Annotated in this window: 57 protein-coding genes (2 of these 57 cut by a window edge); 23 read left to right on the forward strand and 34 right to left on the reverse strand. The window is 63.3% G+C overall.

Annotated elements, in window-relative coordinates:
• Positions 1-50: the 3' end of an HpcH/HpaI aldolase family protein gene (locus ACO06O_RS16315; protein ID WP_421882050.1), read on the forward strand. It extends 703 nt beyond the left edge of the window; 50 of the gene's 753 nt are visible here — the last part of the coding sequence; the start codon falls outside the window, past its left edge; the stop codon is at positions 48-50.
• Complete coding sequence (locus ACO06O_RS16320; protein ID WP_421882053.1) at positions 47-571, forward strand: paraquat-inducible protein A; 525 nt, start codon at positions 47-49, stop codon at positions 569-571. The genes ACO06O_RS16315 and ACO06O_RS16320 overlap by 4 nt, the downstream gene beginning before the upstream one ends.
• Here ACO06O_RS16320 and ACO06O_RS16325 read toward each other — a convergent pair.
• The 3 genes from ACO06O_RS16325 to ACO06O_RS16335 form a co-directional block, all read right to left on the reverse strand.
• Positions 560-1,165 carry a LysE family translocator gene (locus ACO06O_RS16325; protein ID WP_421882056.1) on the reverse strand — a complete coding sequence of 202 codons (606 nt, stop codon included), beginning with the start codon at positions 1,163-1,165 and terminating at the stop codon, positions 560-562. The genes ACO06O_RS16320 and ACO06O_RS16325 overlap by 12 nt on opposite strands.
• A 72-nt stretch (positions 1,166-1,237) precedes the next feature.
• A complete protein-coding gene (locus tag ACO06O_RS16330; RefSeq protein ID WP_420418633.1) occupies positions 1,238-1,801 on the reverse strand; it encodes a hypothetical protein in 564 nt (187 codons plus the stop codon).
• Between the two features lie 103 nt (positions 1,802-1,904).
• A complete protein-coding gene (locus ACO06O_RS16335) occupies positions 1,905-2,660 on the reverse strand; it encodes a 3-deoxy-manno-octulosonate cytidylyltransferase (protein WP_421882060.1) in 756 nt (251 codons plus the stop codon).
• Positions 2,661-2,915: 255 nt separating this feature from the next.
• Between ACO06O_RS16335 and ACO06O_RS16340 the strand changes: the two genes are divergently transcribed.
• The 6 genes from ACO06O_RS16340 to ACO06O_RS16365 all read left to right on the forward strand — a co-directional run bounded on the left by ACO06O_RS16340 (position 2,916) and on the right by ACO06O_RS16365 (position 10,185).
• The gene (locus ACO06O_RS16340) at positions 2,916-3,476 is read left to right on the forward strand and encodes a c-type cytochrome (RefSeq protein ID WP_421882062.1); all 561 of its coding nucleotides are present in this window, start codon (positions 2,916-2,918) and stop codon (positions 3,474-3,476) included.
• Positions 3,477-3,581: 105 nt separating this feature from the next.
• Positions 3,582-4,373 carry a histidinol-phosphatase gene (hisN, locus tag ACO06O_RS16345; RefSeq protein WP_421882065.1) on the forward strand — a complete coding sequence of 264 codons (792 nt, stop codon included), beginning with the start codon at positions 3,582-3,584 and terminating at the stop codon, positions 4,371-4,373.
• Between the two features lie 81 nt (positions 4,374-4,454).
• Positions 4,455-6,338 carry an extracellular solute-binding protein gene (locus ACO06O_RS16350; protein WP_421882067.1) on the forward strand — a complete coding sequence of 628 codons (1,884 nt, stop codon included), beginning with the start codon at positions 4,455-4,457 and terminating at the stop codon, positions 6,336-6,338.
• 39 nt (positions 6,339-6,377) lie between these two features.
• On the forward strand, positions 6,378-7,454 hold the full coding sequence (locus ACO06O_RS16355; protein ID WP_421882070.1) for a microcin C ABC transporter permease YejB: 1,077 nt from the start codon (positions 6,378-6,380) through the stop codon (positions 7,452-7,454).
• Between the two features lie 54 nt (positions 7,455-7,508).
• Positions 7,509-8,534, forward strand: a complete 1,026-nt coding sequence (locus tag ACO06O_RS16360; RefSeq protein WP_421883713.1) for an ABC transporter permease — start codon at positions 7,509-7,511, stop codon at positions 8,532-8,534.
• Position 8,535: 1 nt separating this feature from the next.
• On the forward strand, positions 8,536-10,185 hold the full coding sequence (locus tag ACO06O_RS16365) for an ABC transporter ATP-binding protein (protein WP_421882072.1): 1,650 nt from the start codon (positions 8,536-8,538) through the stop codon (positions 10,183-10,185).
• Positions 10,186-10,203: 18 nt separating this feature from the next.
• Here ACO06O_RS16365 and ACO06O_RS16370 read toward each other — a convergent pair whose 3' ends face one another.
• Entirely contained in the window at positions 10,204-10,524 is a 321-nt protein-coding gene (locus tag ACO06O_RS16370) for a heavy metal-binding domain-containing protein (RefSeq protein WP_421882075.1), read from the reverse strand.
• A 63-nt stretch (positions 10,525-10,587) separates the two neighbouring features.
• Here ACO06O_RS16370 and ACO06O_RS16375 point away from each other — a divergent pair, with 63 nt between their 5' ends.
• On the forward strand, positions 10,588-11,841 hold the full coding sequence (locus ACO06O_RS16375; RefSeq protein WP_421882077.1) for an MFS transporter: 1,254 nt from the start codon (positions 10,588-10,590) through the stop codon (positions 11,839-11,841).
• Here the strand turns inward: ACO06O_RS16375 and dapB are convergent.
• Positions 11,838-12,653 (reverse strand): 4-hydroxy-tetrahydrodipicolinate reductase, encoded by an 816-nt coding sequence (dapB, locus tag ACO06O_RS16380; RefSeq protein ID WP_420418642.1) that lies wholly within the window; start codon positions 12,651-12,653, stop codon positions 11,838-11,840. The two genes, ACO06O_RS16375 and dapB, sit on opposite strands and share 4 nt — an antisense overlap.
• 75 nt (positions 12,654-12,728) lie before the next feature.
• Positions 12,729-13,565 carry a LysR family transcriptional regulator gene (locus tag ACO06O_RS16385; RefSeq protein WP_421882080.1) on the reverse strand — a complete coding sequence of 279 codons (837 nt, stop codon included), beginning with the start codon at positions 13,563-13,565 and terminating at the stop codon, positions 12,729-12,731.
• A gap of 117 nt (positions 13,566-13,682) precedes the next feature.
• Between ACO06O_RS16385 and ACO06O_RS16390 the strand changes: the two genes are divergently transcribed.
• Together ACO06O_RS16390 and serA are read left to right on the forward strand one after the other, a co-directional pair.
• Positions 13,683-13,973 (forward strand): YciI family protein, encoded by a 291-nt coding sequence (locus ACO06O_RS16390; RefSeq protein WP_421882083.1) that lies wholly within the window; start codon positions 13,683-13,685, stop codon positions 13,971-13,973.
• Between the two features lie 100 nt (positions 13,974-14,073).
• Positions 14,074-15,318: a phosphoglycerate dehydrogenase gene (serA, locus tag ACO06O_RS16395; RefSeq protein ID WP_421882086.1), complete on the forward strand. Its 1,245-nt coding sequence runs from the start codon at positions 14,074-14,076 to the stop codon at positions 15,316-15,318.
• Positions 15,319-15,436: 118 nt separating this feature from the next.
• Here serA and ACO06O_RS16400 read toward each other — a convergent pair whose 3' ends face one another.
• The 3 genes from ACO06O_RS16400 to ACO06O_RS16410 form a co-directional block, all read right to left on the reverse strand.
• Positions 15,437-16,081, reverse strand: coding sequence for a DUF4167 domain-containing protein (locus tag ACO06O_RS16400; protein ID WP_421882088.1), 645 nt, complete (start codon positions 16,079-16,081; stop codon positions 15,437-15,439).
• A gap of 356 nt (positions 16,082-16,437) precedes the next feature.
• Positions 16,438-17,091 carry a class I SAM-dependent methyltransferase gene (locus ACO06O_RS16405; protein ID WP_421882091.1) on the reverse strand — a complete coding sequence of 218 codons (654 nt, stop codon included), beginning with the start codon at positions 17,089-17,091 and terminating at the stop codon, positions 16,438-16,440.
• Positions 17,092-17,219: 128 nt separating this feature from the next.
• Entirely contained in the window at positions 17,220-18,125 is a 906-nt protein-coding gene (locus ACO06O_RS16410; RefSeq protein WP_421882094.1) for a LysR family transcriptional regulator, read from the reverse strand.
• A 148-nt stretch (positions 18,126-18,273) separates the two neighbouring features.
• Between ACO06O_RS16410 and ACO06O_RS16415 the strand changes: the two genes are divergently transcribed.
• Positions 18,274-18,483 carry a hypothetical protein gene (locus ACO06O_RS16415; protein ID WP_421882097.1) on the forward strand — a complete coding sequence of 70 codons (210 nt, stop codon included), beginning with the start codon at positions 18,274-18,276 and terminating at the stop codon, positions 18,481-18,483.
• 52 nt (positions 18,484-18,535) lie between these two features.
• On the opposite strand, the gene ACO06O_RS16420 is transcribed toward ACO06O_RS16415, so the two are convergent.
• From ACO06O_RS16420 to ACO06O_RS16455, 8 genes are all read right to left on the reverse strand, one after another.
• Positions 18,536-19,420 (reverse strand): 50S ribosomal protein L11 methyltransferase, encoded by an 885-nt coding sequence (locus ACO06O_RS16420; protein WP_421882099.1) that lies wholly within the window; start codon positions 19,418-19,420, stop codon positions 18,536-18,538.
• A 102-nt stretch (positions 19,421-19,522) separates the two neighbouring features.
• Entirely contained in the window at positions 19,523-20,398 is an 876-nt protein-coding gene (locus ACO06O_RS16425) for a methyl-accepting chemotaxis protein (RefSeq protein WP_421882102.1), read from the reverse strand.
• A gap of 101 nt (positions 20,399-20,499) precedes the next feature.
• Positions 20,500-20,889, reverse strand: coding sequence for a DUF427 domain-containing protein (locus tag ACO06O_RS16430; RefSeq protein ID WP_421882104.1), 390 nt, complete (start codon positions 20,887-20,889; stop codon positions 20,500-20,502).
• 4 nt (positions 20,890-20,893) lie between these two features.
• Complete coding sequence (fghA, locus tag ACO06O_RS16435; protein WP_421882107.1) at positions 20,894-21,730, reverse strand: S-formylglutathione hydrolase; 837 nt, start codon at positions 21,728-21,730, stop codon at positions 20,894-20,896.
• A gap of 38 nt (positions 21,731-21,768) precedes the next feature.
• Complete coding sequence (locus tag ACO06O_RS16440; protein ID WP_421882110.1) at positions 21,769-22,212, reverse strand: hypothetical protein; 444 nt, start codon at positions 22,210-22,212, stop codon at positions 21,769-21,771.
• The gene (locus ACO06O_RS16445; protein ID WP_421882112.1) at positions 22,209-23,117 is read right to left on the reverse strand and encodes a lipid kinase; all 909 of its coding nucleotides are present in this window, start codon (positions 23,115-23,117) and stop codon (positions 22,209-22,211) included. Before ACO06O_RS16445 ends, ACO06O_RS16440 begins: the two co-directional genes overlap by 4 nt.
• A 16-nt stretch (positions 23,118-23,133) precedes the next feature.
• Positions 23,134-23,580 (reverse strand): hypothetical protein, encoded by a 447-nt coding sequence (locus ACO06O_RS16450; RefSeq protein WP_421882114.1) that lies wholly within the window; start codon positions 23,578-23,580, stop codon positions 23,134-23,136.
• Positions 23,580-24,692 carry an S-(hydroxymethyl)glutathione dehydrogenase/class III alcohol dehydrogenase gene (locus ACO06O_RS16455; protein WP_421882117.1) on the reverse strand — a complete coding sequence of 371 codons (1,113 nt, stop codon included), beginning with the start codon at positions 24,690-24,692 and terminating at the stop codon, positions 23,580-23,582. The genes ACO06O_RS16450 and ACO06O_RS16455 overlap by 1 nt, the downstream gene beginning before the upstream one ends.
• A 122-nt stretch (positions 24,693-24,814) precedes the next feature.
• Here ACO06O_RS16455 and ACO06O_RS16460 point away from each other — a divergent pair, with 122 nt between their 5' ends.
• Positions 24,815-25,897 (forward strand): class II histone deacetylase, encoded by a 1,083-nt coding sequence (locus ACO06O_RS16460; RefSeq protein WP_421882120.1) that lies wholly within the window; start codon positions 24,815-24,817, stop codon positions 25,895-25,897.
• Positions 25,898-25,906: 9 nt separating this feature from the next.
• Here the strand turns inward: ACO06O_RS16460 and bmt are convergent, their stop codons facing one another.
• The 6 genes from bmt to ubiA all read right to left on the reverse strand — a co-directional run bounded on the left by bmt (position 25,907) and on the right by ubiA (position 31,455).
• Positions 25,907-26,953, reverse strand: coding sequence for a betaine--homocysteine S-methyltransferase (bmt, locus tag ACO06O_RS16465; RefSeq protein WP_421882123.1), 1,047 nt, complete (start codon positions 26,951-26,953; stop codon positions 25,907-25,909).
• Between the two features lie 23 nt (positions 26,954-26,976).
• A complete protein-coding gene (locus tag ACO06O_RS16470) occupies positions 26,977-28,266 on the reverse strand; it encodes an O-acetylhomoserine aminocarboxypropyltransferase/cysteine synthase family protein (protein ID WP_421882127.1) in 1,290 nt (429 codons plus the stop codon).
• 113 nt (positions 28,267-28,379) lie between these two features.
• The gene (locus ACO06O_RS16475) at positions 28,380-29,423 is read right to left on the reverse strand and encodes an endonuclease/exonuclease/phosphatase family protein (protein ID WP_421882129.1); all 1,044 of its coding nucleotides are present in this window, start codon (positions 29,421-29,423) and stop codon (positions 28,380-28,382) included.
• Between the two features lie 66 nt (positions 29,424-29,489).
• The gene (locus ACO06O_RS16480; protein ID WP_421882133.1) at positions 29,490-30,143 is read right to left on the reverse strand and encodes a class I SAM-dependent methyltransferase; all 654 of its coding nucleotides are present in this window, start codon (positions 30,141-30,143) and stop codon (positions 29,490-29,492) included.
• Complete coding sequence (locus ACO06O_RS16485) at positions 30,140-30,472, reverse strand: hypothetical protein (RefSeq protein ID WP_421882136.1); 333 nt, start codon at positions 30,470-30,472, stop codon at positions 30,140-30,142. The genes ACO06O_RS16480 and ACO06O_RS16485 overlap by 4 nt, the downstream gene beginning before the upstream one ends.
• A gap of 17 nt (positions 30,473-30,489) precedes the next feature.
• Positions 30,490-31,455, reverse strand: a complete 966-nt coding sequence (gene ubiA, locus ACO06O_RS16490; RefSeq protein WP_421882138.1) for a 4-hydroxybenzoate octaprenyltransferase — start codon at positions 31,453-31,455, stop codon at positions 30,490-30,492.
• Positions 31,456-31,505: 50 nt separating this feature from the next.
• Between ubiA and ACO06O_RS16495 the strand changes: the two genes are divergently transcribed.
• The 5 genes from ACO06O_RS16495 (at position 31,506) to ACO06O_RS16515 (ending at position 37,185) form a co-directional block, all read left to right on the forward strand.
• Positions 31,506-32,255, forward strand: coding sequence for a 16S rRNA (uracil(1498)-N(3))-methyltransferase (locus ACO06O_RS16495; RefSeq protein ID WP_421882141.1), 750 nt, complete (start codon positions 31,506-31,508; stop codon positions 32,253-32,255).
• 49 nt (positions 32,256-32,304) lie between these two features.
• Positions 32,305-33,675 (forward strand): glutamate--cysteine ligase, encoded by a 1,371-nt coding sequence (locus ACO06O_RS16500; protein ID WP_421882144.1) that lies wholly within the window; start codon positions 32,305-32,307, stop codon positions 33,673-33,675.
• A gap of 89 nt (positions 33,676-33,764) precedes the next feature.
• The gene (locus ACO06O_RS16505) at positions 33,765-34,268 is read left to right on the forward strand and encodes a PAS domain-containing protein (RefSeq protein ID WP_421882147.1); all 504 of its coding nucleotides are present in this window, start codon (positions 33,765-33,767) and stop codon (positions 34,266-34,268) included.
• A gap of 154 nt (positions 34,269-34,422) precedes the next feature.
• Positions 34,423-35,796, forward strand: a complete 1,374-nt coding sequence (locus ACO06O_RS16510) for a hypothetical protein (RefSeq protein ID WP_421882150.1) — start codon at positions 34,423-34,425, stop codon at positions 35,794-35,796.
• Positions 35,797-35,838: 42 nt separating this feature from the next.
• Positions 35,839-37,185, forward strand: coding sequence for a hypothetical protein (locus ACO06O_RS16515; RefSeq protein WP_421882153.1), 1,347 nt, complete (start codon positions 35,839-35,841; stop codon positions 37,183-37,185).
• 12 nt (positions 37,186-37,197) lie between these two features.
• Here the strand turns inward: ACO06O_RS16515 and ACO06O_RS16520 are convergent, their stop codons facing one another.
• Both ACO06O_RS16520 and ACO06O_RS16525 read right to left on the reverse strand, forming a co-directional pair.
• Complete coding sequence (locus ACO06O_RS16520) at positions 37,198-37,896, reverse strand: alpha/beta fold hydrolase (protein ID WP_421882156.1); 699 nt, start codon at positions 37,894-37,896, stop codon at positions 37,198-37,200.
• 164 nt (positions 37,897-38,060) lie between these two features.
• Positions 38,061-39,413: a caspase family protein gene (locus ACO06O_RS16525; RefSeq protein WP_421882159.1), complete on the reverse strand. Its 1,353-nt coding sequence runs from the start codon at positions 39,411-39,413 to the stop codon at positions 38,061-38,063.
• A 193-nt stretch (positions 39,414-39,606) separates the two neighbouring features.
• Here ACO06O_RS16525 and ACO06O_RS16530 point away from each other — a divergent pair, with 193 nt between their 5' ends.
• From ACO06O_RS16530 to ACO06O_RS16540, 3 genes are all read left to right on the forward strand, one after another.
• Positions 39,607-39,831, forward strand: a complete 225-nt coding sequence (locus tag ACO06O_RS16530; protein WP_421882162.1) for a hypothetical protein — start codon at positions 39,607-39,609, stop codon at positions 39,829-39,831.
• Entirely contained in the window at positions 39,828-40,874 is a 1,047-nt protein-coding gene (locus tag ACO06O_RS16535; RefSeq protein WP_421882165.1) for a hypothetical protein, read from the forward strand. The genes ACO06O_RS16530 and ACO06O_RS16535 overlap by 4 nt, the downstream gene beginning before the upstream one ends.
• 123 nt (positions 40,875-40,997) lie before the next feature.
• Entirely contained in the window at positions 40,998-41,330 is a 333-nt protein-coding gene (locus ACO06O_RS16540) for a cupin domain-containing protein (RefSeq protein ID WP_421882167.1), read from the forward strand.
• Between the two features lie 25 nt (positions 41,331-41,355).
• Here ACO06O_RS16540 and ACO06O_RS16545 read toward each other — a convergent pair whose 3' ends face one another.
• Positions 41,356-42,771 (reverse strand): RNA-directed DNA polymerase, encoded by a 1,416-nt coding sequence (locus ACO06O_RS16545; RefSeq protein ID WP_421882169.1) that lies wholly within the window; start codon positions 42,769-42,771, stop codon positions 41,356-41,358.
• A 77-nt stretch (positions 42,772-42,848) separates the two neighbouring features.
• Between ACO06O_RS16545 and ACO06O_RS16550 the strand changes: the two genes are divergently transcribed.
• A complete protein-coding gene (locus ACO06O_RS16550; RefSeq protein ID WP_421882172.1) occupies positions 42,849-43,754 on the forward strand; it encodes an IS1595 family transposase in 906 nt (301 codons plus the stop codon).
• 100 nt (positions 43,755-43,854) lie between these two features.
• Here ACO06O_RS16550 and ACO06O_RS16555 read toward each other — a convergent pair whose 3' ends face one another.
• The 8 genes from ACO06O_RS16555 to ACO06O_RS16590 all read right to left on the reverse strand — a co-directional run bounded on the left by ACO06O_RS16555 (position 43,855) and on the right by ACO06O_RS16590 (position 55,063).
• Complete coding sequence (locus ACO06O_RS16555) at positions 43,855-44,562, reverse strand: DUF3800 domain-containing protein (protein WP_421882174.1); 708 nt, start codon at positions 44,560-44,562, stop codon at positions 43,855-43,857.
• 1,129 nt (positions 44,563-45,691) lie between these two features.
• Positions 45,692-48,190, reverse strand: a complete 2,499-nt coding sequence (locus tag ACO06O_RS16560) for an ATP-dependent helicase (RefSeq protein ID WP_421882177.1) — start codon at positions 48,188-48,190, stop codon at positions 45,692-45,694.
• 257 nt (positions 48,191-48,447) lie between these two features.
• Positions 48,448-48,786, reverse strand: a complete 339-nt coding sequence (locus ACO06O_RS16565) for a P-II family nitrogen regulator (RefSeq protein WP_421882180.1) — start codon at positions 48,784-48,786, stop codon at positions 48,448-48,450.
• Positions 48,787-48,815: 29 nt separating this feature from the next.
• Entirely contained in the window at positions 48,816-50,114 is a 1,299-nt protein-coding gene (locus ACO06O_RS16570; RefSeq protein WP_421882182.1) for an ammonium transporter, read from the reverse strand.
• Positions 50,115-50,361: 247 nt separating this feature from the next.
• Positions 50,362-51,294, reverse strand: a complete 933-nt coding sequence (locus tag ACO06O_RS16575) for a DMT family transporter (protein ID WP_421882185.1) — start codon at positions 51,292-51,294, stop codon at positions 50,362-50,364.
• On the reverse strand, positions 51,291-53,057 hold the full coding sequence (locus tag ACO06O_RS16580; protein ID WP_421882189.1) for a chloride channel protein: 1,767 nt from the start codon (positions 53,055-53,057) through the stop codon (positions 51,291-51,293). The genes ACO06O_RS16575 and ACO06O_RS16580 overlap by 4 nt, the downstream gene beginning before the upstream one ends.
• Positions 53,058-53,191: 134 nt before the next feature.
• A complete protein-coding gene (locus ACO06O_RS16585) occupies positions 53,192-54,241 on the reverse strand; it encodes a GGDEF domain-containing protein (protein ID WP_421882193.1) in 1,050 nt (349 codons plus the stop codon).
• 339 nt (positions 54,242-54,580) lie between these two features.
• Positions 54,581-55,063, reverse strand: coding sequence for a thioesterase family protein (locus tag ACO06O_RS16590; RefSeq protein ID WP_421882197.1), 483 nt, complete (start codon positions 55,061-55,063; stop codon positions 54,581-54,583).
• Positions 55,064-55,467: 404 nt separating this feature from the next.
• Between ACO06O_RS16590 and ACO06O_RS16595 the strand changes: the two genes are divergently transcribed.
• Positions 55,468-55,998: the 5' portion of an MlaA family lipoprotein gene (locus tag ACO06O_RS16595; protein ID WP_421882201.1), read on the forward strand. The gene runs 315 nt beyond the window's last position; only the first 531 of its 846 coding nucleotides appear in the window; its start codon is at positions 55,468-55,470; its stop codon lies off the right edge, out of view.

The raw sequence follows: 55,998 nt of genomic DNA on the forward strand, positions 1-55,998 counted from the left end.
CCTTTCTGCGCCAGGCCGCCGCCGCGACGGTCGACGACGCCCGGAAATGACCGGCGGCGGGTCCGAAACGAAACCTACCCTAAAACTGCGCCAGGCCGCGACCGGACTGTGGCGGCTGACCGGGCTTGTCTTTCTGATCGCCTTCGGCTGTTGGGCCGCGGGGATCGTGCTGCCGGTCCTGCATGTGACGGAACTCTTCGTGTTTGAGAACGACGTCTCCCTGCTGGGCGTGGTTCGGGGCCTGTTCGGCGAGGGCGAAATCTTCGTCGGCGTGCTGGTGCTTCTGTTCACGCTACTGCTGCCCCCGGCCAAGCTGCTGCTCGGCGCAGGCTTATGGCACCTGTCCTCGGTCGGGGGCGTCGGCGCACGGCGGGGTGTCGCGTTGTTGGATGCGATCGGCAAATGGGCGATGCTGGACGTACTAATCCTGGCCTTGATCGTCGTGATGCTGAAGTCGAACTGGCTGGCGGACGCACAGGCCGGAACGGGCCTTTATTTCTTTGCCGCTTCCGCGATCCTTTCGATGATCGCAGGGCACGGGCTGCGGCTGACCCTAAGGTCAGCTGCTTAGCGCAGAGATCACGACGGACAGAACCAGCAGAACGGCAAAGACGATATTGGCGACGCGCCCGGCCTTCGGATCGCGCAGAACTTTCGACAGCATCGTGCCGAAGATCAGCCAGGATCCGTTGGCGATGAAGATCATGCAGGCCAGGCCGCCGACCTTCGCGGCCGCATCGCCATAGGGGTCGCCTGGAATAAGGCTGTGCCCGGCATAGAGCGCGCCCAAGGCCGCAAAGGCTTTCGGATTGGCGACGGCCAGAAGGTAACCGCTGAGGAAGGAAGGGGCGCCGGCGGTATCGCCTTCGGCGCCGCCCTTCAGGATCGGTGCGGTGGCGATACGATAGGCGAGGTAGAGGATGTAGCCCGCCGCCAGCACTGTGATGACCGGGGCCAGCCCCGGTACCGACAGCAGCGCCGCCGTCAGGCCCGAGGCAACGATCAGCAGGACACTGAACGTCCCGGCGACAATGCCGAAATAGTATCGCAGCGCCCGTGCCGGTCCGAACGCGGCCCCCATCGCGGCAACGCTCAACACCGCAGGACCGGGGCTGAGCATCAATGGCACGGCGGATCCCCAGAGCTTAAGCAAATCGACAATCATCGGCCGGTTCCCTCGCTTTCAGAGCGAGAAAATCACGCGCGGCTGATATCGGTCTTGAACGTTCGTGCGGATTTACTGGGTGATCGTGACGACGCCGCCGCTACCGGTCGACAAGCCGGTGGCGCGTTCCGCCGTGCGCCCGGCCGGGGCGACGACGACATCGACCTCGACGCCATATTCCAGCGGCAGGACCCGGACGGTGGCGAAACGTTCGCCCTTCACATAGGTCAGGGAGGTCCGGCGCGACCGCACGATGGCGGTTTCAACCCAGCCGTATTCCGGCATGTTCCGGCGCATGAATTCGACCACCTGAACCGGCTGATTGGCGTCGCCGATCATCACGACCTGCCCGGTCCAGGCCAGATCGTCGCCGACGATGACCGTATCGCCCAGCACGACCTGCGACCCTGGCGGGACCGGCAGATCGGGGATGGTCAGCACATTGGGGGGCAGTTCGCCCTGCGGCGCGACGGCATTCGGATCATTGGGCGAAACCGCCTGAACGCCGGCGGTCGGGCCGCGCGCCACGGTGCCCCCGCCCAGATTGTTGACGCAGGCCGCCAGCAGCAGCAGACCGGCCGCGGATGCGCCCAGTCTCAGCATTCCGGTCGTGCGAATTCTCGTCGGTTGCGTCATGTCGCCATCGTCTTTTGGCGCGGCACCGCCGCGCACCTGTCCCACCACTCGACACTTGGCGGCGATTCGGGGGGCATCGGCAATGCGTTTCCCGCCGGAAACGTTATTTTTTCGCCAGAATTTCGCGGGCGCGCTCCAGATCCTCCGCCGTGTCGACCCCCAGCGGGACATCGTCGACCAATGCGACGTCGATTCGCATACCGGCCTCCAGCGCGCGAAGCTGTTCCAACCGCTCGCGCCGTTCCAAGATGCCGGGCGCCATCGTCACGAACCGATTCAGCGCGGCCCGGCGATAGGCGTAGAGCCCGATGTGATGATACAGCGGCCCGTCGCCCCAGGGCGCGGTCGCCCGGGTGAATGCCAGCGCGCGGGCGATGTGCAGATCGTCCGTCGACCCGCCGGAGAAACCGGCCAGAACTTTGACGACATTGGGGTTTTCCCGCTCTTCCAAACGCGTGATGACGGCGGCGATGGTCGCGATATCGACGTCCGGCCCCCGTTCCAGCGGCGCCAGCGCGGCGCGCACCGATCGGGGGTCTAGGGTCGGCAGGTCGCCCTGAACATTGACGATGACGTCGTGCCTTCCATCCGCATCCACCAGCCCCAGCGCCTCATGGATACGGTCCGACCCGGACGGATGGGCCGGATCCGTCGCGACGGCCGTATGGCCGAAATCGCGCACGGCGGTCACGATCTCCGCATCGCCGGCGGCGACCGCGACGGGGCCGATATCGGCCTCCAGCGCGCGTTCGACGCATTGAACGATCATCGGTTTTCCGGCGATCTCGGCCAGCGGCTTGTTCGGCAGTCGCGTCGACGCCAGTCGCGCGGGGATCAGCACGATCGGAGAGAGCGGCATGGAAACCTTTCCAATGCAAGGGGTTAGCGACCGGACGGCCGGGATCGGTGCGACCACCCGCCGCGAACCGGTAGCGTTGATTATCGGACCGGGACAGGATATATCGCAGGGCAGAGTTGGCAATCGGGTCGCGCCGGTTCGGGGGGATGGCACTTGGTACATGCTTTTTCCCGTCCGAACCCTTGTCGCGGACCCTTAGGAACACAGATTTCGGCGATTGGCCGGCGCAGGCCGGAACAGCCTCGGGGATGAGCCATGAAGAACGATCCGCTTCTCATCAATAAGATCGCCGCCGCGGTGCTGGTGGCCGGTTTGCTGGCAATGGTCACGAATGACCTGTCCGGCGCGCTGTTCCATGCCGAAGGCGAACAGGCGATCGACCAACAGGCCTTCGTCATCGCCGAGCCGGCCGAAGAAGGCACCGCCACCGCGATGGCCGACACGGATCAGGCCCCGGCGGGCCCGGCCGACATTCTGCCGATGCTGGCCAGCGCCGATGTGGCGAGCGGCGAAAAGGTGGCGAAGAAATGCGGCTCCTGCCACAGCTTCGACCAGGGCGGCCCGCATAAGGTCGGCCCGAACCTGTATGACATCGTCAACGCGTCGATCGGCGGCAAGGATTTCAACTATTCCGACGCGATGGCCAGTCATGGCGGCGCCTGGGATTTCGCGGCGCTGAATGAGTTCCTCTATGACCCGAAAGGCTATGTCGACGGCACGAAGATGAGCTTCAAGGGCATCAGCAAGGATCAGGACCGCGCCGATCTGATCGCCTATCTGCGGTCGCTGAGCGCCAATCCGGCCCCGCTGCCGTAATCGGCGCGTCACCGGAACACGTTATCAACGGGCGGCGGGTCATCCTGCCGCCCGTTTCTTATTGGCCCGTTTCCCAGCAACCTTGCGATATGCATGGAGCCCACGATGACCGACGCCCCCGCGCCCTGCCCTCAGGAATGGATCGATCTGGCCCACCGGCTGGCGGATATCGCACGGCCCATCGCGCGGCAGTATTTCCGCACGCCGCTGTCGATCATCGCCAAACAGGATGACAGTCCCGTCACAATCGCCGACCGGTCGATCGAAGCCGCAATGCGGGAGGAGATCGAAAAGACCTTCCCCGGCCACGGCATCCTGGGCGAGGAGCACGGTTCCGTTCGCCTGGACGCCGAGGCCGTCTGGGTTCTGGACCCGATCGACGGCACCAAGGCCTTCGTCACCGGCATGCCCAGCTTCGGCACGCTGATCGCCTGCTGCGTCGCCGGACGCCCGGTTCTGGGCATCATCGACCAGCCGATCCAGGAAGAACGCTGGCTGGGTGCCGCCGGACGGGTCAGCACCTATAACGGGGCGGAGATCGCCGTGGCCGGGCGCGAGACGCTGGCCGAATCCGTCCTCTATGCGACGGGCCCGGAAATGTTCGTCGGCACGCCGGAAGAGGCACGGTTCGCGCGGCTGCGCGATGCGATGCGCTTCACCCGCTACAGCGGCGATTGTTACGCCTATGGCCTGCTGGCGGCGGGGCATGTCGATCTGGTCGTCGAGGCACAGCTTCAACCCTATGATTATTGCGCCCTGGCCCCGGTGATCGAAGGCGCGGGCGGGACCATCACCGATTGGGACGGCAAGCCTCTGTCCATCGAATCGGACGGCCGGGTCGTCGCGGCGGGCAGCACGGCCCTGCACCGGGCAGCGCTGGAGTGTCTGTCGGCCTAACACGGCAACGGTTGCTCTTTCCCGCAAGAAGCCCAACTGTATGGGACCACAGAGCTTCACTGATCGGGAGAGACGCGACACATGACGCGCCGCCTTGCAGCCTGCCTCGCCGCCGCCGCACTGGCCTGTTCCGTCCAATTCGCCCCGTCGCCCGCCGCCGCGCAGGAAACCGTCCGCGCCCACGGATGGGCAATCAGCGGGGATTTGAAATACCCGCCCGGCTTTCCGCATTTCGATTATGTGAACCCTGACGCCCCAAAGGGCGGGACGATCACGCTGGGCGCCGGCGGCACCTATGATTCACTGAACCCCTTCATCATCAAGGGCACCTCCGCCATTGCCCGAATCGGGGCCGGCGGCGCGATCGCGGAAACCATGGTCTACGATACGCTGATGGCGTCGAACCTGGATGAATCCGGCGCGGAATACGGTTTGCTGGCGGAATGGATCGAGGTCGATTCCGACGCCGACGGCATCTTCACCGCCGTCCGGTTCCATCTGCGCGAGGAAGCGCGATTCCATGATGGCGAACCGGTCCGCGCCGACGATGTGGTCTGGACCTTCAACACGCTGATCGAACAAGGCGCGCCGCAATACCGCTTCTATTACGGCAATGTCGCCGAAGTCGTGGCCCTGGACGAGCGCACGGCGGAGTTCCGTCTGACGCCGGGCGAGAACCGCGAAATTCCGTTGATCCTGGGCCAGCTGCCGATCCTGCCGAAACATTACTGGCAGGACCGGGAGTTCAACGCGACCACGCTGGACCCGCCCCTGGCCGGCGGCCCCTACCGGATCGCCGACGTCAATGCCGGACAGTCGATCACGATCGAACGGGTGAAGGACTATTGGGCCAAAGACCTGCCGGTGAATGTCGGCCAGAACAATTATGACCGCATTCGCTACATCTTCTTCCGCGACCGGGTCGTCATGCTGGAAGCGCTGAAAGCCGGCGACATCGATTTCCGGGCCGAGAATTCCGCCAAGAACTGGGCCACCGCCTATGACGTGCCCGCCGTCGAGGACGGCCGGATCGTGCAGAAGGAGTTCGACCACGAACGCGGCACCGGCATGCAGGCCTTTGTGATGAACACAAGGCGCGAGATTTTCCAGGACCCCATCGTACGCGAGGCGATGACCTATCTGTGGGATTTCGAATGGGTCAATAAGACGATCATGTTCGACGCCTATACCCGGACCGACAGTTTCTATGAGAATTCGGAATTGGAAGCGACCGGCCTGCCGGGACCGAAGGAACTGGCGGTACTGGAACCGCTGCGCGACCGGATTCCCGAACGCGTCTTCACCCAGGACTACGAACCGCCGGTCACCGATGGGTCGGGCAACAGCCGGGAACCGCTGATGAAGGCGCTGGAACTGCTGCGCCAGGCGGGGTGGAATGTCGACGGCAACCGCAAGCTGGTGCATGCCGAAACCGGCAAACCCTTCGCCTTCGAAGTCCTGCTCTATTCCGACCTGCTGGTCCCGCATACCCAGGCGCTGAAGCGTGGTGTGGAACGTCTGGGCGGGTCGGTGGAGTTACGTGTGGTCGATGCCGCGCAGTATCAGAACCGCCTGCAAAGCTACGATTTCGACATGGTCGTATCCGGCTGGCCGCAATCCCTGTCGCCCGGGAACGAACAGCGCGAATTCTTTGGATCGGACGCCGCGGATCGGGAGGGCGGTCGCAATACCGCCGGCGTTCGCGATCCGGCGGTCGATATCCTGATCGAGGAACTGATCGCCTCGCCAGACCGCGAAACGCTGATCGCGCGCACCAAGGCACTGGACCGGGTGCTGCTGTGGAGCTTCTACGCCATCCCGATGTTCCATTCGAAGACCGACCGGTTCGCCTTCTGGAACCGTTTCGGATATCCGGAGAACCCGCCTATGATGGGGACCAACCCGAACATCTGGTGGATCGATCCCGAACTGGACGCGGCGCTCCAGCGCAAGGGACGGTCCTGACGGAACGGCGACGGGGAACCTGGGAAAGTCGGAGCGACAATGTACGCGTACATACTGCGACGCCTTCTGCTGATCGTCCCGACCTTGTTCGTCATCATGGTCGTCAATTTCGTGGTCATCCAGGCGGCGCCGGGCGGGCCGATCGATCAGATCATCGCCGAATTGCAGGGCTTCGCGCCAGGCGCGCTGGAACGGGTTTCCGGCTCTGCCGGCGATCCGGGAAGCGATGCCGGATCGTCCCGCGCGTCACGGGGCCTGCCGCCGGAGTTTCTGGCCGAATTGGAAAAGCAGTTCGGTTTCGACAAACCGGCGCATGAACGCTTCGCGATGATGATGGTCGATTACCTGACCTTCGATTTCGGCACGTCCTATTTCACCGACCGCACCGTCATCGACCTGATCAAGGAGAAACTGCCGGTTTCGATCTCGCTGGGGCTCTGGACCACGGTCATCACCTATCTGGTCGCGATCCCGCTGGGCATCCGCAAGGCGGTTCGGGAGGGCAGCCGGTTCGACGTCTGGACATCGGGAATCCTGTTCGCCGGCTACGCCATCCCCAACTTCCTGTTCGCGGTTCTGCTTATCATCCTGTTCGCGGGCGGCCAGTTCCTCGACTGGTTCCCCCTGCGCGGCCTGGTATCCGAGAATTTCGCCCAGATGAGCTTCTGGGAGAAAGTCGTCGACTATTTCTGGCACCTCGCACTGCCGCTGACGGCCCTGATCGTCGGGGCTTTCACGACTCTGACCATGCTGACCAAGAACTCCTTCCTGGACGAGATCAACAAGCAGTATGTGGTCACCGCGCGCCAGAAAGGCCTGGGCGAACGCCAGGTCCTCTACGGTCATGTCTTCCGCAACGCCATGCTGATCGTCATCGCCGGTTTCCCCAGCGCCTTCATCTCCATCCTGTTCACCTCGTCCCTGTTCGTGGAGGTGATCTTCTCCCTCGACGGGCTCGGCGCCCTGGGATTCGAAGCAGCACTGAACCGCGACTATCCGGTCATGTTCGCGACCCTCTACATCTTCACCCTTCTGGGACTGGTCATGGGACTGATCGGCGATCTGATGTATGTCGCGGTCGATCCCCGCATCGATTTCGACGCGCGGGAGGGTTAGGCGGTGGTATCGGAGGCCCGTACGCATACGCACTTGCGCGACCGGTTCCTGGGCATGACGGTCACGCCGATCACCCGGCGCCGGATCGAGCGTTTCCGCCTGAACCGGCGGGCCTATTGGTCTCTCATTGTCTTCCTGATCCTGTTCGTCCTGTCGCTCTTCGCGGAGTTCATCGCCAACGACAAGCCGATCCTGGTCCGGTATGACGGCAATTTCTATTTCCCGGTGGTCGAAAGCGTCCCCGAAACGACATATGGCGGCTTCTTCCCCTCCGAAGCGGTCTATAGCGACCCGGCGGTGCAGGATCTGATCCGCGAAAAGGGCTGGTTCCTGATGCCGCCCATCCCCTATGGCAACAATACCCCGGCCTATGACCTGGACCGCGCCGCGCCGACCCCGCCGGATTGGAACCACTGGCTGGGCACCGATGACGAGGCGCGCGACGTGGTGGCGCGGCTGATCTACGGGTTCCGAATATCCGTCCTGTTCGGCCTGGCCTTGACCCTGGTCAGTTCCGCAATCGGCGTCACGATCGGTCTGATCCAGGGCTATTTCGGCGGGCTGATCGACCTGATCGGCCAGCGCGGGATCGAAATCTGGACCAGCCTGCCGACGCTCTACATCCTGATCATTCTCGCCTCCATCGTACAGCCGAACTTCTGGTGGTTGCTGCTGTTGATGATGATCTTCTCCTGGCCGGCGCTGGTCGGACTGGTCCGGGCGGAAACGCTGCGGGCCCGCAATTTCGATTATGTCCGGGCGTCCAAGGCGCTGGGCGTCGGCAATGCGACGATCATGCGCCGCCATGTCCTGCCCAACGCCATGGTGGCGACGATCACCTTCCTGCCCTTCATCACCACCGGTTCGGTCACGACGCTGACCGGGCTGGATTTCCTGGGTTTCGGCCTGCCGCCGGGATCGGCCTCGCTGGGCGAGTTGATGAAACAGGGCAAGGAGAACCTGCAGGCGCCCTGGCTCGCCTTGACCGGCTTCTTCACAATCGGGATCATGCTGACCCTGCTGGTCTTCATCGGCGAGGGCGTACGCGACGCCTTCGATCCCAGAAAGAGCGTGACCTGATTTGTCCGATACACCCCCCGCCAAAGACGCCCCGATCCTGACCGTCGACGACCTGTCGGTGTCCTTCGACCTGCCCGGCGGCCCGGTCGAGGCGGTGAGGCATGTCGGCTTCACCCTGTCGCGCGGCGAGACCCTGGCCCTGGTCGGCGAGAGCGGGTCGGGCAAGTCCGTCACCGCCCTGTCGGTCCTGCAATTGCTGCCTTATCCCACCGCCTTCCATCCCAACGGGTCGATCCGGTACGAGGGGCAGGAACTGGTCGGTGCGAAGGAAGGTGTGCTGCAGAAGGTCCGCGGCAACGACATCGCGATGATCTTCCAGGAACCGATGACCAGCCTGAACCCGCTGCATACTGTCGAAAAGCAGGTCGCGGAGGCCCTGATCATCCATAAGGGGATGAGCCGAAGCGAAGCCCGCCCGCGTGTCCTGGACCTGTTGTCGAAGGTGGGCATCCGCGACGCCGAAAGCCGGTTGAACGCCTATCCGCACGAACTGTCCGGCGGCCAACGCCAACGCGTGATGATCGCCATGGCTTTGGCCAACGAGCCGGACCTACTGATCGCCGACGAGCCGACCACCGCCCTGGACGTCACCATCCAGGCTCAGATCCTGAAACTGCTGAAGGATCTGCAGCGGGAAACCGGCATGGCGATGCTGTTCATCACCCATGACCTGGGCATCGTCCGGCGCTTTGCCGACCGGGTCTGTGTCATGCGCCGGGGCGAAATCGTCGAAAGCGGCAGGACGGCGGATATCTTCGACAATCCGGGCCACGACTACACCAGGGCGCTGCTGGCGGCCCAGCCCAGCGGCCGCAAGGAACCGGTGGCCGACGGCGCGCCGCTGGTCCTGCGCGGCGACGGGGTGAAGGTCTGGTTCCCGATCAAGAAGGGATTGTTGCGCCGGACCGTCGACCATATCCGCGCCGTCGACGGCATCGACGTCACGGTCCGCGAGGGGCAGACGGTCGGCGTGGTCGGCGAAAGCGGCTCCGGCAAGACGACGCTGGCCATGGCCCTGCTGCGCCTGATCGGATCCCAGGGCGGAATCGAGTTCGAAGACAAATCGATCGCCGAGTTAAGCGGCAAGGAATTGCGGGCGCTGCGCCGGCGCATGCAGGTCGTCTTCCAGGATCCCTATGGCAGCCTGAGCCCGCGCATGTCGGTCGGCGAGATCGTCGCGGAAGGGCTGGAAGTCCACCGGATCGGCGAGAATGCGGCGGAGCGCGACCGGATGGTCGTCGATGTCCTGCGCGAGGTCGGCCTGGATCCCGAAAGCCGCCACCGCTATCCGCATGAATTCTCCGGCGGCCAGCGTCAGCGTATCGCCATCGCGCGCGCCCTGATCCTGAAACCGCGCTTCGTCGTGTTGGACGAGCCGACTTCGGCCCTCGACATGTCGGTCCAGGCACAGATCGTCGATCTGCTGCGCGACCTGCAGCGGAAGCACAAGCTGGCCTATCTGTTCATCAGCCACGACCTAAAGGTCGTGCGCGCCATGGCCGACACGGTGATCGTCATGCGCGACGGCAAGGTCGTGGAAACCGGCCCGGCCGACCAAATTTTCGACAGCCCGTCCGATCCCTACACCAAGGCGCTGCTGGCCGCCGCCCTGGATTTGAAGGCGGATGAAAGCGGTGTGGTGGCGATGTAGGGGGGACGGGCCCGCCGTTCAGCTCAGCGTGACGGCGGTTCCGTTGGCGACGACCATCAACATGCCGTTTTCCTTGCCCAGAACCTCGTAATCCAGATCGACGGCGACGATGGCGTCGGCGCCCAGATCTTCGGCCTGGCGCTGCAGATCCTCCAGCGCCGCTTCCTTGGCGTCGCGCAGCACCTTTTCATAGGAACCGGAACGGCCGCCGACGACGTCGCGGATACTGGCGAAAAGATCGCGGAAGATGTTCGCCCCGATGATCGCCTCCCCGCTGACGATGCCTTTATAGCCGGTGATCTGTCGGCCTTCGACGGAATCGGTTGTGGTGACGATCATGGTGGGACGCTCCCTTCAAAGTGTGTTAAGCCGACGCACAAACTAACGGGAGATCATTGCAAAATGAACCGAAAAGCCGTCCTCGGCTGGTGTCTGTACGATTGGGCGAATTCCGCCTTCCCGACGCTGATCTCCACCTTCGTTTTCGCGACCTATTTCACCCAGGCCGTGGCGGAAAATCCGGAAAAAGGTGCGTCCCAATGGGGCTATGCGACCTCCGCAGCCGCGCTGGCGATTGCGGTATTGGCACCGGTTTTAGGCGCCATCGCGGACCGGGCGGGCCCGCGCAAGCCCTGGCTGCTGGCGCTGACCCTATGTGGAGCCGGGGCAACGGCGGCGCTGTGGATCGCAACACCCGATCCGTCGGCGGTACAGTCGGCCCTTACGCTTATGGTGCTGGGCACGATCTGTTTCGAACTGGGCATGGTGTTCTACAACGCCATGCTACCGGAGATCGCGCCGGAAAACATGACCGGGCGCGTGTCCGGCTGGGGCTGGGGTCTGGGCTATGGCGGGGGGCTTGCCGCACTGGTGCTCTGCCTCGTGCTGTTCGTACAGCCCGACCCCGCGCTTTTCGGCCTGGACAAGGAAACCAGCGAGCATATCCGCGCCATCCCGGTTCTGGCCGGGCTCTGGATGGCGGTCTTCGCCCTGCCGATCTTCCTGTGGACGCCGGACCGGCCGGGAAATGCGGGCGTTGGCTATGGCGAAGCGGTGCGCGACGGGTTGCGGACGCTCTGGAAAACCCTGCGGACGATTCGACAATACGGCACGGTTCTGCGCTTCCTGATCGCGCGGATGCTCTATATCGACGGGTTGAACACGCTATTCGCCTTTGGTGGCATCTTTGCCGCCGCCGCATTCGGCATGACCGGGGAAGAGGTGCTACTGTTCGGCATCTCGCTGAACGTCACCGCCGGGATCGGCGCGGCGGCTTTCGCCTTCCTGGACGACCGCTGGGGGCCGAAACCGGTCATCGCGATTTCCGTCGGCGCCATCGCCTTGATCGGGCTCGCCATGCTGGTGGTGGAGGACAAGGCCGTGTTCTGGGGGCTGGGCCTCGGCATCGGCCTGTTCCTGGGCCCGTCCCAGGCCGCCAGCCGGTCGCTGATGGCGCGCATCGCGCCTGAGGCACTGCGCACGGAGTTCTTCGGCCTCTATGCCCTGTCCGGCAAGGCGACGGCCTTCCTCGGTCCGGCGCTGCTGGCCTTCGTCATCGACCAGACCGCCAGCCAGCGCCTCGGCATGGCGACGATCCTGCCCTTCCTGGCGGTTGGGCTACTGTTGCTCTGGGGCGTGAAGGTGAAGCGGGCCTAGTCCAGACCTAGCACGTCGCGCATCGTGTAAAGACCGAAGGGCTGCTTGCGGGCCCAGCGGGCGGCGCGGACGGCGCCGGCGGCGAAAATCTTGCGGTCGCTCGCCTTGTGGCCGATCTCGATCCGCTCCCCATCGCCGGCGAAGATCACCGTGTGCTCGCCGACGACATCGCCACCGCGCAAGGTGGCATAGCCGATCTTGCCCGCCGGACGCGCGCCGGTATGGCCTTCGCGCGACAGGACAGCGGCCTCGTCATGGGCGACATCGCGGCCCTTGGCGGCCGCCTTGCCCAGGCCCAGCGCGGTGCCGGACGGGGCGTCGACCTTGTGACGGTGATGCATCTCGACAATCTCGATATCGTAATCGTCGCCCAGCACCGCCGCGACCTTCTCGGTCAGGGCCAGCAGCAGATTGACGCCGACCGACATGTTCGGGGCATACACGACCTGGCAATGACGCGCCGCCAGTTTCAAAGCGGCCTCGTCATCCTTGGTCATGCCCGTCGTGCCGACGATATGGGCGGCATTCGCCTGGGCGCACAGCCGCGCATGCTCCACCGTCGCGTCCGGCGTGGTGAAATCGATCACGGCATGGGCGCGGGCGATGACCGGGGCCGGATCGTCCTCGATATGGACGCCCAGCGATTTGACGCCGGCCAGCGCGCCGACATCCTCGCCGATATGCGGCGCGCGCTCGCGGCCCGTCGCGCCGGAGACGCGGCAGCCATCGGTCATCGTGACCTCGCGGACGAGCATCTGCCCCATCCGGCCGGCGGCCCCCATGATCGCGATATTGAGCGTGTAGTCCGACATTCGTTGCCCCTGCTGACACTGATTCCGTTGACGACGGTCGTCCCTATGGGTTTAGACGGAATAGCCCCGCCGGGGTCAAGCGAAGTTTCCGCGGCGCAGGGCGGCAATCAGCCAATCGGCCACCGCCGAGACCGACGCGCGCGTGCGCGACCGGGCATGGATCAGCATCCAGATCTCGCGTTCCAAAACCGGCGGCCCGTCCACCGCGATCCCCGGCAATCCCGCGGCCAGGGGTGCGGGCAGAAGGGTCCGGCCGATACCGGCCTGGACCGCAGCGATGGCGGTTTCCAGATCCGCGACTTTCAACCCGCCCGGCGCCGGACCGGCCTGCGCGGCGATCCAAACCGCCTGCGGCAAATGACCCGCCGCCGCGTCATAGGCGATCCAGGGAAGGGTTTCGGCGACCCTATCGGCGGGGCGGCAGGGTACGAAATCGACGCGGCCGACGCGTCTGGTCAGGGCGCCCGAATCCGCGTCGGGCCGGGCGAAGCGCAGGGCGATATCCGCCTCGCGCCGGGTCACGCTGATGTTCTGGGAATCGGGCAGAAGCGACAGGGCAATCCCTGGGTAAGTATTTCCAAATTCGCTATAATTCGGCACCAGCACCCGTTGGGTCAACCACGGCACGGCGGTCACCCGCACCGCGCCCTGCGGCGATTCCGGCGTGTCGGGATAGCAGGCGTCCTCAACCGCGATTTCCATATCCGCCGCGCGATTCAAGACGTCCGCGCCGCGGATTGTCGGTATGAAGCGGCCGTCGGCGCGGTCGAAGACGGCATGGCCCAGCGCCGCCTCTGCCGCGGCCAGACGGCGGGCGACGGTGGTCTGATCCACACCGAGACGCCGCGCCGCCCCGGACAGCGATTCGGCCCTCGCAAGGGCCAATAGGAAACGGAAATGATCCCAATTCATGCCCAAAACATACTCCAAAGCCCTGCATTTTTGCAGGGGAAACGGAGAAATTGCGGATTTATGCAGGACCCATCGGGTCTCAATCTGGCTCCGGTTTACAGCACAGGAGACTGACCCATGAAATTCGCCATCCTCTTCACGGACAATCCGGAGCATGCCGAGGCGCGCGACCGGTTGATGCCGGACCATCTGAGTTTTCTGGACCGCCATGCCGACCGGATCGAGGCGGCGGGGCCGTTGAGCGAAAACGGCGACCCGGCGGGCGGGCTTTGGATCGTCGAGGCGGAGGATGCCGCGGCGGCGCGGACCCTGGTCGAGGCCGACCCGTTCTGGCCGACGGGTTTGCGCCGGGAGGTCCGGATCCTGGCCTGGCGGCAGGTCTTCGCGGCGGGGCGGCGGCGCATATGATCCGTTCTTGCGGCACTGCGGCAAGATGGGGTTTGTCCGGCGCGGCGCGGCGCGGTAGAAGCGCGCGTCACATGCCGCAGAATCGAAAGGACATGCCGCAATGTCGCAACAGGAACCCCTGCCCGAAGATATCGCCGGATCGAAAATCCTGCTGCTGGAGGGTATTTCCGAGAAGGCGGTCCGGCATTTCGAAACCCTGGGCTTCCGCCATGTCGTGCGCGAGACCAAGGCGCTGCAGGGCGACGATCTGGTCGCCGCGCTGAAGGATGTCCGCATCCTGGGCATCCGGTCGCGCAGCCAGGTCGACGATGCGATCCTGGCGCGGTCCGAGATGCTGCGCGTCGTCGGCTGCTTTTCGGTCGGCACCAACCAGATCGATCTGGACGCCGCCCAGCGCCGGGGCATCCCGGTCTTCAACGCGCCGTTTTCGAACACGCGCAGCGTCGCCGAACTGACCATCGCCGAGGCGGTGATGCTGCTGCGCCGGGCCTTCGCGCGGTCCATGGCCGCCCATGCGGGCCGCTGGGACAAATCGGCGGCGGGCAGTTACGAACTGCGCGGCAAGACGCTGGGCATCATCGGCTACGGCAATATCGGCACCCAGCTTGCGGTCCTGGCCGAGGCAATGGGCATGCGGGTCGTCTATTTCGACCATACCGACAAGCTGCGCCACGGCAATGTCGAGCCGATGGAAAGCCTGGACGCTCTGCTGGCCACGTCGGACATCGTCAGCCTGCACGTCCCGGAAACGCCCCAGACCAAGGACATGATCGGCGCCGCCGAGATCGCGAAGATGAAGAAGGGCGCCTATCTGATCAACAATGCGCGCGGCACGGTGGTCGACCTGGACGCCCTGGCCGAAGCCTTGCGCGAGGAGCATCTTGCGGGCGCGGCGGTCGACGTCTTCCCGGTCGAGCCGAAATCCAACGCCGATTCCTTCGAATCGCCCCTGCGCGGGCTGGAGAATGTCATTCTGACCCCGCATGTCGGCGGCTCCACCCTGGAAGCGCAGGAGCGGATCGGCGACGAGGTGTCCCGCAAGCTGTCGGAATACGCCAATAACGGTTCGACGGTCGGCGCGGTCAATTTCCCGCAAGTGCAATTGCCGCCGCGCACGGATGTCACGCGCTTCATTCAGGTACAGCGCAACCTGCCGGGCGAGCTGCGCAAGCTGAACGACATCTTCGCCGACCGCGAGGTCAATATCGCCGCCCAGCATTACCAGACGAAGGGCGAGATCGGTTATGTCGTGCTGGACGCGGAAGGCACGGTCGACGATGCCGATGCCATCGTGGCGGCAATCAAGACCCTGCCCGGCACCCTGCGCGCCCGCGTCCTGCGCTGACGCACGATCCCTGCATTACAGCAGTAATGAAAAACCCCGCCTCGGTCTCGAAGCGGGGTTTTTCAAACTGTCTGTAAACGTGCCGCGCGGCCGTTCCGGCCGGGCGCGTCCATCCCGGTCAATCGAGGGTGACGGACAATTCCTGCTGGGCGGGGGCTTCCGCGATGGCCGCCGGGGCCTCGCCGCCGGCACCGGCGGTTTCCGCCGAAGTCGCTTCGGCATCCGCCGAGCGCGACCGGCGTCCGCGGCCACGACCCGTGCCGCCGCCATTGCTGCCGCCGCCACCATTGCTGCCACTGTTTCCGGCGTTGCTGGACCGGCGTCCCCGGCCCCGGCCAGTGCCGCCGCCATTGTTGCCGCCGCCACTATTACCGTCGGCCTGGGCGCCCTGCGCGGCGTCGTCGCCGGTCTGCTGGGCATCGGCCCGGTTGTCGTCGTCACCGGAATCGCCGTTGTCGTCATTGTCGACATCCGGCTGGCTTTCATTGGCAGGATCGGCATGCTGCGGGCGCGCCGGGCGGTCGTTACTGCCGTCGTTCAGGATGCGGTAATAATGCTCCGCATGCTGAAGCATGTTTTCCGCCATGACGCGGTCGCCCGAGCCCTGCGCGTCGCGGGCGAGCTGGATGTATTTCTCATAGACCTGGGTCGCGTTGCCGCGAATCCGAATGCCGGGACCGTTGGAATCGAAATTCTGCCGGGAAGGATTACTGCGGCGGGCGTTGTTGCGGTGCCGCCCGCGATTTTGCTTCGAATTATTCACGCGTTACCTCTTGAGGTCCGATTGCGTCATGCGAGGGGACGAGAATGTCCGTGTCATCGCGGCGCCCGATCAAAATCGGGTCCATTCGTCTTCGCGCTCGCGGAAGGCCGGACCCGCTCCGCTTCGGTGAAGAAACATCCCTCCGGGGTCCGACGCCCCGCAAAGTAGCCTGTGGCCGCACCCAATCCAAGCTTTTTTTGTGGGATTGCGCCCAAACCGCCCTAATTTCCGGGGGTTGCGGCACTTTGGCACCCCCCGGAACACGGCCGAACAACCCGGCCCCAACCCGAATCGCTTCAAGGGGCACAGGTGCTTCACCGGATGTTCACGAGTGACCCGGCCCCTCCGGTGCCGTCTTACTGAAAGGCGCCCCAGGCGACGACATGCTCCTCCGGGACCTTGGCCTTGATGATGCCGCCGATCCCGGCATTGAGCCTGGCCAGGGGCACCGACAGATCGGCCGCCGCCGACAGCATGTAAAGGCCGATATAATTGTGGATGAAGAAGGTCTGGATGCTGGGGAAGCTGGCGATGACCTCTTCATGCGACCAGTCGTCCTTCACATGGGCCTCATACGGGTTCCCATGCACCTCGCCCTGCGGGTAATGGATGATCGGGATGGAGATCAGGATCATCCGGGAATTTTCCAGAAGCTTGGAAATCAGGACCTGCGCGTCTTCCTTTTCCATATGCTCCAGCACATCGCCGCAAAGCGTCAGGTCGAAACCGGGGCCAGGCTCGCCCCCCGGGATCAGCGATCCGTAATCCAGTTCCCGCGCGTCGGCGCGGTGGATGACATCGTATTTCGAATGCAGATCGTATTCCGCCAGATAGGGTTCCCAGACCTCGACCCCATGCCATTCCGCGTCTGGCGTATGCCCGCGGAGCAATTCGCTATAGGTTCCGGACCCCGCGCCGATATCCAGCACGCGCCGGATCAGGCCTTCCTCGAACAGCTTCTTGACCGCCAGAATGGTGAACAGCTTTCCGTATTCCGACGATCCCGCCATTGGCCCAGCGCTCCCCCAATATATCCGACGCAACCCGATCCCGCCTCCCGCGCCCGGCTTATCCCGGAACAGGGCGGGCGAGACAGGCTAGCCACCGGACGTGAAAACCACAACCCACCCGCGCGCGCTCAGGCCTCCCAGGGTGGTGTCTCGCCGTAGCTACCGGCGAGGTGGTCGACGAAGGCGCGGATTTTCGGGGACAGGTTCTTGCGGTCGGAATAGACGGCCAGGATGGACGAGCCCTCGTAGGAATAGTCGGGCAGGACCCGGACAAGGCGCCCGTCGCGCAGGTCGGGGCCGACCAGATAGGTCGACAGGCGCGCGATCCCCAGACCGGCCAGGGCGGCGTGATAAACGGCGTCGGCGCTGTTCACTTCCAGATTGCCGCGGACCTTCAGGGTTTTCGGCCCTTCCGGCGTATCGAAGCGCCAATCGTTCCAGCGCGACACCGTGGTCAGCGTCAGGCAATTGTGCCGCATCAGGTCTTCCGGCGTCTCCGGCATGCCGTAGCGCTCGATATATTCCGGCGCGGCACAGCAGACCCGCCGGTTCGCGGCCAGCTTACGGGCGACCAATGTGTCGTCGTCGATCTGTTCGGTGAACCGGATCGCGACGTCGATCTGTTCCGCGACGAGATCCAGCGGCCGGTCGCTCAATTCGAGAACGACCCGCACATCGGGATTGTCGCGCATGAAGCCCGGCAGATGCGGCAGAAGCTGCGTCTTGCCGAAAGCGACCGTCGACGCGACGCGCAAGGTCCCCTGCGGATGGTCGCCCAGCGAGACCATCGCGGCCTCGGCCTCCGCCACTTTCTCGGCGATTTCGACGCAGCGGCGGTAGAAGGATTCGCCTTCCTCCGTCAGCGACATGCGGCGCGTGGAACGGTGCAGCAGGCGTACGCCAAGCCGGTCTTCCAATTGTCCGATCTGCTTGCTGATCGCCGAAGGGGTCAGCCCTTCACGCCGGGCCGCGGCGGAAAATCCGCCTTCTTCCACGACTTTCGCGAACAGCAGCATCTGCGGCGCGAGGTCCATTTTCGCCTCCGGCCATTTGTTCCTGAAACTAACAGGGCATTGGAGTCTTATACCCCTTCCTGTTTCGCCATTCACATATCATCTTGTTGTGCAACGCAACATGAAACTTGTGCGACGCAACATTTGCCGCACGCGAAGGAGAGCAGAAATGGCCGATTTCAATGCCGAGCGCGATATTCGCGCGCTGAACTATGACGAAGTCCGGGGCTATATCGCCGAGGGCCGCCGCCAGCAGGGTGCCGCGTTCCGGTCGATGACCGCGCGCGCCGGAAAGGGCCTCTATCGCCTGGCGCGGAACACGGTGCAGGGCGTCCGCCATGCGCTGCATCTGGACGGTCACGCCAATCCGGCGCGCTGAGCCAGTACCGGCCGATCCGGAATGGCGTCGCGCGCCGCGCGCTGGCGGAGCTTTACACGCCGCGCGCTAGGGTCAGTGTCGACCAACCGTCGCGCCGACGCCGCCGGACCAGCCGCAGTCCCTGCATTCGGTAGGGACCGAAGACCATGTTTTCCTGTTCGGTCAGCAAGCCGGACAGGATAAGTTGGCCGCCCGGGCGCAGCGCGCGGCTGATGTCGCGGGCCAACAGCATCAGCGGCCGGGCCAGGATATTCGCGACAATCAGATCATAGGGCGCCGCCCCCCGGATCGCCGGATGGTTCATCCCCGTCGCCACCGCCAAGCTCAGGCCCGGCGCTGGCGTCCCGTTCAGGCGGGCATTGGCCCGCGCAACCCGCACCGCTTCGGGATCGATGTCGCTGCCGACCACGCGGCGCGCCAGATTCTCCTTGCGCATCGCCATGGCCAGGATCGCCGTCCCGCAGCCCAGATCCAGCGCCGCGCGCCCCCGGAAGCCCTCGCGCGCCAGGCGGTCGATCTCCATCAGACAGCCCCAGGTCGTCGCATGCGTGCCGGTGCCGAAGGCCGTGCCGGCATTGACCATCAGCGGCGTCGCCCCGGCCGGAACCGGGCCTTCAAAGAATTCCTGATGCACGAAGAAGCGGCCGGCATGGATCGGCTCGAAACTTTTCTGATTCTCCGCCACCCAATCGATATCCGGCAGCGGCGCCACGATCGGATCCGGCTCCGCAATGCCGGCCTGCGACGCGGCCGAGGTCAGGCGCGGGGCCAGATCGGCCATCGGCGGCAGACCGTCGGTATAGAATTCCAAGGACCAGTTCGGCCCGCCTTCCCATTCGAAGGCGGCGGTGCCCAGGCAATAGGGCTCGACGGCGTCCTGGAACGGGGGCACGGCGGCCTCCCCCGGCAGGATCAGGATGGTTTTATAGACCGGCATGGCAAAGACTTAGCCGCCCCGGACGGGTCCGGCAAGCGGCGGCGCATGCGTTCCGCCGCCGCTTCACACCAAACCGGCCAAAGCCGGGTCCCAACAGCGCGATCAGCCGTTCTGGCGAATCTGCTCCGCCATCTTGGCGACGCGGCGGCGCAGGTCCTCATTCGCCTCGGTCACCGCGATCACCGTCTGGCCGATGCGATCCGAAATGGACTTGGTCTCCAGCGCCTCTTGGGCGACGGTACCGATATTCCGGGACACTTCCTGTGTCCCCGCGGCAGCGTCGGAGATGTTGCGCGCGATCTCACCGGTGGCCGAGCGTTGTTCGTCCACCGCCGTCGCGATTTCCTCGAAGGCGGAGGCAACGCCGCCGATCCCGGTGTCGATCCGCGCCAGCGCCTGGATCATGGCGTCCGTGCGTTCCTGGATCGTGTCGACCTTGTCGCGGATGTCTTCGGTCGCGCGCTGGGTCTGGGTCGCCAGCGACTTCACCTCGTTGGCGACGACGGCGAAGCCCTTGCCTGCCTCGCCCGCCCGCGCGGCCTCGATCGTCGCGTTCAGCGCCAGCAGGTTGGTCTGGCTGGCGATGTCGGTGATCAGCTTCAGGATATCGGTGATTTCCTTGGTCGACGCGGCCAGGGAGCGGCCGATCTCGTTGGCCGATTTGACGTCGTTGGTCGAAGTGGAGACGGTCCCGCTGGCGCGGCTGATCTGATTGTTGATCTCTTCGATCGAATGGGTCAGCTGCTCAGACGACGCGGCCACGGTCGACGCATTGGCCGTCGCCTCTTCCGACGCGGCGGCGACCGCTTCGGCGCTGGAACTCAGATTGTCGGCAATGGATGTCAGCGACGTGATTTCGGATTTCAGACCGTCGCCGTGACGGCTCAACGCGTCGATGGAGGCATTGAACTCATCCTCCAGAACCTGCGCCAGCTTGTTCATTTCGGCGCGGCGTTCTTCAACATCGAACTCACTCATCTTTACGGTTCCCCCGGTGTTCTGCGACAGGACTGAAATGCCCACCGCGCTTATAAGGCATGCAGTGTTAAGATTCCCTGAACCTGTGCCAGAATTGAGTATTAAATCGCCGGTGGATCGAAGGCCGCGTCCAGCGCGTTCAGGTAAAAACCCAAATGGCCGCGAATGCTGGCCATGCCCTCGATCGGCTCTTCGTAGCTCCACGCCCCCGGATCGGCGACGCCGCCCTCCGGAAGGGCGATCTTCCAATGCGCGGCATCGCCCTTATACGGGCAATGGGTGACCTTCTCCGCCGGGGAGAGCACCGCCGGATCGACGGCCGATTTCGGCAGGTAATAGACCGGCGGATAGGCCGCTTCCCGCAGGATCAGCGCCGAATCGGTCCGGGCCAGAACCATACCATCGCGGGACAGGGTGACAGGACCCGGCGCTTTCTCGACCGTAATCGGATGGGACGGCGTCCCGGCGCGTTCCAGAATTTCCGCGGTCACGGCCTTACCCTTTCAGTCGTTCGGCATGCCAGGCGACATGGTCGCCGATGAAACTGGAAACGAAGTAATAGCTGTGATCGTAGCCCGGCTGCATGCGCAAGGTCAGCCGCGTACCGGATTTGGCGCAGGCATCCTCGAACAGGCCTGGACGCAGCTGCTGTTCCAGGAAGGTGTCGGCATCGCCCTGGTCGACCAGGATATCGCCCTGCCAGCCCCGGCTCTGGATCAGCGAACAGGCATCGTGTTCCAGCCAGGCGGCCGTGTCGTCGCCGAGATAGCGGCCCAGCGCCTTTTCGCCCCAGGGGACGCGGGCCGGCGCGACGATGGGGGAAAAGGCGGAAACCGACCGGAACCGTTCCGGATGGCGCAGGGCCAGGGTCAGCGCGCCGTGCCCGCCCATGGAATGGCCGGAAATGCCCCGGATGTCGGACGCGCCGTCGATGTCGGATTCGACCAGCGCCGGCAATTCGTCGACGACATAATCATACATCCGGTAATGCTTGGCCCAGGGCTGCTGGGTGGCGTTGACATAGAAGCCGGCGCCCTTGCCGAAATCGTATTCGTCCGCCGCGTCCGGCACGTCGTCGCCGCGCGGGCTGGTATCCGGGCAGACGATCATGACGCCCTGTTCCGCGGCCCAGCGCTGGGCGCCCGCCTTGGTCACGAAATTCTCCCAGGTGCAGGTCAGGCCGGACAGCCAATAAAGCACCGGAAACGGCCCGGTCCCGGCCGGGCGGAACACCGCGAATTCCATCCGCGTGCCGGTCGCCCGGCTGGCATGGGCGTAAACCGATTGCGACCCGCCGAAACATTTCCATTCGTTCAGTTTTTCAAGCGACATACCGATCCTCTGACTGTTGGTTTCGGCCCGGCCCCGCGTTACGCGGACCAGTCCGGAATGACATCTTCCGCCGACGCCCCGGCGAATTTGGAAACCGTGCCCGCCACGCTGTCCGGCAGGGCCTCGCCGGTCGCGGCGCGCGCGGTGTCGATCAGCCGGCGCTCGGCGGTCAGGCACTGGTCCCGCGCGACCCGCGCCGCATCGCCGGACATGCCGGCGCGGATATCGGCCCAGGTCGATTCCAGCACCTCCCATTCATGGGGCAGGCCCTCGTCCGGCGGGGTATGGTCCAGATCGCGCACGGCCTCCGCCAGCGCCTCCGCCAGGGCCTCGCGCGCCGCGGCAAGCTCGTCCAGCGTCCCGGCGGCATCGCCAGCGGCCCCGTTCTCGACCGCGTGACGCAGGACCCGCGCGCAATGCATCGCGGCGGAGATCAGATCGTTCATGGCGGCGACTTCAGGCGGCAGCAGCAGGCTCATCATTCGGTTCCCGTCGGCTGTTCGTAATCCGCGCGCGGCGGGGCCAGTACGGACAACCGGCCCGGCAGTACCGTCACCCGCGCCGGGGTCTGTCCCACGATATCGCCGTCGACATTGATCTTCTTTGGCCGGGACGCGCGGATTTCGATCTCCCTGGCGGTCGCGGTAAAGGCCTCGCCATGCTGACGAAGCGTGCCGCGCCAGAGCGACGGGAGCAAGCGGAACCAATCCGTCGTCCGCCGCGCCGCCAGATAATAGAGGCGCAGATTGCCGTCATCCGGCCGTGCCTCTTCGTCCAGGGTCAGGCCGCCGCCATAGTGACGCCCGCAGCCGACGCCCAGCAGGGAACAGACGACCCGCCGCCTGTCGCCGTCGATGGTCAGTTTCAGGCGCAGGGGCCGATGCCGCCGCCAGGCCTCGACCCAGCGCATCGGATAGGCGAAGCGGCCCAGGACCTTCTTCACCCCATCCTCATGCAGGTCGGCGACTTCGACGCTGATGCCCAGGCTGGCCACGTTCAGAAAGGGGCGATCATTCATCCGGCCGATATCGACCTTGCGGACATGGCCGGCCGCGACGATATCGGCGGCCTGTTCCGGATCCACCGGGATCGACAGCGCGCGGGCGAAATCATTCGCCGTGCCCAGCGGCAGGACGCCCAGCGGCTCTTTCCGGTCCAGCAGGGCGGGCAGCATGCCGCTCAGGGTTCCGTCCCCGCCACCGACCAGGATCGCGTCGGTATCCGGCAGATCGCGGATCGCCTGCAGCGCCTCCTCGAGCGACCCCGTCTTGTGCAGCGACACCGCGATGCCCCGGGCCTCGACGGCGGCGATGAATTCCGACGCCCGGGCCTCCGCCGCCCGCGCCTTCGCATTCACGAAACAGGCGGCGTTAAGGATTTCGGGCATCTTTGTTCGGTCGCCTCTAAAGATCCAGCAAGGCGCGGAGTTCGGCCTGCAGCGCCGCGCGCCCTGCGGCCAAGCCGGCCTGGTGGCCCTCGTCATAACCGGCCGCGCGGCCCGCGGATTCCACGTCGCTTTGCGCGGCGGCCTTACCCTCCGCATACCCGTCATACCAGGCGCGGCAGGCGGCTTCCGCGGCCAGAAGGGCGACATGTAGGGACAGGGACGCCGGGAAGGTGATCAATTCGCGTCCCGGCACCTTGGCGTCGACAGCGGCCGCCATCGGCCCGTCCAGACGGATCGCCACCCTTTCCGAAATCAGCCACGGGTCGCGGCCGCTCAACACGTCGGACACCGTGCTGGCGCCCGATACGTCCTTCTCAGGTCCCGGACGGTCGGCGGTCGGGCCGAAGCGCAGCCGCAATTTGCCGCTCGCCCCGCCCGACTTCGCCTCCGGACCGTCCGCCATCAGTCGTAAACGACGACGGAGCGAATGCTTTCGCCCGCATGCATCAGGTCGAAGGCATTGTTGATGTCGTTCAGCGGCATGGTGTGGGTGATCATCGGATCGATCTCGATCTTGCCGTCCATGTACCAGTCGACGATCTTCGGCACGTCGGTCCGGCCGCGCGCGCCGCCGAAGGCCGTGCCACGCCAGGACCGGCCGGTGACCAGTTGGAACGGGCGGGTGGAGATTTCCTGACCGGCGCCCGCGACCCCGATGATGATGCTTTCGCCCCAGCCCTTATGCGCGCATTCCAGCGCCTGCCGCATCAGGGTCGTGTTGCCGACGCATTCGAAGCTGTAATCCGCGCCGCCGCCGGTCAGATCGACCAGATAGGGGACCAGATCGCCCTCGACTTCCTTCGGGTTGACGAAATGGGTCATGCCGAAGCGCGTGGCCATTTCGACCTTGGACGGGTTGATGTCGACGCCGACAATCATGTTGGCGCCCGCCAGCCGCGCGCCCTGCAGCACGTTCAGACCGATGCCGCCCAGACCGAAGACGACGACGTTGGAGCCCGGCTCCACCTTCGCGGTATTGATCACCGCGCCGATACCCGTCGTGACGCCGCAGCCGATATAGCAGATCTTCTCGAACGGCGCGTCCTGGCGCACCTTGGCCAGCGCGATTTCCGGCAGGACCGTGTGATTGGAGAAGGTCGACGTGCCCATATAGTGCAGGATCTTCTCGCCATTGATCGAGAAGCGCGAGGTGCCGTCCGGCATCACGCCCTGCCCCTGGGTCGAGCGGATCGCCTGGCACAGATTGGTCTTCGGATTCAGGCAATAGTCGCATTCGCGGCATTCCGGGGTATAGAGCGGAATGACGTGATCGCCCTTTTTCAGGCTGCGCACGCCGGGGCCGACATCGACGACGACGCCCGCGCCCTCATGGCCCAGAATCGCCGGGAAGGCGCCTTCCGGATCGGCGCCGCTGAGCGTGAATTCGTCGGTATGGCAAACGCCGGTCGCCTTGATTTCGACCAGGACTTCGCCCTCTTTCGGGCCTTCCAGATCGACCTCTTCGATCGACAGCGGTTTTCCGGCTTGGAAGGCGACGGCGGCGCGGGTTTTCATCTCGTTAAACTCCCCGGTAGGACGTTTGATTTTCGGTTTCCGGGAGACTGCCAGTCGGTCGGAATCCGCGCAAGGCAAAGCTGCCCCTTGGCGACATGGAAACAGGCGGGCAGACTGGCGGCATGACCGATCCCGCACATGATCCCCTGAACGACCCCACGAAAGATCCCCTGGCCGTTTTCTGGCACCCCGCCGTGCTGAACCACGATACCGGCATGGGCATCCTGGAGGCCGAGCCGCGGCCCGATCTGGGCATCGCGGAGGAGCATCCCGAAAACGCCCTGCGCGTACGCAACATCAAGACCGTGCTGGAGCGCGGGCCTCTGTCCGACCATATCGCCTGGAAGGATGGTCGCTTGGCGTCCCGGGAGGAGTTGGAAAGGTTCCACACCCCGGCGCATCTGGACCGGGTGCAGTCCTTCGACGCAACCGGCGGGCGGGTCACCTCAACCACCGTCTTCGGCAAGGGAAGCTGGAAACCGACCCTGGCGGCGGCGGGTACCACGGTCGCGGCGGTGGAGCATGTCCTGGCCGGTCACGGCGCGGCCTATGCCCTGGTCCGGCCGCCGGGCCATCATGCGGCGCGCGACCGGGTCGACGGCTATTGCTTCGTCAACAATATGGGCGTGGCCATCGAACACGCCATCGCCAAGGGCGTCACGAAAGTGGCCGTCATCGACTGGGACGTGCATCACGGCAACGGGACGCAGGCCGGATTCTACGACCGGCCGGACGTGCTGACCATTTCGCTGCACATGAACCACGGCGCCTGGGAAGGCGACGCCCATCCCGAGACCGGCGCTGCGGACGAGGTCGGGACAGGCCCGGGCGAGGGCTATAACATCAACATCCCACTGCGGCTCGGCCTGGGTGACGCGGCCTATCGCAAGGCCTTCGACGATCTGGTGATCCCCGCCGTCCGGGCCTATGCGCCCGAATTGATCGTCGTCGCGGCAGGCCAGGACGGCAACCAATTCGACCCGAACGGCCGGATGTGCCTGACCATGTCGGGGTATCACTGGATGGGCGCGCGGGTCCGGGAACTGGTCGCGCAACTGTGCCCCGGCCGCCTGCTGGCCGTGCAGGAAGGCGGCTATGCCCGCACCTACACAGCCTATTGCACACATGCTGCATTAAGTGGCCTGATCGGCGCGGAGATCGGCATCGACGATCCGCTGGCCTATCTGCCGGACGACGGGCGATAGGCCGGAGACTTATCCCCGGCGGCGGCGGCGGCGACGGCCGCCGTCATCACCTTCAGGGCTGCAGGAATGGCCGGCATGGCCGTGCATCGGCCGGTCGGTGACGCCGGCCAGCGGGCCCAGCTTTTCGACGATGGTTTCCATGGTCGGCGGCTCGCCCGGCTCGTACCCGTCCAGTGCGTCGCGGATGGCCTTCAGGACCACACCGGTCGTGCCGCAACAACCGCCGATGATGCGGGCGCCCGAATCCCGCGCAAGGCGGGCATAATCGGCCATCAGTTCCGGCGTGCCGGTAAAGCTGAACGCCCCGTCCTTGAAGACCGGCACACCGCAATTCGCCTTCGCGACCAGGATCGAATCCGGTCCGACCGCCTCCCGCATGCCCAGAAGGGACAGGACGTTTTCCGTCGCGCCCAGGCCGCAATTCGCGCCGATGGCGACCGGGGCGATCGGCAGGGTGGTCAGGTGGCGGAAGGCATCCGCCGGGGTCACGCCCATCATGGTGCGTCCGACCGTATCGAAGGTCATGGTGGAGACGACGGGCAGCCCCGCCTCCGCCGCGCCCGCGACCGCCGCCGCGCTTTCTTCGCGCGACGAGATGGTTTCAATCCACAGAACGTCGGCCCCGCCGTCACGCAGCCCCTTGGCCTGTTCGGCGAAGGCGGCCCGTCCGGCCTCGAAAGTCACCGGGCCGACCGGTTCGAACAATTCGCCCGTCGGACCGATGGAACCCGCGACCACGACGGGACGGCCCGCCTTGTCGGCGACGCCGCGCGCGACCTCTGCCGCGGCCTTGCACAGCTCGTAAGCCCGGTCCTGGGCATTGTGCAGTTTCAGCCGGAAGCTGCTGCCGCCGAAGGAATTGGTCAGGATGATATCCGCGCCATTGTCGACGAATTCCTGGTGCACGCTGGCGACCCGGTCCGGATGGTCGACATTCCACAATTCCGGCGCATCGCCCGACATCAACCCGCGTTCGAACAGGTTCGTGCCCATTGCGCCGTCGGCGATCAGATGGCTGCGTTCGGCCAGCAGCTTCAGGAAGAGATTGTCGCTCATGGCGGGAACCCTTTTTGCTTCGTTTAGGCGGCGGCCTTGGCCAGCGCGCGGTCCAGGTCACGGATCAGATCGTCGACGGTTTCAAGGCCGATGGAAAGCCGGATGACTTCCGGACTGGCCCCGGCGGCGATGCGCTGTTCCTCGGTCAACTGGTTATGCGTGGTCGACGCCGGATGCAGGATCAGCGATTTGGCGTCGCCGATATTGGCCAGATGGCTGAAAAGTTCCACCGATTCAACCAGTTTCCGCCCGGCCTCGAACCCGCCCTTCAGGCTGACCGTGAAGACGGAGCCCGGTCCCTTGGGCATGTATTTCCGGGCCAACGCATGGAACGGGCTGGATTTCAGCCCGGCGTAATGCACCGCCGCGATGGCGGGATGGCCGTCCAGATGCTCCGCCACTGTCTGCGCATTGGCGATATGCCGGTCCATGCGCAGCGGCAGGGTTTCGATCCCCTGCAGGGTCAGGAAGGCATTCATCGGCTGTTGCGCCGGGCCGATATCGCGCAGGCCCACCGCATGGCCATAGAGGGTATAGGCCAGATTGCCGAAGGTCTCGGTGAAGGTCAGGCCGTGATATTCCGGCGCCGGGGTCGCCAGGCTGGGGAACTTGTCCGGCTGGTTGAAGTCGAAGCTGTCGCAATCGACCACCGCGCCACCCAGCGCCGTGCCCTGGCCGGAAATGAATTTGGTTGTCGAATAGGTGACGATATCCGCCCCGAACGCGCCCGGCCGGCACAGATAGGGCGTTGCCATCGTGTTATCGACGATCAGCGGAATGCCCGCCTCATGCGCGATGGCGGCCACCGGTTCCAGATCGACGATCACCCCGCCCGGATTGGACAGGCATTCGACGAAGATCGCCTTGGTCTTCGGACGCAGGGCCTTGCGGAAATTCTCCGGCACGGTCGGATCGACGAAATCCACCTGCCAATCGAATTTTTTGAAGGTATGGCCCATCTGGGTGATGGACCCGCCATAGAGTTTCGACGAGGCGACGACATGGTCGCCCGGCCCCATCAGCGGCAGCAGCGCGATGATCTGCGCCGCGTGGCCCGACGCCGTCGCCGTCGCACCGATCCCGTTTTCCAGGGCGGCCAGCCGTTCCTCCAGCACCGCGACCGTCGGATTGGTCAGGCGCGAATAGATGAAGCCCGGCTCCTGCAGATTGAACAGCGACGCGGCATGGTCGGCATTGTCGAAGACATAGGACGTGTTCTGATAGATCGGCACGGCCCGCGCCCCGGTCGCGAGATCCGGTGCCGCCCCGGCATGCAGCGCCAGGGTTTCAAACCCATAGTCTTCCTTCGCCATGGCAGGAGTCCGTCCGGCCGACAATTTCCAGTTAACCGGTGTTATATAACCCGCCCCGTCGTCCGTCGAGGGATGATTGGGCCCCTATGATTGGCCCCCTGCCCGGACCGATATCAGATCTGCGATTCCAAATAAGGCAGCCCGAAATCGATGGGCAGTTCGATCCAGATCGGGAAGTGATCGGATAGCTGTTTGCGGCGGTAATGGTTGCGGTAAAAGCTGCGCTTGTTGCCGGGCACGGTGCCGTCGGCGCGGGTCAGGCCGGCCTCGTAGAACCGCGTGAAATTGGCGTCGGAATAGAAGACTTCGAACAGGTCCAGCACGCCCAGCCCGGCAGGCGCGACATTGGTGTCGGCCAGCAGATAGGCGATCTGGTCGTAGTAGCGCGCGTCAGCCCCGGCATTGGTCTGGGTCAGTTCCGCGCGCCCGACGGGGATGGTGAAGCCGTTGTCTTCCAGCGCCAGATAGGCGCGGCTGTGTTCGTTGAAGAAGTTGAAATCGCCGATCAGGAAGGTGTTGCGGGACCAGGTGCCGCGATCGGTCAGGGTCCGCCGCCGCATGAACTTGGCCAGCGCCTCCGCCTCGCGCACCCGGTCGGGATCCTCCGCATCGCCGGTCGCCCAGGCCAGATGCACGGTCGCCAGCTGGAAATTGAACCAGCCGGCTGAGAAGCCGGCCAGGAAGGGTGTGCGGTCGAACTGGACCGGCGGCTGTTCGGTGCCGTCATCCAGCTCCACCGGCGGGATCACCAATTCCCCGGCCAGACCGGAAAACCGCACCTTGCGGGAATCGTAGACATAGGCCAGCCGCTCGTCATTGCCGTCCGTGCCCTCGGTCACGTCGGTCACGACATAGCGCCACCAGGGGCCCATCAGCTTGAGGACCGCCTCCAGATCGTCCAATTCGCGCTTCACCTCCTGCACGGCGACGATGTCGAAGGTCGACAGGATCTCGGCGATGTACCACAGCGCCTCCTCCGACCGGCCTGTCCCGCCGAAATGCTGGATGTTCCAGCTTGCCATCAACAGGGAGGATTCCAGCGATTTGCGCGGCACGCCCGACGCGCCGAGATAGGTCTTGAAATCGCGGATCGTCTCCGCCACCCGCGCCACCGGAAAATCCGGCCCGACGGCAGAGAAATCGTAACGGAATGTCATGGCGCCCCCCGGAATAGCGTGGGGGGATCATAACATCCTTTGGTAGATTTTTTATGAATTTTCGGCTTAGGCCACGTCGCGCAGCCGCCAGACGCCGGCATTGCGCAGATCGGTGTCTTCCATCAGGCCGGTCGTCTCGGACGCGTAGCGCGCGACGCGCTCCATCCCCATGCTGGGCAGATAGAAGCGGCCCGGGTCGCCGATCAGGACGGTGCGGCCCAGGACCTCAAGCTCGCGCAGCCAGGGCAGGACCAGATCGGCCAGGCCCTTGTCGTAAAAGACGTCGCCGATCAGCACGACTTCGAAATTCGGATCGGTGCTGCCGATGACATCCTCGGTCAGGATGTCCAGATGGACGTCGTTCATTTCGGCATTCAGGCGCATCGCCTCGGCGGCGACGGGGTCGATATCGGCGGCGATGACGTCAAAGGCCCCGGCCAGGGCCGCGGCGATCGCGACCATGCCGGACCCGGCCCCGAAATCCAGCACCTTGCGGCCGCGCACGACGGAGGGGTTGTCCAGGAGATACCGGCCCAGCGCCTGCCCGCCGGCCCAGGCGAAGGCCCAGTAGGGCGTGCCGATGCCCAGCGCGTCCAGCTCATCCTCGCCCATGCGGTAAAGCGGCACATCGTCCTGCGCCAGATACAGCTTCATTTCGGGCAGCAGGCGCGGCGAGACCGCGCGGGTATTGTCGACCACCAACGAAGAATACGACCTCACTCGTCAAACCCCTTCAAAACACGCCCCGTCAGGTCGTCAACTTTCTCAAACGGAAGGAAATACATCTCCTGGTCCTTGTATTTTCCTTCCGGCACGACGGTGCCCAGCGCCTCCAGTAGGCGCCTGATTTCATATCCGCATATCGGCTGCTTATCGCCATCGTCGCCGCCAAACAATCGCGTAATCCGGCGGAGGACGGATTTGGACTCGCGGGCATTGTTTCGCGCCTCCAGCCGAAGGTGCTCCGCCAGTTCCCGGTTCGTCAGCGGCCGTGCAAAGTTATACCGATCTATCGCCCGCGCATGATGGCCCGACACGCCCCCGAACATCACAATCCCCCCAACATCTAACTCAGCGTGATCCCACCAAGGGCCAAGGCGGCGGTAATCAGCATCCCGGCATGCCGGTTGCCCTTGAAATGCATGATCAGGTTCTGCGGATTGTCGAATTCCAGGGTCTTGAGCTGCCAGACGAAATGTCCGGCGGCGGCGGCGAGGCCGATCCAGAATAGCGGGCCCGCCACGCCGTGCATCCAGGCCGCAACGGCGATCAGCACCAGGGTCGCGGCCATGAAGCCGCCGATGATCGGGCGTGTCCGGTCGCCGAATTTCAGCGCCGTCGACTTCACCCCGATCAGGATGTCGTCATCCTTGTCCTGATGAGCGTAGATCGTGTCATAGGACATGGTCCAGCAGAAGCCCGCCGCATAAAGCACCAGGATCTGCGGCGCGATATCCCCCATCAGCAACGCGCCCGCGACCAAAACGCCCCAGTTGAAGGCGATGCCCAGAAAGGCCTGCGGGAAATAGGTATAGCGCTTCATGAAGGGATAGATCGCGACCACGGCCAGCGAGGCGATGGCGACGATGATCGCTTCCCAGGTGAACTGTGTCAGGACCGCCAGACCGACCAGGCATTGCAGCGCGATGAAGGCCAGCGCCTGTTTCACGCTGACCTGGCCGGAGGGGATGGGCCGCGTCGCGGTGCGCGCGACCTTGCCGTCGATATCCCGGTCGGTGATGTCGTTCCAGGTACAGCCCGCCCCGCGCATCGCCGTCGCGCCGATGCCGAACAGCACGCCGTACCAGACCAGCATCCAGACCGGTTCGCCCGATCCATGCCCCGCCATGGCGACGCCCCACCAGCAGGGCAGCAGCAACAGCCAGGTGCCGATCGGCCGGTCCCAGCGGGCAAGACGCGCATAGGGCCGGACCGGGCCGGGCAGCCAGCGGTCGACCCAATTGCCGGCGATGATGTCGCTGCGGTCCCGGCGCGCCGGATCGCTGTCTGAGGGGCTGTTTGCAGGGGTCATGGTTCACCGCTTCCTTGAACTCGGATGCGAAGCCGAGAATAGTGTCCGGCATGGCCACCGCAACCCGTCTTTTCGTCGCGCAGGATCTGACCGAGGGCAGCCCGGTCCAGGCAACTCAGGACCAGGCACATTACCTGGGCCGCGTATTACGCCTGACCGAGGGCGCGCGGCTGATCCTGTTCAACGGCCGCGACGGCGAATGGTCCGGCGAACTGACCGCCATCGGCAAGTCGAAGGCGGACATCACCCTGCTGGAGCGCCGCCGCGTCCAGGCCGCCTCGCCGGATGTCTGGCTGGCCTTCGCGCCGGTCAAGAAGACCCAGACCGACTTCATCGTCCAGAAGGCGACGGAGCTGGGGGTTTCCCGCCTGATCCCCTTGATCACCGAGCGCACCCAGGCGGAACGGGTGAAGACCGACCGCCTGCAGGCGACCGCCGTCGAAGCGGCCGAACAGAGCGAGCGCCTGGATGTGCCGGAAGTGACCGAACCGGTCAAACTGACCGACCTGATCCGCGACTGGCCCGACGGCCGCGCACTTTTTTTATGCGCCGAGGCGGGGGAGGCAACGCCGCTCGCCGCCGCCGCGAGCGCGGAAACCCGCGGTTCTGTCGCATTTGTGACCGGACCCGAGGGCGGTTTTTCCGTGGCGGAACTTGACTTCATGCGTCGCTCGCCTTTAGTCCAGGCCGTCGGTCTCGGCCCGAGAATCCTGCGGGCGGAGACGGCGGCAGTGGCGGCCCTGGCCGTCTGGCAGGCCGTTGTGGGGGATGGGTCGTACCGCCCCGAACCACGCGGGTGATCGAAGCTCAAGGCCCGGGAATAAGGGCCGCCATTGTGAGGAACGTTAGATGTCGTCCCCCGCCGCCCTCGACGAAACCGTCATCGATTCCAAGGATCAGTTGATCGCCTATATCGCGTCCGGCGAGAAGCCGCGCGACAAGTGGCGCATCGGGACGGAACACGAAAAGTTTCTGTATTGCGCCGACTCGCTGCGCCCGCTGGCCTATGACGGCACGCCCGGCGTGAAAGGGCTGCTGGAAAGCCTGTCCGGCCCGGATTGGGAACCGGTCCTGGAAAAGGGCAACATCATCGCGCTGAAGGGCCGCGACGGCGCGTCGGTGACGCTGGAACCGGGCGGCCAGTTGGAACTGTCCGGCGCGGCGCTGGAAAACATCCACCAGACCTGCAGCGAGGTGCACCGCCACCTGCACCAGGTCGTCGAGGCCTGTAACGAGGTCGGCGCCGGCACGGTCGGCCTCGGCTTCAACCCGATCTGGAAGCGCGGGGACATCCATTGGATGCCCAAGGGCCGCTATAAGATCATGAAGGAATACATGCCCAAAAAGGGCAATCTGGGCCTCGACATGATGTGCCGGACCTGCACGGTTCAGGTCAATCTGGACTTCGCAACCGAAGCCGACATGATCGAAAAGATGCGCATTTCGCTGGCGCTGCAGCCGATGGCGACGGCGCTGTTCGCGAATTCGCCCTTCACCGAAGGCAAGCCCAACGGCTTCCTGTCCTATCGCAGCCATGTCTGGACCGATACCGATCCCGACCGCTGCGGCATGCTGCCCTTCGTCTTCGAAGACGGGTTCGGCTATGAGCGCTGGGTCGACTATCTGCTCGATGTGCCGATGTACTTCGTCTACCGCGACGGCGTCTATCACGACGTGTCGGGCAAGAGCTTCCGCGATTACATGGCGGGCAAGCTGGAAGGCTTCGAAGGCAAGAAGCCGACCATGACCGACTGGTCTGACCATATGACCACCGCGTTCCCGGAAGTGCGGCTGAAGAAATTCATCGAGATGCGCGGCGCCGACGGCGGGCCCTGGGGCAATCTCTGCGCCCTGCCCTCGCTGTGGGTCGGGCTGCTGTATGACGCGCAGGCGCAGTCGGAAGCCGCGGCGCTGATCGCCGATTGGAGCATCGACGAGATTTCGGCGATGCGCGACGGCGTGCCGAAAACCGCCCTGAAGACGCCGTTCCGCGACGGCACGGTGCTGGATGTCGCGCGCGATGTCTTGAAGATCTGCCGCGGCGGCCTGGAACGCCGGGCGCGGTTGAGCCCGACCTCGGGCCTGGACGAGACCCAGTATATCAAGCCGCTGGAATCCATCGTCGAGTCGGGCAAGACCCTGGCCGAGGATCTGCTGGAAGCCTATGAGACGCGCTGGGGCGGCAAGATCGATCCGATCTATGAAGAGTGCAAATACTGATCCGGACGATTGATCCCCATTCGTTAACCCGTACGGAAAGGTTTTGTCTCTACAATCCCCGCCGGGGCACGGTCTAGAATTGGGATCATATGGGACGGACCATCCAACCTGGGTTTGAGTTCGGCACCGCATTCCTGTCGGATTGCGGGGACGACATTCGCGAAATCTACCACTACTGGAACGACCGGCGCGGTTCCCGACGCAGCCCGTCCCGGTCGGATATCGACCCCCTGGACTTTCACAGACTGCTTCCGGGGGTCACCCTCCTGACCGTCGTTTCGACCGACCCTCTGGACCTGGTTTATAAAGTAGTCGGCACGCGGGAAGTCACCTTTCGCGGTCGCGACCCGACCGGTCTCACAGTCTCCTCCGCCTTTCACGGCCCCAGTCCGGAAAACGCCCTGCGGAGCTATGCCGCCGTGATCGAGCGGCACGAACCCTTGTTTCGCCGTGACACCCTGCGCAGCCTGACAGGCAACATGGTACGGGAGGAACGAATTTTCCTTCCCTTATCGGCTGAAGACGAAACGGTGGACCAGATTCTTCTCTATGCATCGGACCATAAGGAAATCCCAGAATCCTTGGGACTCTAGGCCCCGCCATCGTCGATTCTCCGGAACGCTGGATCCTTTTTCCGAAACATGTCGACGCCTAACCGAATGTTAACCCCGTGCCCAATACACTTCCCAGACCCGACCTGTTGGACTGATGGAGTTAAGCGGCATGTGCGCGAAGAAATGTGGCTCTATGACGGAATTTCTGGCCCTTGTGGGGGCGGCAGAAGGTTCCGAGTCGCTGAATCTTGGCCAGATCGTCTGCTTGGGAGCCGAGGATCTGAGAGAACGTCTGGGCGATGCGCGGTGGGCAAAGGCGCAAGACCATATCGGCGACACGATCGAAAAGGCGATCGGGGAGCATTGCGGCGCGCGAGACGCCTATTTCAAATGCCGCGACGCGTCCTTTCTGATCGTTTTCGCATCGCGCAGCGCCGACAAGGCGGAGCTGGTTTCCGCCGCCATCGCCAATGCCGTGAACAAGATCCTTATGGGAACGGAGGAACTGCGCGCGGTCACGGTGCGCGGCATCAGTCAGTCCGGCCGCAACCTCACCTTGTCGGCGGCCAAGGATCCGCAGGGGATTTTGAACGCCCTGCAAAGCAAGGCGCATAGGGTTTCCATCAGCAACGACGACCATGAACCGGCGCCGGGCTCGGACCGCCCAGCGGTTACCACACCCGCCGCTATCTCCCCCGCCGCTATCGCCCCAACCGCCGGCCGCGCCGGCGCCGACGGAAAGCTGCCGTCCATTCCGAAAGGCAACCGCGCGGAGCTTCTGGCCAAGTTGAGCGTCATCAAGGATGCGCCGGTCGAGTTCCGGTTCCTGCCGATCTGGTTCAACGGCGAACGCAAGATCTGGACATTCAATTGCGCGCCCACGCGCCCGTCGACAATGGTGGGCGAAACGACATGGAATTACGGGGTTCTTGGCGCCAATCCGCAGATATCGGAAGTCGTCGACCTGGATATCGCAGCATTGGAACATGGCCTGATCGAACTTACGGATCATTTGGTCGCCGGGCGCGAATGCCAGCTGGTGCCAAACTTCCATTTCGAGACACTGACGAACTATCGCGGGCGGAACGAGATTTCGTCCTTGCTGAGCTCACTGCCGCAACGCCTCCGCCAGAGCATCCTTCCCAATGTGATGTATGTGCCGCAGGGGGTTCCGGATGGGCGCCTGACGGACATAACCGGTCACCTGAAACCCTTCTGCAAGGAAATCGGGGCAATCATCGTGCCCAGTAAGCTGGAAGGGAATGTCGTCCGTTCTTTGGCCCGACTCAAGTCCTGCGGCTTCAATGGCATCTTCGTCAGAGCCAACCAGACGATCACCCGCAACCACATGGATTGGATCCTGCATGTGATCGACAAGATCAATGCGATCGGCGGCGTCTCGGGCGTCACCGCCATTCCGGACGACGAGCATATGTTCAAGCTGGCTTACAGCACCGCAAAGGTTTGCGCTGGCCAATCCCTCGGCGGACCGTTCGAAACCATGCCGGCGCCGTTCGAATTCGATGCCAGGAAGCTGGAAAGGACCGATCTTGCCGCCATCGCATAGTCACCACCGCACAGCCCGGCAGTCAGGTAGAAGTTTGCAGACATGGCCCCTCAGAAACTAGACGGTATGGACAAGATCCTGGGCGCGGTGTCGTCGCGCTCCGGGGAATCGGATTTCAATCTCGGACAGATCATTTGTATCGGAATCGACGACCTGAAAGCGCGCCTTGGGGAGGAACGCTGGAACCATTCCCAGGCCCTGGTTTCGCAATTGATCGAGAAGGCCGTTCAGCGCTATTGCGGCCCGAAGGATATGTATTGCCGCTGCCGCGACGCGTCTTTTCTGATCATATTCGACACGTCGGAAGAACTGGAAGCCCGAACCGCCGCAACCAATATCGCCGGTTTCGTCAACCGGTCGCTGTTCGGGTCCAGCGACACGCAGGGCCTCAGCGTGAAGAGTGTCGTCCATCCCTGCCGGGCCCAAACCGCTTCCGCGCCCTCCGCCGACGACACGCCCGCGGCTTTCCTGAACGCCCTGGAAGAGCGCGTCACCGAGGTCAAAAAGAAATCGCCGAGTGAGACGACTGCGGCGCCGTCGGACGCGGCGCCGTCTGGCACGGCCGCCCCGCAGGAACCCCAAAAATTCGAAAGCCGCCGCAACGAACTTCTGGACAAGCTGGGCGCCGTTCAGGGTGGCGAGATAGAATTTTGCTTTGTACCGCTCTGGCGCATCGGTGAGCCCAGCGTCGGGTCCTTCGTTTGCCTGCCGACCCGCAGCGCGCCGCTGTCGGACCGCCCTGACTGGGGATATGACGTGCTGGGTGCCGATCCGGATGTCACGCGGATCGTGGAATTGGACATCGCGGCGCTTGAGCGCGGATTGTTGGAAATGACAGAGCATCTGCTGAGCGGCCGGGAATGCAACTTTGCCGCCAGCTTTCATTTCGAAACCCTGGCCAACCGCAAGGGGCAGGAGGAAATCTTCGCGCTGTTGAAGGAACTGCCGCACCATATCCTGGCCCGGCTGCACGCCGTGGTAACGGATATTCCGGAAGGCGTGCCGGATACCCGCCTGTCGCTGCTGACCTCTCCGCTGCGGAACCATTGCCGAAAACTAAGCGCGGTCCTGCCGATGACCGGCATTCGTGTTCAGCCACAGAACGTGTTGGCCAAACTGCGCAAGGCGGGATTCTCCGGCATTTTCCTCAAGCTGACGTCGGAATCCAAACAAGACGTGGAAAGCGCCATCCGCTTCGGCGAGGCGGCAAGCAAGACCGGCGTCGAAGCCGGCGTCACCCACATCATGGACGAGGACATCCTGATCAAGCTGGCCTACAGCACCCTGCAATGGTGCTCGGGGACGGCCATTGGCGGACCCTATGCCAAAATGCCCGCGCCCTTCCGTTTCGACGCGAGCAATCTGGAGAGCCATGAGGCGAACGACTGACCGCCCGCCCTATTATCCTTCCAGCAGGTCCGCCAGATCCTTCGGCTTCGCGATCATCGCATCATGGCCGCAGGCGATCTCATGGATCGGCCAGCCCAGATCCTTCGCCCGTTCGCGGTGTGCCGCCAGCGATGTATAGACCGGCGCGGTCGCCATGATATAGGCGACGTCCAGCCCGGCCCCCGGGTCGCCGTCGAAGTCGATCGCCGTCTCATAGGTGCGCACCGGATGCGGCGTCAGATGCCGGTCGATGAATTCCACCTGCTTCGCGTCGGAAACACCGAAAGCGGCGGCCGGCGGACAGGGCAGGCAGGGCACGCCGACATGGTCGATCACACCGGCCCGGCGTTCGGCCCAGACCTTGGGCGGCACCGTCTCGCACGGCGCGACGCCGCTTTGCGGCACCATGGCGTCCAGATAGATCAGCTTCGCGATCCGGTCCGGCACCCGCGCCGCGGCGCCGGTGATGACATTGCCGCCGAAGGAATGACCGACCAGAACGATGTCGGACATGTTTTCCGCCTCCAGATGGGCGACCAATTCGTCGACCCAGGTCTGAAGCGTGATCTCGGACGACAGGAAATGCGCATTCTCGCCCAGGCCCGACAGAACCGGCCGCGACACGCGATGCCCGCGCTCCCGCAGCAGCGGCGTGACAAAATCCCAACACCAGGCGCCATGCCAGGCGCCGTGCAACAAGGTGAAATTCATGCTGATCCAAACCTCCCGAACGGATTTTTATTCTTGTCTTGAACAAAGCCTACCCCCGCGCCCCGGCCGACCTTATGGCGGCACGGTCCGATGGCACGGCGATGACATAGTAACGGCGATTCCGGGCTGTGCCAGCGCTGCGAAACGACGCGGGCGGGGCATCCCTATTCGGACAGCCGAACAAGCTCCATCCGGGCGATGCAGGAATTGCCGCTGGGAGCGGAGATGCTGCCCCACCCGCTGCCGTCGCCGACATTCAGGACCGTGCGGCGGCGCGGATAATAGCCCCAACTGCCGATATAGGTTTCGACCGTGGCCGAACCGCCGTCCGAAATCTGGATCTTCAGATCCGCCCGGCCGCCTTTTTCCGAGCGCATGTCGCCCTTGAACCGGCCGTTGCGGATCGAAAGGTCCTGGCTGCCGGATTCCCCGGCCCGGCACCAATCCGAATGCGCGAAGCCGGATTCGACCTCCCAGGTGAACCGCCAGGTCCCGTCATAGGGATGAGATGGCGCGGCTGCCGGCGCCGGTGGGGCAGCGGGCGCGGCGGCGACGGCGGGGGCCTGACCCAGCGCCGCGATCTTGGCGCTGGCCAGCGGCGCGTAGAGACCGTCCGGAAAGGCCTGCAGATAGCTTTCCAGCTGAACCTTGTCGCCGCTATCCGCGACCGAGTTCCAGAAGGCGATTTCGGCGCTGCGGTCCGGTTCGGCGGAAACGGCGGGCGCGGCGGCGGCCATAATGGGCGGCGCGGGTTCGGCCGGCGGGAAGAAATAGAAATCCCCAGTCAGGGACGAGCTTTCCCAAGGCACCTGCCGGTTGCCGGTCCGTTCCATGACCGAAATGCGGACCTGTTTGAAGACCTGCTCCACCGGCAGGCCGGGCGTGCGCAGGGTCCGCGCCAGGGCGGCGGTATAGGGGCTGTTGCGGTCCGTCCCGTCCGCCGCCACCTCTCCCGGCGCGGTGGAATAGGCCAGCAGGGTGCCATAAGGGGCATCGACCCGCGCCAGGCCGCGCATGCCCGAGCGGCTCACCGCCGGGAAGGGATTGTTGCGGCAGGCATCCAGCACGACCAGGTTCAGCCGGTTGCCGGCGCTTTCCAGGCTGCGCATCACCGTGTCGATTTTCAGCGATTGGATTTCCAGATCCAGCGCGTCCTGAATATCGGCATCGACGGGGATCAGATAATTCTCGCCCTCCGCCTGTACCGCGTGGCCGGCGTAATAGACCATGCCCACCGTGTCGGGGCCGGACGCGGCCAGCCGCCGCGCGAAATGAACCACCGCGCGCTGCATGTCGCGATAGCCCAGATCGGACGCCTGCGTGACGTCGAATCCCGCCTCGGTCAGCGACCGCGCCATCAACCCGGCATCGTTGACCGGATTGGCCAGCGGCCCGATCGCGTAATCCGAATTGCCGATCACCAGGGCCAGACGGTCCTCCGCCCGGACTGCGCCGCCGCCCATCGCGCCGACCGAAAAGACCGCCGCAAACGCCAGTATCGTCAGAACCGTCCGCACCGCTTCTCCCCCGCCGTTTTCGGACCGGAAAAGTCTATGGAAGAACCGGGGGCGCTTCAACCGGGGGCGGGACAATCCGACAAATCAAGGTTGCAAACCGCACCATCCACAGCCCGTTTACCATTCTATATTGCAGTGGAATATGATTAGATGACCATTGTCGGCCGATACTGGCGGGGCAGAGGAGGGGGTTTTGGGCGCGTTTCTGAAGAGTTTTCTGACGATCAAGGGCGGCGGCATCGATGCGTTGATCGCGACGGCGCTGTCCTTTGCGATTTATTACTACATCGTTGAAATGAACGGGCTGGCACTGTCCCCGCTGGCGGCGGCCGGCATCGGCGCGGTCATCGCCTTTGCCATCCGACTGGTGCGCCATGCCTTTTTCGACGGCAAGAAAGACGAAGGGAACGGCCAATGACCGCCTTGATCCGGATCGCATGGACCGCCGCGCTGCTGCTGACGGCGGCCTGTACCGCCAGTTTCGACAAATCGGGGCAGAACGACCCGGCGGCACAGCAGGTCGCGCTGATCGAGGCCAGTGCCGACCAGGCCGAGCAATCCGTCACCGCGGCCGAATCCGCGCTGCAGGCGGGCGATATCGAAAGCGCGGTCCGGGCGGCGCAGGCGGCGATGATGATGGCGCAGGATTCCGCGACATTGCTGGAAAGCGCGGCCAATGCCTATGGCGAGGCGGCGGTCGATTATCCGCGCCGGGCCGGACGGATCGAAGGGCTGGGGCAGCAGGCCTTCACCATTCTGGAATCGGCGATGCCGCCGACCGCCGCCGGCATCGAACCGGCCCCGCCGCCACCTCCCCAGGCGACGGCGGAGATCGAGCTGCTGGATCTCGGCGTCTCGCTCTATGACACGTCCTATGGGCCGGACGGGCGGTTCGGTTATTTCGCCTATGTCGCCTTTCCCAGCAGCGCGCAATCCTCCTGCGCCCAACGGCGCTATGTCGTCCGCCATGTGCTGGATATCCTCAGCGACGTGCCGCGCCTGTCCCAGGCCCTGGGCGTGCAGGACAATGCCCTGCTGGCCGGGCTGCTGGTCCCGATCCATCCGCAATTCGGCGACCGCATTGCCGCGATCCAGCAAACCAAGGACGAGGATCTGCTGTTGCAGGCCTATAATTATCCCCATGCCCGGCAGTTCGTCCGCGCCCTGGGCCTGAACGAGGACGGGGTCTATCTGCTCGCCTATCCGGAGCCATTCGAATATCTGTCCGGCCCGCCCGACCCGGCGCAGCTGGGCCTGATCGACCTGACCGGCGCGAACGAAAAGCGGGTCGCCGCCGCGATCAAGGAGCTGCGTGCCCAGGCGACGATCAAGAGCTACGAGTTCCAGCAACGCCCCGACCGCCTGGCCGTCGCCATGGTCGCCGCCTTCGAATCCGTCGGCAATTTTCTCGCCAGCTTCGGCGCGACCGAGGCCAGGGCGTCGGATGTAACCTGCCCCTGACGCGCGCCGCGCCTTTCCTCCCCGAGACGCCGCCGCGCCGGTCCCCCCTTCCCCCGCCCCAGGCGCGGGCCTAGGATGGCACCCGGATTACCGCCAACCGAGAGAGGCAAGGGAGCGTCCGCCATGAAAGCCATCGACCGCCAACAGACCGGCACCGCGTTCCTGGACCCCGGCGCCGCCGACTGGCAGGACACCGACGCCCCCGGCTTCCGCATCAAGCCGATCTTCACCGACAGCAAAACCGGCGAGTCCACCGCCCTGATGCAAATCGCCCCCGGCGCCTATTCCCCGCCCCACGCCCATGACCAGCTGGAAGAAATCTACGTCCTGGACGGCGATTTCCACGACGACGAATACACCTACACCAAAGGCCAATACTGCCAACGCGCCATCGGCGCGGTCCACAGCGCGGGATCGGAGAACGGGTGCACGGTGCTGTTGGTGTATCGGGGGTGAGATAAGATAAGACCAGAACAGGCAATCAATAATCATTAAAATCTAAATACATAGTTTTAGACAAACCCCTAGCGACCTTGATGTGTTTCATTACTTCCAAAATTTGACTCCACCTAACTTTACTTGATTTTCTCGCTGTTGAAATTGATGTTTTTACATTTCTCTTTCTATCGTAGAAAACAATATCACGATCATACATCTCTTTGAATAGTGGATGGGCCGATACATTGTTATTATCGGATAGCCAACCATGCCTAATACCTTCATAAGCTAAGAGCCAAATCCAAGATCCGGTTATCTGGTCAATAGATATATCTTTCTCCCATTTATCCTTTGGGAGCCCCCCAAGGAAAACGCCAACATCTTGCATATCAAGCAGTATTAGAGATAAAGCTGATGAGTTTAGGCCCTCCACCAACTCCCCAATCGTCCGGCTAAAAACTGGCCTCTTCAGCCCTCTAATTGTATAAATTTGCCATATCGCCTCATAGACATTTCCCTTTTCTAAATTTTTCTCGGCAAGCTTGAGAAATCTTTCAGATACTCTTTTTGATGAAATGTTTCTGTTCTTGAAATTCAAGTTTATTAGAATTCGGCAAATTCTATCGGACGCATCTGGCGCGATTACCATTGCTTTTAGAAGAAATGACTCCAGATACTCTACACTATCCTCGTCAAATTTCTGACTCTCAATAACTGAAAGCGCGTAGCTAACAACGCTCTCCGTTGGATTCTTTGTCTGCAAACTCACACAGATAGAAAGAAATTCCTTGAGCCTAGCTCCACCTAACTGACGTTTTCCATGAGAAAGAAAAGAATTAAGCTCTGAAACCCAATCCAAATCTCTACCAGAAAGAATATGTTCTATTGAAGTTTTATTACCATTTATTTCCAGACCGAACTCTCTATATATTCTATTTATAACAGATATTACATTTTCAGCCTCCTCCAACGAGTTAACGCCAACATTCCAGTCATCTTGGAGCCTATCAATGTATTCCGAATCAATGTAACTAATTCTTCTTGAAAAATCTTCATCCACTCTAGAAGAGATGACCTCTGCTATAATTCTGGAGGTTTCCGGACCAATGGGAATCCCTACTGTTTGGTTTCTGTTGCAAGCCCTAACTAAAACATCAAGTCGGTCAGCAAGAGATCCTTTGCACAATCCAATATTCTCTTTAACCTTTTCCTTTCCATACGCAGCCCAAGCAATTGAATGCGTGTAAATAGTTGGATAGAAACGTGATATATCTGTCTTCACCAACCAGTCAGAAGAAGACTCAAGATATGAAACCCTAGCTCTGTGAAGAGGAAAATTTATCCCCTTTATGGATCTTTCATAATCTTGAGAAATTCGAATTTCATCAGATGAATACTTCCGACGGCAGAGCCACTTTGAGACAACATTCCAATTTTCTGAAATTTCTTTCGCGAGCAACAATGGCGATTATATACTTGAAAAACCCGAATCGGGTTACCATCTGTTGAGTGTCAAAGAAAACAGGTGGTTGTCCGATGAGCGTTCTCAGCAAGCCCTACTTCCACGATGAAGCCGCCGCCTTCGCCAAGCTTGAGGAAATCGTGTGGCCCAACGGCCCGATCTGCCCTCACTGCGGAGGCCGTGAGCGCATCTACGAATTGAAGGGCAAGAGCACCCGTCAGGGCTTGAAGAAGTGCGGCCATTGCCGGAAGCAGTTCACGGTGCGCGTTGGTACGGTTTTCGAGTCGTCCCATATCCCGCTGCACAAGTGGTTCCAGGCCGCATACCTGATGGCGTCCAGCAAGAAGGGCATCAGTGCCCATCAGCTTCACCGGACGCTTGAGATTACCTACAAGAGCGCATGGTTCATGGCGCACCGTCTCCGCGAAGCAATGCGGGACAACAGCGACCCGATGGGCGCTCTTGGCGGTCAGAACAAAGTGGTGGAAGCCGACGAAACCTACGTTGGTGGCAAGGCCAAGAACCGGGCCTATAAGGAGCCGCCGAAGAAAGAGGCCGTTGTCTCGCTGGTCGAGCGCGACGGTCGGGTTAAGTCCTTCCACCTCAAGACGGTCACGGCAAAGACGTTGCGCCCGATCCTCGTTACCCAGATCGACCGCAAGTCATACCTGATGACGGACGAGTCACTGGTCTACATCAAGACGGGTGAGGAGTTCGCGGGCCACGGTACGGTGAACCATTCCGTAGACGAGTATGTGCGGCACGGTTCGTTCATGCACACCAACACGGTGGAAAGCTTCTTCTCGCTTCTCAAGCGCGGCCTGCACGGTGCCTATCACCATGTCAGCCAGCAGCACTTGAAGCGGTATCTGGCAGAGTTCGACTTCCGCCATAACGCGCGGGGCGTGTCGGATGCGGAACGGTCGGAACTGATTTTGCGCGGCATCGGTGGCAAGCGTCTCGTATACGAGGGGATTTAGTAGGCAAAAAACGCAAATCGCGTTAAAATCTAATCGCGGGGCTAGGATTGGCGCATCGCCTTTACCGGCACCGCATAGGCCCCGGCGACGAGCCGGGGCCTCAACGTATCACCCCGTGAGGGTCGCGGCCGCTAGCCTGCTTCACCATTATCGGTTCGCAGATATAGAAAGATCTGTGGAGCCCATACTTAATTTTGGAGGGGATCGGATTTTCCCTCCTTAACAAGGCGTATGCGCAGCAGTCGGCGGCCTGAATGAAGAGAGACCGCGCAGAGTCGCGGTAGCTAATGTCCTCGACGATCCTGTTGATCTGAATGTTTTTGGTGTAGCTGCCTGGGTTCCATGCCCCGTACTGGCTGGGAATGTAGTTGTGGTGCCGCATTCGACGAAGTAGGGAGTCGTAGCTTTTCCCCTCGTCAGAAATCAACATTGCGCGGCTACTTGATTTCGACATGTTGACGTTTATCCGGTTCAATAGGAACTCGAACAACCGGTCTTCGTCCCGTCGACGGGCGGCTGCATTGAACAACTGGGCGCCCGGAAGCAGGGCAACGCTGCTGAGGATGTAGTTGAAAAGCCGAACCCTTGCACCCTTTGGTACATATCGGGGGGAAACTCTGCCGCGCCCTCCAACCCATTCGGTGGCATGAACCTCTTTAGTCTTGTAAATGTTGTCTGATTCCCAAAGCGCGCGGCGCATCTCAACCATGTGAACAAGTGCGTCCTGCCACTTATCTTCGGGGATGACGATAGCGGAAAAGCAAGCGAGTCGGTCGTCCTTGGCGTCATCAATATAGACGAGGTGCATAAATGCCTCCCACTGGTCGCAAGCAGACAGAACAGTCTCAAAAGTTCATCGATAAGGCCAAAGAACTTGGCGCCGATGAGGATGAGAAAGCGTTTGAGGAGAAGCTTAAGCGCATGACGCAGCGACGATCCGAGAGAAAGAGCGACGAGACCAAATGAGTTGGTCTGGGCTGGTGAGAGAACGCATTGCTGGCCTGACCGCATTCCTTGCTGAGGATGCGGTTCTTTTGGGCGAACAACGCCACCTTAACGCCGGATCTCCAGAGCGCATTTACTGGCATCATGGCTATCTTATGGCGCTTCGGGATGTCCACGCCTTAGCCGTAAAGGCTAATCATCAAACACCGCGCAAAAGGGACACGCCCAGTTAGTGTCGTCTGGTCTGTCTGGATGGTAGCTGTTACCGGGCGGACTGAAATCGTGATAGAGGCCGCATTCCTTTTCGAAGGCCGCCTTGGGGCTACCCAAGTACCCGTATTTGAACTGAGCGTATTGCCCGATGTAGTCACCAAGCCGCTTAGCGAGATCCTTATCGGCGCGACCGACCCGGCTGACGAGAAACGTGCCATCCTTGGTTTTCCCCAAGGCATATGCGCCGGCAGAGGTTCTAGTTACGTTGGTGTTGATTGCATCCCTTGTTAGGGGGTGGGGTCCGTGCAATCCAGTTGTTGGCATATCGCCCTCCCGCATCAGTTTAAGCGGGAAAATCCTACTACTGGATGGTGTGGGAGTCTAGGCGGGTGTGCGAAGTATATAATCGCCGCAACAATTGTGGAAGAGGGTGCGTTATATGAAGGTTGCGCCTTTCAAAACCTTTCTTGGGCTTTGTGAGCAACTCAGGCTCTGTGGCAGAAATTTTGTACGTATAACCACCCTTCTTTTGAAATCCTAAAGGCGTTTTCCCGATTTTTTTGTCTAGTTTATACAAATCAGCATTGAGCCATGCGACCATGAGCTCAAGTGATTTTTCCCCAAAATCATTTGTAGTGAAAACGTTAGGTAGCTCCTTTGGAAAGTAGCCTTTCGATAGAAGCGCAATTTGGATGTCTTGAGTCGACAAGCAGCACCTACGAACTCTGCGTCTCTAGCCCAACCATCGGATAAACCCAATGGTTGTTTCCCAACACAAGCTACCCTCGCTCCACAAACCCCGCAACAACGGTCTTCGTGCCCGCCTTGTCGAACTCGATCGTCAGCCGGTCGCCGTTGATGTCCGTGATGGTGCCGGGGCCGAATTTCTGGTGGAAGACGCGTTCGCCTTCGCCGAAATCGTGGTCCTGGGTGCGGTCGGCGTCGATGTTGGGGGGGCGGGTGGAACTGAGGCCCCGTTGTTTGAGGCGCTGCCAGCCGGGGCCGCCGCCCTGGGAGGAATAGGCGGTGGCGGGGTTGCCATAGGCGGCGCCGCCGGTGCCGCCGTATCCGTCTTTCGGGCCGCTGCCGCCCGCCCCTGAACCATAGCCGCCGCCGGTGTTACCGCCTCCGTATGATCCCCCGCCATAGGCGTTGCCGCCGCCGTAACCGCCGAAGGTGAAGGCGGCGCGGTCTTCGGCGCGGCCGCCGCCGATGCCGCCATAGACGCCGCGGTCGGCCTCCATCTGGATATGGTCGGCGGGCAGTTCGTCGATGAAGCGGCTGGGCAGGGCCGATTGCCAGGAGCCGTGGATGCGGCGGTTGGCGGCGAAGCTGATCTCGCAGCGTTTCTTGGCCCTCGTGATGCCGACATAGGCGAGGCGGCGTTCCTCCTCCAGCCCGGCGAGGCCGCTTTCGTCCATCGCGCGCTGATGCGGGAACAGGCCTTCCTCCCAGCCGGGCAGGAAGACGGTGTCGAATTCCAGACCCTTGGCGGCGTGCAGGGTCATGACCGAGACCATGGGAAGGTCGGTATTCTGTTCGATCTCCATGACCAGGCTGACATGTTCCAGGAAGCCGGGCAGGTCGTCGAACTCCTCCATCCCGGTCAGCAGTTCCTTGAGGTTTTCCAGCTTGCCCTGGGCCTCGGGCTTTTTCGACTGCTGCCAGAAATCGGTATAGCCGCTTTCCTCCAGCACGGTTTCGGTCAGTTCCACATGATCGGCCCCGGCGGCGAGGTCGCGCCAGCGGTCGAACAGATCCAGCGCCGCGCGCAGCTTGCCCCGCGCCGCCGGTTTCAGCTCGTCCGTCTCGACCAGCCTTTGCGCGGCGATGGACAGCGGCAGGCCCTCCAGCCGCGCGGCGGCGTGGACGGATTGCAACGTGGTCTTGCCGATGCCGCGGGCGGGTTTGTTGACGATGCGCTCGAAGGCCAGATCGTCCGCCGGCTGATGGATCACGCGCAGATAAGCGATGGCGTCGCGGATTTCCTCGCGCTCATAGAAGCGCGGACCGCCGACGACGCGGTAGGGGATGCCCAGGGTGATGAAGCGTTCCTCGAACTCGCGGGTCTGGAACCCGGCGCGGACCAGGATCGCGATCTCGTCCAGCGGATGTTTCTTCATCTGCAGGGCCTCGACCTCGGACGCGATCTCCCGCGCCTCCTCGTCGCCGTCCCACAAGCCGCGCACCACGACCCGGTCGCCATCGTTGCGGTCGGTCCACAGGGTCTTGCCCAGCCGACCCTCGTTCCGTTCGATCAGGCCCGAGGCCGCACCCAGGATATGCGGGGTGGAGCGATAATTGCGCTCCAGCCGGATCACCTTGGCGCCGGGAAAGTCCTTTTCGAAGCGCAGGATGTTGCCGACTTCCGCCCCGCGCCACCCATAGATCGACTGATCATCGTCGCCGACGCAACAGATATTGGTCTGGCCGTCCTCGTGGCCCTGGGCCAGGAGGCGCAGCCAGAGATATTGCGAGACGTTGGTGTCCTGATACTCGTCGACCAGGAAATAGCGGAACAGGCGGCGGTATTGCCGGATGACGTCCTCATGCTGGGTGAAGATCGTCAGATTGTGCAGCAGCAGGTCGCCAAAATCGCAGGCATTCAGGATTTTCAGGCGTTCCTGATACTGGCGATAGATTTCCACCGCGCGGCCATTGGCGATCTCGCCCGCCTCCGCCGGGGTCAGGCGGTCCGGCGTCTGGCCCTTGTCCTTCCAGCGCTGGATGACATGGATCAGCATGCGCGCGGGCCAGCGCTTGTCGTCGATATGCTCCGCCTCCAGGATCTGCTTCAAGAGGCGGATCTGATCGTCCGTATCCAGGATGGTGAAGTTGGATTTCAGGCCGACCAGTTCCGCATGGCGGCGCAGGATGCGCGTGCCCAGCGCATGGAACGTGCCCAGCCACATGCCCTCCGTCGCCGGGCCGACCAGATCGGCCACCCGTTCCTTCATCTCGCGCGCGGCCTTGTTGGTGAAGGTGACGCAGAGGATCTGATAGGGCTTGGCCCGCCCCTCGTGCAGGATCTGAGCGAGGCGCGTGGTCAGGACGCGGGTCTTGCCCGTGCCCGCGCCGGCCAGCACCAGCACCGGCCCGTCGATCGCCTCCACCGCCTCACGCTGGGCGTCGTTCAGCCGCTCCAGCCAGGGCGGCGGCGCGGCAGGACGGCCCGGATAGGCGGGCGCAGGGCCGCTGGGCGTCGGGAAGTCGAGATCGTCGTAATCGAAGGGGTCTGACATGCCCATGAGTATAGTGCCGCCTAGGGAAAGGGTCATCCCGTTCCCACGCGATTCGGAACGAAAGGGCCACAAATTTCTCGATGCCTTGCGGGCGGCTCGCCCTCACTGCCTCCCCTTCGGGCCCTCACCGCATGCCCTTCGGACCCTCACCCCAACCCCTCTCCCAGGGGGAGAGGGGCTTTACGGGGCTGCACTATGGTACCCCCTCTCCCGGGGGGAGAGGCCCCATTTTTTTACTCCCTCTCCCTGGGGGAGAGGGTTGGGGTGAGGGGCGTTTCGGCCTCTGAGGGGCGTTACAGCGCCTCGCCGCCGGACTCCCCGGTGCGGATGCGGATCGCTTCGCCGACATCGAGGACGAAAATCTTGCCGTCGCCGATCTTGCCGGTCTTGGCGGAGGCCGCGATGGCCTCCACCACTGCCGCCGCGCGGTCGTCGTCGACGACGATCTCGATCCGCGATTTGGGGACGAAATCGACGACATATTCGGCACCGCGATAGATTTCGGTCTGGCCGCGCTGACGCCCGAAGCCCTTGACCTCGGTCACGGTCATGCCCTGGACGCCCAGGCCGGTCATCGCCTCCCGCACATCCTCCAGCTTGAAGGGCTTCACGATGGCTACGATCATTTTCATGGGTCTTCTCCTTTCGTGACGGCAGGCGGTCAGAAATTATAGTCCCGTTCCCCGTGATGGGAGAGGTCGAGACCTTCAGCCATATCGTCGTCGCTGGCGCGCAGCGGAACGAAGGCCTTCACCGACAATACGATAACGAAAGTCGCCACGGCCGACCAGACAACGGTCGCGACGACGCCGATGGCCTGGATGCCCAGCTGTTCGCCGATGCCCACGCCCTCGGCCAGGCCGACGCCGCCGAAGGCCGACGCCCCGAAGATCGCGGCCATCAGCGTGCCCAGGATCCCGCCGACGCCGTGCACCGCGAAGACGTCCAGCGAATCATCCAAGCCGCAGCGGTCCTTGATGATCGTGACCGCGAAGTAGCAGATGAAGCCGCCCGCAAGCCCGATGCAGAAGCCGCCTACCGGGCCGACGAAGCCCGAGGCCGGGGTGATCGTCGCCAGACCGGCGACCATGCCGGTGACAACGCCGACCAGGCTGGGCTTACCGAACTTCATCCATTCGATGGCGACCCAGACCAGGGAGGCCGTGGCGGCGGACAGATGCGTGACCAGCATGGCCATGCCCGCGCCCGATCCGGCGGACAGCGCGCTGCCGGCGTTGAAGCCGAACCAGCCGACCCACAGCATGGCCGCGCCGATCATGGTCAGACCGGGGCTGTGCGGCGGGCGCAGCTGTGCCGGATAGCCGGGCCGCGCGCCCAGCAGCTTGACGATCACCAGGGCCGAGGTGCCCGCCGTCGCATGGACGACCAGACCGCCTGCGAAATCCAGGACGCCCATCTGGCCCAGCCAGCCGCCGCCCCAGACCCAATGACAGACCGGGCCATAGACCACGACCAGCCACAATCCGCTGATCCACAGGACCGGCGCGAAGCGGATGCGTTCGACATAGGCGCCGACGATCAGCGCCGGGGTGATGATCGCAAAGGTCATCTGGAACATGACGAAGACGCTTTCCGGCAGACCCGCCGCCGCGGCATCCCAATCGACCCCGGCCAGGAAGGCCTTGTCCAGACCGCCGACCCAGTCGTTCAACGCCCCGCCGTCGCTGAAGGCCAGGCTATAGACGCCGAAGAACCACAGCAAGGACGCCAGGCAGGCGATGGCGAAACAATGCATCAGGACCGACAGCACGTTCTTGGCCTGAACCAGCCCGCCATAGAACAGCGCCAGTCCGGGCAGGGTCATGAACAGGACCAGCGCGGTCGCGGTCAGAATCCAGGCCGTATCGGCCCCGCCGCCGCCCTGCGCGAAAGCCGGCGCCGCGGCCAGCATCGATCCGGCCGCGCCCAGCGCAGCCCGCCCCAAAACCGATTTTTTCATGGAATGCCTCTCCGATTTCCAACGCGGTATCGGGACCGGCGGCACCCCTGCCCCGATCTTTCAACCGCACCCCGACAAATGGGCCTCTGGCCCTTATGCTGAAAATTTCGGCATTATTTTGCGCCCTTCCGCCTATTAAACAGGCAGAAAGAGGGAAAAATGCCGCTTTTCAGCGCTTATGCCGGTGTTATGGCAAGTATGGGGCCAGTTGCGCCCCAGGCGGCGGTCAGGTGGCGGTCAGGCGGGGTCAGGCTTTGCCGCGGCCTTCGCGCCACCAGATGAACAACCCGCTGGCGACGATGACGGCCCCGCCCAGGGCCATGTTCCAGGCCGGGACATCGCCCCAGATCAGGAAGCCCATCAAGGTGGCGAACAGCAGGCTGACATAACGGAAGGGGGCGACCAGATTGACCGGGGCGAAGCGGAAGCTTTCGATCTGGAAGAAATAGGCGCCGAACATGAAAACGGCGGAGGCCAGGACGAGGCCGATTTCGAAATCTCCCGGCATCACCCATTCCCCGCCCAGCGCCGTCGCATAGCCCGCGACCGCGACACAAAGCACGGTATAGAACATGATCGCCAGCGAATCGTCGCCCGACACCAACCGGCGGGAGGAGACGTCGCGCACCGCGATCAATAGGGCCGTGACCAGCGGCAGCATCGCCACCTGCCAGCCATAGGGCGCGGGCTCGCCGGACAGAAGCCCGCCCGGATTGAGGGCGATGAAGACGCCGACGAAACCGATCGCCATCGCCGCCCAGCGCCGCCAGCCGACCTTCTCCTTCAAGATCGCGATGGCCAGCAGGGTCGCGAAGACGGGCGAGATGAAGGCGATGGCCAGCGCATCGGCGATCGGCATCAGGCTGAGCGCGGTCAGAAAGGTGAAGGTCGCCGCCGTGATCGACAGGGCGCGGACGGCCATGACCGGCTTGTTCTGAATCCGCAAAGCCGACAGATTGCCCCGGATCGCCATGATCACCAGGATTGCCGTCACGATGACGGTCCCGCGCAGCCCCATGATCTCGCCGACCGGCCAGCCTTCGGACAGAAGTTTCGCGACGCTGTCGTTCAAGGTCAGCAGCAGCGACCCGAAGACCGCGAAGGCCATGCCGCGCGCCGGCCGGTCCGAGGTAACCGGACGCGGCGGGGCCGGAATGTTATGGGGGGCCGGACCGGTCAAATCGCCTCTTCCCGACGGGTTTCGATGATGCATTGGTGATAACGGGCCATGACGTCATGCTCGTGCAGCACGCCCATCAGGCGCGGGTCGTCGGGGCCGGCAACGACGGCGATATGCTCCTCGTTGCAATCCTCCAACAGGTTCATCGCCTCCTCCAGGTCCATATCGACCGTGGCGACTGGCGGCGACCGGCGGCAGACATCGATGGCGCGCAGATCCTTGTCGCGGTCATGGGTGAAGGCGTGCTTGCCCAGATCGGCCAGCATGATGGTGCCGACCAGCCGCGCCTCCTCGTCGGTAACGAATATCTCGCTGTAGCGGGTCTGGGTCAGCTTATCGCGCATTTCCGGCAACAGGGCGTTGGGCTGGATGGTGACGTAATCCTGTTCCATCACCGCCTGGACATTGGTCTGGCGGATGATCCTGGATTCGCGACTGCCCATCAGGTTGATGCCGCGCTCCGCCAACTGCCAATGGAAGAAGGAACGCTGATAAAGCGCGGTGAATATCTGTGTCGCGATCACGGTCGCGATCATCACCGCGATGGTCAGGGCCGGTTCCCGCGTCAGTTCGTAGACGATGAAGAAAGTGGAGATCGGCGCGCCCAGTACCGCACCGGCCACCGCCCCCATCCCGACCAGCGTATAGGCGCCGTGGCCGGAGGACAGATGCGGCAGGAACTCCGTGGCGATCAGCCCGAAAGCACCGCCCAGCATGGCGCCCAGGAACAGGGACGGCGAAAAGATCCCGCCGCCGAAACCGGATCCCAGCGTGATTGCCGTGGCCGCCGTCTTGGTCACGATCAACAGGACCAGCATGTAGAGCGGCAGCATCTCGTTCAGCGCCTCGTCCGTCGCCTCATAGCCGACGCCCATGACTTCCGGGAAGAAGATCCCGATCGCCCCTACCAACAGCCCGCCCGCCGCCGGGCGCAGCATCGGCGGAATCTTGATGTGGTCATGGGCCGTACGGACGATCTTGACCGACCAGACCAACGCCATGGCAACGGCGGCGCTGAGACATCCCAGAATGGCGAAGGCCGGGAATTCCCAGAAGGATGCGATTTCGTGCTGCGGGATGATGAAGGCCGGGAAATCGCCGAAATAGGAGCGGCTGACGATGGTACCGGTCACCGAGGCGAAGACCACCGGCGCGAAATTGGCCAGCGCGTAGGAGCCAATGACGACCTCTAGCGCGAAGAAGACGCCGGCGATGGGCGCGTTGAAGCTGGACGCCACCCCGGCCGCCACGGCGCAGCCCAATAGAATGCGCCGGAATTCCGGATCCAGCCCGCAGGCGCGCGACACCAGGGTCGACAGGAAGGCGGCGAAATGGACCACGGGACCTTCCCGGCCCGCCGACGCGCCCGACCCGATGGTGATGGCCGACACGACGAAGCCGCCGATCCCCATGCGGCGGCTCATCCGACCGCGCCGGAAGGCGGATGCCTCCATGACGTCAGCGACACCCTGGGGCCGCCGGTCCGGCATCAGGTAATGCACGATCAAACCGACGATCAGGCCGCCTACAGCAGGCGCCAGCAGGATGATCCAGAACGGAATCGCCTCGGCGTTGGAATGAAATCGCTCGTCCGAAAAGCCGAAGAACAGGTATTGAATCAGGCCGATCGCTTCACGGAAAGCGATGCCGGCACCGCCGCCCAATCCGCCCACAAAGACGGCCAGACACGCGACGCGTATCTGCTCGTTGCCGACAAACCGGCGCAGCCGCGCCGTCAGGCCATTCGGTTCGACCGTCGCCACGGTCGACCTCCCCTTTTGGGCGGTAGCGCCATCGGGCGCAGACCGCGATCCGCTTTCGCGATGAAGGGTTTAGACAAACAGAGTCGCCGCCGACCGGCAAGGCCGCAAGGACGTCCGAAGCCGGGTCACGCGCCTCAGCGGGCCTCGATCGTTTCCAGCTGGGTTTCCAGGACGGTCTGATTCCGGCCATTGCCCTTGGCGAAGTACAGGCCCTCGTCCGACCGGTGGATCAGATCGGACAGGGGTTCGCCCGGGCGGAACTGGGCGACGCCGATGGACAAGGTGATATTGCCCATTTCCTCGCCCGTTTGGCGGTTCCGGATACGCTTGGTCGACACCGTGTCCCGGATCTTGTCGCACAGGGTCCGGGCGTGTTTCAGCTCCGTATTCGGCAGAATAAGGGCGAATTCCTCGCCGCCATAGCGCGCGGCGAGATCGTTGCCCTTGACGTTGCCCTGCATGATGCGGGCGACGAGCTTCAGCACCTGGTCGCCGGTCTGGTGGCCATAGGTATCGTTGAACTTCTTGAAGAAATCGATATCGGTCAGGGCCAGGCACAGCATCGTGCCGTCTTCCATCGCTTCCATCGCGCGCTTGCGCAGGGTCGCGTCGAACATCTTGCGGTTCGCGATCCCGGTCAGCGCGTCGGTCATCGCCTCGCGCTGGACATCTTCCAGATTCTGCCGCAGCGAGGCGATTTCCTGCGAGCTCTCCTTGAGCTTTTCCTGCAGCGCCGAATTGGACTGCTGCATTTTCTGGGTTTCCATCGCCAGGCTCTGCACCGCGGCGCGAATCCCGTCCAGCCCCTGGGATTCGGCGATTGCGCCCAGGCTGTCCTGCAGCGATTGTCCGAAGTTTTCCACCCCGCCCGATGCATCGCCGATCATGGTCAGCACGCGGCCGACCTGATCCTCGATCCGTTTCGACGTCTCCTGCAGCGCGAGGCCTTCCTCGTTATGCGTGAAGAACTTGTCGTAGATCTCGTCGTTTTTCTCGGGCGTGAAGTTCTGCTTGTTGGAACGCAGCACATCCAGGGTCTTCTTCAGATCCGGATATTTCTCATTCACATAGGAGTACCAGACGGCGAAGTTCCGCGGCGTCGCCGGAATCTGATGTTCGCGCATCAGATCCAGGGTACGTTCCGCATACGACTGTGCCTGCTCCAACCCTTCGGAATATTCCACCTAAATCACTCCCCGGACCATATTCCTATACCGCGAGGCGCCGCGCCTCCGAAATCGGTCGATCGCAAGCTAAAGCCGGTTTACTGCCCGTCCGCCCGCCGACACCACCGATTCGTGAGGCCCCATTGAACCCGCACCACGCGATCGGTGAAATTGTCATGCTGTGGCGGCACCCCTTACCCGGATCCCGGACGACCCGGAACCACGGACATACGCCTTCGTTAACTCGCATGCTACCAAATTGTTCTCAGGCCTCAACCGTTTTAGCGACCGCCCCGGAAACGCCAGCAAACCAGCCCCGGACAGGCTCGTGCAGACGCGGAAAGCCGCGGCGCCACCCTACCGGGATTCGGAAGCCAACCCACCCCACCCGGATGGTACAGCCAGACCGGAATGGCGTGCCGCCGCGCCCTGAAAGTCCCGCAGCGCCGCCCCGTCCAGCGGACAGGCGGAGCCGGTCGCCGGGGCAAAAGCGATGTCGAAACGCTCTTCGATCGCGGCCAGATAAGGGTCCTCTCCGGCATAGAGCGCCTGAAGAAGATGCAGTCCACCGGTGCCCGCCGACAGAACTTGCGTGGTCATCGTCAGGGTCGCGCCGCCCGGAATTTCCCGCAGATAGTCGATGCGGCTGCGCGCGGTGCGCAACGGCACGTCTTCCGCGATTCCAATATCCCCCCGGAACTGGCGTGCCGCCATGTCGAAGGCCTGGGCGTAATAGGCGACATTGAAATGGTCGTTATAGTCGGTCCAGTCCGGTACGACGGTGGGCCGGCAGGCATTGGTGACTTCGGCCCCGAAATAGGGCGCGTCCGGCGACGGCATGGCAAGGCTCCCCGAATTTTTCTTACCGGCAAGAATGCCGATTTGCGCAAGAAGGTCAAAACCCGGAATTGTCGACACAAATTCAAGTGACTTGGCAAATTTGCAACAGTATTTCGATGAAATCCCATAGCGCCGATAAGCGCTGTGGAACGGCCCCGACGCCTATGGTACCTGAGCAGTTGGAATGGGACGTAAGAGTCCCAACGCTTGGCCTAAGTTTCTTGCCGGGACACGTATGGGGGCAACGTTCCCGCCCGGGAACCGAAGCGAAGTTGGGACCGCCCAATCCGCCGCAGAATGCGGCCTTGTCAGGCGGTCGCGGGAGTAATGAGCGCGTAAAGTGTTGATTAAGCGACGCAATTACCGATTTCGGGCACGCGCCGCACGGGTTAGGGACGTATAGAATGCCGGCTGGTCTTGTTTCGATTGCTTCCATCAAACGCCTTTGCGCCGGCATCGTGCTGTCGGTCGCGCTTGTCGGCTGCGCCACAGCGCCGACCGATCCCGTCGAACGGGAAATCTATGACGAAGCGAACGACCCGGTTCAGCCGCTGAACGAGGCGATCTTCGAATTCAACATGGCCGTCGACCGCGCTGTCCTGCGCCCGGTCGCCCAGGCTTACGAATTCATCCTGCCCGACCTGGTGCGCGACGGCGTCCGCAACTTCCTGCGCCACATCAAGACGCCGGTTATCCTGGCCAACGACCTGATGCAGGGCGATATCGACCGCGCGGGCGAAACCATGGGCCGCTTCATCTTCAACACGGTCGCCGGTTTCGGGGGCGTGTTCGATGTGGCCGGCGAGGCGGGTATCGAATTTCACCAGGAAGATTTCGGTCAGACGCTGGCGGTTTGGGGGGTCGAGGAAGGCCCCTATCTGATGCTTCCCTTCATCGGCCCGTCCAGCGGGCGCGACGCGATCGGCATCATCGTC

It is taken from the genome of Pacificispira sp., from assembly GCF_965228185.1.
In the GTDB taxonomy this organism is placed as follows: domain Bacteria; phylum Pseudomonadota; class Alphaproteobacteria; order UBA8366; family Aestuariispiraceae; genus Pacificispira.

Excerpts from the sequence above, each read along its gene's own strand:
- ACO06O_RS16550 (WP_421882172.1), top strand. The coding sequence starts at position 42,849 with ATGAGCGTTCTCAGCAAGCCCTACTTCCACGATGAAGCCGCCGCCTTC.
- fghA (WP_421882107.1), bottom strand. The coding sequence starts at position 21,730 with ATGTCGCTTGAAAAACTGAACGAATGGAAATGTTTCGGCGGGTCGCAA.
- ACO06O_RS16460 (WP_421882120.1), top strand. The coding sequence starts at position 24,815 with ATGACCGATCCCGCACATGATCCCCTGAACGACCCCACGAAAGATCCC.
- dapB (WP_420418642.1), bottom strand. The coding sequence starts at position 12,653 with ATGTCGGACTACACGCTCAATATCGCGATCATGGGGGCCGCCGGCCGG.
- ACO06O_RS16590 (WP_421882197.1), bottom strand. The coding sequence starts at position 55,063 with ATGCCGTCGCCGGACGCGCCCTATTTCGGGGCCGAAGTCACCAATGCC.
- ACO06O_RS16340 (WP_421882062.1), top strand. The coding sequence starts at position 2,916 with ATGAAGAACGATCCGCTTCTCATCAATAAGATCGCCGCCGCGGTGCTG.
- ACO06O_RS16360 (WP_421883713.1), top strand. The coding sequence starts at position 7,509 with ATGACGGTCACGCCGATCACCCGGCGCCGGATCGAGCGTTTCCGCCTG.
- ACO06O_RS16540 (WP_421882167.1), top strand. The coding sequence starts at position 40,998 with ATGAAAGCCATCGACCGCCAACAGACCGGCACCGCGTTCCTGGACCCC.
- ACO06O_RS16405 (WP_421882091.1), bottom strand. The coding sequence starts at position 17,091 with ATGGCGGGATCGTCGGAATACGGAAAGCTGTTCACCATTCTGGCGGTC.
- ACO06O_RS16555 (WP_421882174.1), bottom strand. The coding sequence starts at position 44,562 with ATGCACCTCGTCTATATTGATGACGCCAAGGACGACCGACTCGCTTGC.
- ACO06O_RS16350 (WP_421882067.1), top strand. The coding sequence starts at position 4,455 with ATGACGCGCCGCCTTGCAGCCTGCCTCGCCGCCGCCGCACTGGCCTGT.
- hisN (WP_421882065.1), top strand. The coding sequence starts at position 3,582 with ATGACCGACGCCCCCGCGCCCTGCCCTCAGGAATGGATCGATCTGGCC.
- ACO06O_RS16485 (WP_421882136.1), bottom strand. The coding sequence starts at position 30,472 with ATGTTCGGGGGCGTGTCGGGCCATCATGCGCGGGCGATAGATCGGTAT.
- ACO06O_RS16570 (WP_421882182.1), bottom strand. The coding sequence starts at position 50,114 with ATGAAAAAATCGGTTTTGGGGCGGGCTGCGCTGGGCGCGGCCGGATCG.
- bmt (WP_421882123.1), bottom strand. The coding sequence starts at position 26,953 with ATGAGCGACAATCTCTTCCTGAAGCTGCTGGCCGAACGCAGCCATCTG.
- ubiA (WP_421882138.1), bottom strand. The coding sequence starts at position 31,455 with ATGACCCCTGCAAACAGCCCCTCAGACAGCGATCCGGCGCGCCGGGAC.
- ACO06O_RS16445 (WP_421882112.1), bottom strand. The coding sequence starts at position 23,117 with ATGCCCGAAATCCTTAACGCCGCCTGTTTCGTGAATGCGAAGGCGCGG.
- ACO06O_RS16450 (WP_421882114.1), bottom strand. The coding sequence starts at position 23,580 with ATGGCGGACGGTCCGGAGGCGAAGTCGGGCGGGGCGAGCGGCAAATTG.
- ACO06O_RS16470 (WP_421882127.1), bottom strand. The coding sequence starts at position 28,266 with ATGGCGAAGGAAGACTATGGGTTTGAAACCCTGGCGCTGCATGCCGGG.
- ACO06O_RS16385 (WP_421882080.1), bottom strand. The coding sequence starts at position 13,565 with ATGAATTGGGATCATTTCCGTTTCCTATTGGCCCTTGCGAGGGCCGAA.
- ACO06O_RS16475 (WP_421882129.1), bottom strand. The coding sequence starts at position 29,423 with ATGACATTCCGTTACGATTTCTCTGCCGTCGGGCCGGATTTTCCGGTG.
- ACO06O_RS16560 (WP_421882177.1), bottom strand. The coding sequence starts at position 48,190 with ATGACCCTTTCCCTAGGCGGCACTATACTCATGGGCATGTCAGACCCC.
- ACO06O_RS16455 (WP_421882117.1), bottom strand. The coding sequence starts at position 24,692 with ATGAAAACCCGCGCCGCCGTCGCCTTCCAAGCCGGAAAACCGCTGTCG.
- ACO06O_RS16410 (WP_421882094.1), bottom strand. The coding sequence starts at position 18,125 with ATGGACCTCGCGCCGCAGATGCTGCTGTTCGCGAAAGTCGTGGAAGAA.
- ACO06O_RS16535 (WP_421882165.1), top strand. The coding sequence starts at position 39,828 with ATGACCGCCTTGATCCGGATCGCATGGACCGCCGCGCTGCTGCTGACG.
- ACO06O_RS16495 (WP_421882141.1), top strand. The coding sequence starts at position 31,506 with ATGGCCACCGCAACCCGTCTTTTCGTCGCGCAGGATCTGACCGAGGGC.
- ACO06O_RS16420 (WP_421882099.1), bottom strand. The coding sequence starts at position 19,420 with ATGCCGGTCTATAAAACCATCCTGATCCTGCCGGGGGAGGCCGCCGTG.
- ACO06O_RS16505 (WP_421882147.1), top strand. The coding sequence starts at position 33,765 with ATGGGACGGACCATCCAACCTGGGTTTGAGTTCGGCACCGCATTCCTG.
- ACO06O_RS16325 (WP_421882056.1), bottom strand. The coding sequence starts at position 1,165 with ATGATTGTCGATTTGCTTAAGCTCTGGGGATCCGCCGTGCCATTGATG.
- ACO06O_RS16500 (WP_421882144.1), top strand. The coding sequence starts at position 32,305 with ATGTCGTCCCCCGCCGCCCTCGACGAAACCGTCATCGATTCCAAGGAT.
- ACO06O_RS16320 (WP_421882053.1), top strand. The coding sequence starts at position 47 with ATGACCGGCGGCGGGTCCGAAACGAAACCTACCCTAAAACTGCGCCAG.
- ACO06O_RS16440 (WP_421882110.1), bottom strand. The coding sequence starts at position 22,212 with ATGATGAGCCTGCTGCTGCCGCCTGAAGTCGCCGCCATGAACGATCTG.
- serA (WP_421882086.1), top strand. The coding sequence starts at position 14,074 with ATGTCGCAACAGGAACCCCTGCCCGAAGATATCGCCGGATCGAAAATC.
- ACO06O_RS16510 (WP_421882150.1), top strand. The coding sequence starts at position 34,423 with ATGACGGAATTTCTGGCCCTTGTGGGGGCGGCAGAAGGTTCCGAGTCG.
- ACO06O_RS16415 (WP_421882097.1), top strand. The coding sequence starts at position 18,274 with ATGGCCGATTTCAATGCCGAGCGCGATATTCGCGCGCTGAACTATGAC.
- ACO06O_RS16425 (WP_421882102.1), bottom strand. The coding sequence starts at position 20,398 with ATGAGTGAGTTCGATGTTGAAGAACGCCGCGCCGAAATGAACAAGCTG.
- ACO06O_RS16370 (WP_421882075.1), bottom strand. The coding sequence starts at position 10,524 with ATGATCGTCACCACAACCGATTCCGTCGAAGGCCGACAGATCACCGGC.
- ACO06O_RS16330 (WP_420418633.1), bottom strand. The coding sequence starts at position 1,801 with ATGACGCAACCGACGAGAATTCGCACGACCGGAATGCTGAGACTGGGC.
- ACO06O_RS16390 (WP_421882083.1), top strand. The coding sequence starts at position 13,683 with ATGAAATTCGCCATCCTCTTCACGGACAATCCGGAGCATGCCGAGGCG.
- ACO06O_RS16355 (WP_421882070.1), top strand. The coding sequence starts at position 6,378 with ATGTACGCGTACATACTGCGACGCCTTCTGCTGATCGTCCCGACCTTG.
- ACO06O_RS16515 (WP_421882153.1), top strand. The coding sequence starts at position 35,839 with ATGGCCCCTCAGAAACTAGACGGTATGGACAAGATCCTGGGCGCGGTG.
- ACO06O_RS16520 (WP_421882156.1), bottom strand. The coding sequence starts at position 37,896 with ATGAATTTCACCTTGTTGCACGGCGCCTGGCATGGCGCCTGGTGTTGG.
- ACO06O_RS16375 (WP_421882077.1), top strand. The coding sequence starts at position 10,588 with ATGAACCGAAAAGCCGTCCTCGGCTGGTGTCTGTACGATTGGGCGAAT.
- ACO06O_RS16335 (WP_421882060.1), bottom strand. The coding sequence starts at position 2,660 with ATGCCGCTCTCTCCGATCGTGCTGATCCCCGCGCGACTGGCGTCGACG.
- ACO06O_RS16565 (WP_421882180.1), bottom strand. The coding sequence starts at position 48,786 with ATGAAAATGATCGTAGCCATCGTGAAGCCCTTCAAGCTGGAGGATGTG.